Annotated in this window: 54 protein-coding genes and 1 pseudogene (1 of these 55 only partly in view); 20 read left to right on the top strand and 35 right to left on the bottom strand. The window is 70.7% G+C overall.

Annotation, left to right across the window (positions count from 1 at the left end):
* The 3 genes and pseudogenes from ACGFR9_RS06135 to ACGFR9_RS06125 form a co-directional block, all read right to left on the bottom strand.
* A pseudogene (locus ACGFR9_RS06135) lies at positions 1-14 on the bottom strand (transposase) (it extends 517 nt beyond the left edge of the window).
* Positions 11-463, bottom strand: a complete 453-nt coding sequence (locus ACGFR9_RS06130; RefSeq protein WP_393203389.1) for a PH domain-containing protein — start codon at positions 461-463, stop codon at positions 11-13. The pseudogene ACGFR9_RS06135 and the gene ACGFR9_RS06130 overlap by 4 nt, the downstream one beginning before the upstream one ends.
* 315 nt (positions 464-778) lie before the next feature.
* Positions 779-1,120: a transposase gene (locus ACGFR9_RS06125; RefSeq protein ID WP_393203387.1), complete on the bottom strand. Its 342-nt coding sequence runs from the start codon at positions 1,118-1,120 to the stop codon at positions 779-781.
* Here ACGFR9_RS06125 and ACGFR9_RS06120 point away from each other — a divergent pair.
* On the top strand, positions 1,119-2,417 hold the full coding sequence (locus ACGFR9_RS06120) for a hypothetical protein (protein WP_393203385.1): 1,299 nt from the start codon (positions 1,119-1,121) through the stop codon (positions 2,415-2,417). The genes ACGFR9_RS06125 and ACGFR9_RS06120 overlap by 2 nt on opposite strands.
* A gap of 165 nt (positions 2,418-2,582) precedes the next feature.
* On the opposite strand, the gene ACGFR9_RS06115 is transcribed toward ACGFR9_RS06120, so the two are convergent.
* The gene (locus ACGFR9_RS06115; RefSeq protein ID WP_393203383.1) at positions 2,583-3,083 is read right to left on the bottom strand and encodes an ATP-binding protein; all 501 of its coding nucleotides are present in this window, start codon (positions 3,081-3,083) and stop codon (positions 2,583-2,585) included.
* A 271-nt stretch (positions 3,084-3,354) separates the two neighbouring features.
* On the opposite strand from ACGFR9_RS06115, the gene ACGFR9_RS06110 reads away from it, so the two are divergent.
* Positions 3,355-4,206, top strand: coding sequence for a helix-turn-helix domain-containing protein (locus tag ACGFR9_RS06110; RefSeq protein WP_393203381.1), 852 nt, complete (start codon positions 3,355-3,357; stop codon positions 4,204-4,206).
* A gap of 10 nt (positions 4,207-4,216) precedes the next feature.
* Positions 4,217-4,411 carry a hypothetical protein gene (locus tag ACGFR9_RS06105; RefSeq protein WP_393203379.1) on the top strand — a complete coding sequence of 65 codons (195 nt, stop codon included), beginning with the start codon at positions 4,217-4,219 and terminating at the stop codon, positions 4,409-4,411.
* A 76-nt stretch (positions 4,412-4,487) separates the two neighbouring features.
* Here ACGFR9_RS06105 and ACGFR9_RS06100 read toward each other — a convergent pair whose 3' ends face one another.
* From ACGFR9_RS06100 to ACGFR9_RS06030, 15 genes are all read right to left on the bottom strand, one after another.
* On the bottom strand, positions 4,488-5,240 hold the full coding sequence (locus tag ACGFR9_RS06100; RefSeq protein WP_393203377.1) for a hypothetical protein: 753 nt from the start codon (positions 5,238-5,240) through the stop codon (positions 4,488-4,490).
* Between the two features lie 143 nt (positions 5,241-5,383).
* Positions 5,384-6,031, bottom strand: a complete 648-nt coding sequence (locus tag ACGFR9_RS06095; RefSeq protein ID WP_393203375.1) for an OmpA family protein — start codon at positions 6,029-6,031, stop codon at positions 5,384-5,386.
* Between the two features lie 8 nt (positions 6,032-6,039).
* Entirely contained in the window at positions 6,040-6,621 is a 582-nt protein-coding gene (locus tag ACGFR9_RS06090; protein WP_393203373.1) for a hypothetical protein, read from the bottom strand.
* Between the two features lie 29 nt (positions 6,622-6,650).
* Positions 6,651-7,280, bottom strand: coding sequence for a pilus assembly protein TadG-related protein (locus ACGFR9_RS06085; protein WP_393203371.1), 630 nt, complete (start codon positions 7,278-7,280; stop codon positions 6,651-6,653).
* The gene (locus ACGFR9_RS06080; protein ID WP_393203369.1) at positions 7,277-7,510 is read right to left on the bottom strand and encodes a hypothetical protein; all 234 of its coding nucleotides are present in this window, start codon (positions 7,508-7,510) and stop codon (positions 7,277-7,279) included. The genes ACGFR9_RS06085 and ACGFR9_RS06080 overlap by 4 nt, the downstream gene beginning before the upstream one ends.
* Positions 7,511-7,670: 160 nt before the next feature.
* Positions 7,671-8,534, bottom strand: a complete 864-nt coding sequence (locus ACGFR9_RS06075; protein WP_393203367.1) for a response regulator — start codon at positions 8,532-8,534, stop codon at positions 7,671-7,673.
* Positions 8,531-10,084 carry a histidine kinase gene (locus tag ACGFR9_RS06070; protein ID WP_393203365.1) on the bottom strand — a complete coding sequence of 518 codons (1,554 nt, stop codon included), beginning with the start codon at positions 10,082-10,084 and terminating at the stop codon, positions 8,531-8,533. The genes ACGFR9_RS06075 and ACGFR9_RS06070 overlap by 4 nt, the downstream gene beginning before the upstream one ends.
* Before the next feature lie 16 nt (positions 10,085-10,100).
* Positions 10,101-10,988: a DUF5936 domain-containing protein gene (locus tag ACGFR9_RS06065; RefSeq protein ID WP_393203363.1), complete on the bottom strand. Its 888-nt coding sequence runs from the start codon at positions 10,986-10,988 to the stop codon at positions 10,101-10,103.
* A 19-nt stretch (positions 10,989-11,007) separates the two neighbouring features.
* Complete coding sequence (locus ACGFR9_RS06060) at positions 11,008-11,952, bottom strand: type II secretion system F family protein (RefSeq protein ID WP_393203361.1); 945 nt, start codon at positions 11,950-11,952, stop codon at positions 11,008-11,010.
* 5 nt (positions 11,953-11,957) lie between these two features.
* Positions 11,958-13,295 carry a CpaF family protein gene (locus ACGFR9_RS06055; RefSeq protein ID WP_393203359.1) on the bottom strand — a complete coding sequence of 446 codons (1,338 nt, stop codon included), beginning with the start codon at positions 13,293-13,295 and terminating at the stop codon, positions 11,958-11,960.
* Between the two features lie 14 nt (positions 13,296-13,309).
* On the bottom strand, positions 13,310-13,669 hold the full coding sequence (locus ACGFR9_RS06050; RefSeq protein ID WP_393203357.1) for a TadE/TadG family type IV pilus assembly protein: 360 nt from the start codon (positions 13,667-13,669) through the stop codon (positions 13,310-13,312).
* A 1-nt stretch (position 13,670) separates the two neighbouring features.
* Entirely contained in the window at positions 13,671-14,081 is a 411-nt protein-coding gene (locus ACGFR9_RS06045) for a pilus assembly protein (RefSeq protein ID WP_393203355.1), read from the bottom strand.
* Complete coding sequence (locus tag ACGFR9_RS06040; protein WP_393203353.1) at positions 14,078-15,331, bottom strand: CpaE family protein; 1,254 nt, start codon at positions 15,329-15,331, stop codon at positions 14,078-14,080. Before ACGFR9_RS06040 ends, ACGFR9_RS06045 begins: the two co-directional genes overlap by 4 nt.
* Positions 15,332-15,338: 7 nt before the next feature.
* Complete coding sequence (gene cpaB / locus ACGFR9_RS06035; RefSeq protein WP_393203351.1) at positions 15,339-16,046, bottom strand: Flp pilus assembly protein CpaB; 708 nt, start codon at positions 16,044-16,046, stop codon at positions 15,339-15,341.
* 67 nt (positions 16,047-16,113) lie between these two features.
* Positions 16,114-16,947: a hypothetical protein gene (locus ACGFR9_RS06030; protein WP_393204009.1), complete on the bottom strand. Its 834-nt coding sequence runs from the start codon at positions 16,945-16,947 to the stop codon at positions 16,114-16,116.
* A 412-nt stretch (positions 16,948-17,359) separates the two neighbouring features.
* Here ACGFR9_RS06030 and ACGFR9_RS06025 point away from each other — a divergent pair, with 412 nt between their 5' ends.
* Positions 17,360-19,063, top strand: a complete 1,704-nt coding sequence (locus ACGFR9_RS06025) for a chitinase (protein ID WP_393203349.1) — start codon at positions 17,360-17,362, stop codon at positions 19,061-19,063.
* A 141-nt stretch (positions 19,064-19,204) separates the two neighbouring features.
* Positions 19,205-21,331: a serine/threonine-protein kinase gene (locus tag ACGFR9_RS06020; RefSeq protein ID WP_393203347.1), complete on the top strand. Its 2,127-nt coding sequence runs from the start codon at positions 19,205-19,207 to the stop codon at positions 21,329-21,331.
* Here the strand turns inward: ACGFR9_RS06020 and ACGFR9_RS06015 are convergent.
* The 6 genes from ACGFR9_RS06015 to ACGFR9_RS05990 form a co-directional block, all read right to left on the bottom strand.
* Positions 21,328-22,650, bottom strand: coding sequence for an Nramp family divalent metal transporter (locus tag ACGFR9_RS06015; RefSeq protein ID WP_393203345.1), 1,323 nt, complete (start codon positions 22,648-22,650; stop codon positions 21,328-21,330). The two genes, ACGFR9_RS06020 and ACGFR9_RS06015, sit on opposite strands and share 4 nt — an antisense overlap.
* A 67-nt stretch (positions 22,651-22,717) precedes the next feature.
* Positions 22,718-23,359 carry a hypothetical protein gene (locus ACGFR9_RS06010; RefSeq protein ID WP_393203343.1) on the bottom strand — a complete coding sequence of 214 codons (642 nt, stop codon included), beginning with the start codon at positions 23,357-23,359 and terminating at the stop codon, positions 22,718-22,720.
* Between the two features lie 83 nt (positions 23,360-23,442).
* Positions 23,443-24,930 carry a GntP family permease gene (locus tag ACGFR9_RS06005; RefSeq protein ID WP_393203341.1) on the bottom strand — a complete coding sequence of 496 codons (1,488 nt, stop codon included), beginning with the start codon at positions 24,928-24,930 and terminating at the stop codon, positions 23,443-23,445.
* Positions 24,931-25,055: 125 nt separating this feature from the next.
* Positions 25,056-25,466 (bottom strand): RidA family protein, encoded by a 411-nt coding sequence (locus tag ACGFR9_RS06000; RefSeq protein ID WP_393203339.1) that lies wholly within the window; start codon positions 25,464-25,466, stop codon positions 25,056-25,058.
* Entirely contained in the window at positions 25,463-26,227 is a 765-nt protein-coding gene (locus ACGFR9_RS05995; protein ID WP_311647280.1) for an IclR family transcriptional regulator, read from the bottom strand. The genes ACGFR9_RS06000 and ACGFR9_RS05995 overlap by 4 nt, the downstream gene beginning before the upstream one ends.
* A complete protein-coding gene (locus tag ACGFR9_RS05990; RefSeq protein WP_393204008.1) occupies positions 26,224-27,288 on the bottom strand; it encodes a sugar kinase in 1,065 nt (354 codons plus the stop codon). Before ACGFR9_RS05990 ends, ACGFR9_RS05995 begins: the two co-directional genes overlap by 4 nt.
* A 158-nt stretch (positions 27,289-27,446) precedes the next feature.
* Here ACGFR9_RS05990 and ACGFR9_RS05985 point away from each other — a divergent pair, with 158 nt between their 5' ends.
* On the top strand, positions 27,447-28,718 hold the full coding sequence (locus tag ACGFR9_RS05985; protein ID WP_393204006.1) for an amino acid deaminase: 1,272 nt from the start codon (positions 27,447-27,449) through the stop codon (positions 28,716-28,718).
* 11 nt (positions 28,719-28,729) lie between these two features.
* Positions 28,730-30,340 carry an amidohydrolase family protein gene (locus ACGFR9_RS05980; protein WP_393203337.1) on the top strand — a complete coding sequence of 537 codons (1,611 nt, stop codon included), beginning with the start codon at positions 28,730-28,732 and terminating at the stop codon, positions 30,338-30,340.
* Between the two features lie 23 nt (positions 30,341-30,363).
* On the opposite strand, the gene ACGFR9_RS05975 is transcribed toward ACGFR9_RS05980, so the two are convergent.
* Complete coding sequence (locus ACGFR9_RS05975; protein ID WP_393203335.1) at positions 30,364-31,296, bottom strand: serine protease; 933 nt, start codon at positions 31,294-31,296, stop codon at positions 30,364-30,366.
* A 304-nt stretch (positions 31,297-31,600) separates the two neighbouring features.
* Between ACGFR9_RS05975 and ACGFR9_RS05970 the strand changes: the two genes are divergently transcribed.
* A complete protein-coding gene (locus tag ACGFR9_RS05970; protein ID WP_393203333.1) occupies positions 31,601-32,812 on the top strand; it encodes a pyridoxal phosphate-dependent aminotransferase in 1,212 nt (403 codons plus the stop codon).
* Positions 32,813-32,903: 91 nt separating this feature from the next.
* Positions 32,904-33,326 (top strand): hypothetical protein, encoded by a 423-nt coding sequence (locus tag ACGFR9_RS05965; RefSeq protein WP_393203331.1) that lies wholly within the window; start codon positions 32,904-32,906, stop codon positions 33,324-33,326.
* A 279-nt stretch (positions 33,327-33,605) separates the two neighbouring features.
* Here ACGFR9_RS05965 and ACGFR9_RS05960 read toward each other — a convergent pair whose 3' ends face one another.
* Positions 33,606-33,782, bottom strand: coding sequence for a hypothetical protein (locus tag ACGFR9_RS05960; protein WP_393203329.1), 177 nt, complete (start codon positions 33,780-33,782; stop codon positions 33,606-33,608).
* Between the two features lie 126 nt (positions 33,783-33,908).
* Between ACGFR9_RS05960 and ACGFR9_RS05955 the strand changes: the two genes are divergently transcribed.
* The 3 genes from ACGFR9_RS05955 (at position 33,909) to ACGFR9_RS05945 (ending at position 36,285) form a co-directional block, all read left to right on the top strand.
* On the top strand, positions 33,909-35,267 hold the full coding sequence (locus ACGFR9_RS05955; protein ID WP_393203327.1) for an SMI1/KNR4 family protein: 1,359 nt from the start codon (positions 33,909-33,911) through the stop codon (positions 35,265-35,267).
* Positions 35,268-35,472: 205 nt separating this feature from the next.
* A complete protein-coding gene (locus ACGFR9_RS05950) occupies positions 35,473-35,904 on the top strand; it encodes a hypothetical protein (protein WP_393203325.1) in 432 nt (143 codons plus the stop codon).
* Positions 35,905-36,285 carry a helix-turn-helix transcriptional regulator gene (locus ACGFR9_RS05945; RefSeq protein ID WP_393203323.1) on the top strand — a complete coding sequence of 127 codons (381 nt, stop codon included), beginning with the start codon at positions 35,905-35,907 and terminating at the stop codon, positions 36,283-36,285.
* Between the two features lie 482 nt (positions 36,286-36,767).
* Here ACGFR9_RS05945 and ACGFR9_RS05940 read toward each other — a convergent pair whose 3' ends face one another.
* On the bottom strand, positions 36,768-38,588 hold the full coding sequence (locus ACGFR9_RS05940) for a phosphoenolpyruvate carboxykinase (GTP) (RefSeq protein ID WP_393203321.1): 1,821 nt from the start codon (positions 38,586-38,588) through the stop codon (positions 36,768-36,770).
* 327 nt (positions 38,589-38,915) lie between these two features.
* Here ACGFR9_RS05940 and ACGFR9_RS05935 point away from each other — a divergent pair, with 327 nt between their 5' ends.
* Positions 38,916-39,614: a hemolysin III family protein gene (locus tag ACGFR9_RS05935; RefSeq protein ID WP_393203319.1), complete on the top strand. Its 699-nt coding sequence runs from the start codon at positions 38,916-38,918 to the stop codon at positions 39,612-39,614.
* A gap of 49 nt (positions 39,615-39,663) precedes the next feature.
* Positions 39,664-40,395: a Mut7-C RNAse domain-containing protein gene (locus ACGFR9_RS05930; RefSeq protein ID WP_393203317.1), complete on the top strand. Its 732-nt coding sequence runs from the start codon at positions 39,664-39,666 to the stop codon at positions 40,393-40,395.
* A gap of 148 nt (positions 40,396-40,543) precedes the next feature.
* Here ACGFR9_RS05930 and ACGFR9_RS05925 read toward each other — a convergent pair whose 3' ends face one another.
* On the bottom strand, positions 40,544-42,574 hold the full coding sequence (locus ACGFR9_RS05925) for a thioredoxin domain-containing protein (RefSeq protein ID WP_393203315.1): 2,031 nt from the start codon (positions 42,572-42,574) through the stop codon (positions 40,544-40,546).
* A gap of 372 nt (positions 42,575-42,946) precedes the next feature.
* On the opposite strand from ACGFR9_RS05925, the gene ACGFR9_RS05920 reads away from it, so the two are divergent.
* Positions 42,947-46,144: a tetratricopeptide repeat protein gene (locus ACGFR9_RS05920; protein WP_393203313.1), complete on the top strand. Its 3,198-nt coding sequence runs from the start codon at positions 42,947-42,949 to the stop codon at positions 46,142-46,144.
* Between the two features lie 387 nt (positions 46,145-46,531).
* Here ACGFR9_RS05920 and ACGFR9_RS05915 read toward each other — a convergent pair whose 3' ends face one another.
* Together ACGFR9_RS05915 and mca are read right to left on the bottom strand one after the other, a co-directional pair.
* Positions 46,532-46,768, bottom strand: a complete 237-nt coding sequence (locus ACGFR9_RS05915; protein WP_393203311.1) for a hypothetical protein — start codon at positions 46,766-46,768, stop codon at positions 46,532-46,534.
* Positions 46,761-47,642 (bottom strand): mycothiol conjugate amidase Mca, encoded by an 882-nt coding sequence (gene mca / locus ACGFR9_RS05910; RefSeq protein ID WP_393203309.1) that lies wholly within the window; start codon positions 47,640-47,642, stop codon positions 46,761-46,763. Before mca ends, ACGFR9_RS05915 begins: the two co-directional genes overlap by 8 nt.
* A 125-nt stretch (positions 47,643-47,767) precedes the next feature.
* On the opposite strand from mca, the gene ACGFR9_RS05905 reads away from it, so the two are divergent.
* Together ACGFR9_RS05905 and greA are read left to right on the top strand one after the other, a co-directional pair.
* Positions 47,768-48,166 carry a DUF4307 domain-containing protein gene (locus ACGFR9_RS05905; RefSeq protein WP_393203307.1) on the top strand — a complete coding sequence of 133 codons (399 nt, stop codon included), beginning with the start codon at positions 47,768-47,770 and terminating at the stop codon, positions 48,164-48,166.
* Between the two features lie 204 nt (positions 48,167-48,370).
* Positions 48,371-48,868, top strand: a complete 498-nt coding sequence (gene greA, locus ACGFR9_RS05900) for a transcription elongation factor GreA (RefSeq protein WP_393203305.1) — start codon at positions 48,371-48,373, stop codon at positions 48,866-48,868.
* A gap of 55 nt (positions 48,869-48,923) precedes the next feature.
* On the opposite strand, the gene ACGFR9_RS05895 is transcribed toward greA, so the two are convergent.
* The 3 genes from ACGFR9_RS05895 to ilvA all read right to left on the bottom strand — a co-directional run bounded on the left by ACGFR9_RS05895 (position 48,924) and on the right by ilvA (position 52,193).
* On the bottom strand, positions 48,924-49,769 hold the full coding sequence (locus ACGFR9_RS05895) for an ABC transporter permease (protein WP_030220541.1): 846 nt from the start codon (positions 49,767-49,769) through the stop codon (positions 48,924-48,926).
* Positions 49,766-50,758, bottom strand: a complete 993-nt coding sequence (locus ACGFR9_RS05890; protein WP_030220544.1) for a daunorubicin resistance protein DrrA family ABC transporter ATP-binding protein — start codon at positions 50,756-50,758, stop codon at positions 49,766-49,768. Before ACGFR9_RS05890 ends, ACGFR9_RS05895 begins: the two co-directional genes overlap by 4 nt.
* A gap of 205 nt (positions 50,759-50,963) precedes the next feature.
* A complete protein-coding gene (gene ilvA, locus ACGFR9_RS05885; protein WP_393203303.1) occupies positions 50,964-52,193 on the bottom strand; it encodes a threonine ammonia-lyase in 1,230 nt (409 codons plus the stop codon).
* 174 nt (positions 52,194-52,367) lie between these two features.
* On the opposite strand from ilvA, the gene ACGFR9_RS05880 reads away from it, so the two are divergent.
* The 3 genes from ACGFR9_RS05880 to ACGFR9_RS05870 all read left to right on the top strand — a co-directional run bounded on the left by ACGFR9_RS05880 (position 52,368) and on the right by ACGFR9_RS05870 (position 53,842).
* Complete coding sequence (locus ACGFR9_RS05880; RefSeq protein WP_393203301.1) at positions 52,368-52,856, top strand: MarR family winged helix-turn-helix transcriptional regulator; 489 nt, start codon at positions 52,368-52,370, stop codon at positions 52,854-52,856.
* Positions 52,857-53,108: 252 nt separating this feature from the next.
* Positions 53,109-53,597 (top strand): sigma factor-like helix-turn-helix DNA-binding protein, encoded by a 489-nt coding sequence (locus ACGFR9_RS05875; RefSeq protein ID WP_393203299.1) that lies wholly within the window; start codon positions 53,109-53,111, stop codon positions 53,595-53,597.
* Complete coding sequence (locus tag ACGFR9_RS05870) at positions 53,594-53,842, top strand: hypothetical protein (RefSeq protein ID WP_393203297.1); 249 nt, start codon at positions 53,594-53,596, stop codon at positions 53,840-53,842. Before ACGFR9_RS05875 ends, ACGFR9_RS05870 begins: the two co-directional genes overlap by 4 nt.
* A 24-nt stretch (positions 53,843-53,866) precedes the next feature.
* On the opposite strand, the gene ACGFR9_RS05865 is transcribed toward ACGFR9_RS05870, so the two are convergent.
* Positions 53,867-55,024: a cystathionine gamma-synthase gene (locus ACGFR9_RS05865; protein WP_030220559.1), complete on the bottom strand. Its 1,158-nt coding sequence runs from the start codon at positions 55,022-55,024 to the stop codon at positions 53,867-53,869.
* Positions 55,025-55,129: the final 105 nt, after the last annotated feature.

Raw genomic sequence — 55,129 nt, 5'->3', positions numbered from 1 at the left:
GCATACCAGATCATCTTTCAGCTCGTTTCCAATACTCACACAGCAGGGAATACTTCGCTTCGAATTTGCGGTCATATCGCTTATTTGCGAAGGCTCCAGGCACGGTGACGGAGCGCCCTTGGGTGCACACCAGGCGCAGATCCCACCACTCGCCACTTCGTGCCGTATGGTGCCGCTTCTCGATATCGACAACTTCCGCCCACGGAATTACCCTTCCCCCTAGGGGGCCATTGAAGGAAATCCCATGCGAGGTAAGCAAGGCTCGACGGTATCCACGACCAACAAGATGGATTACCACTATGAGCCAAGTGCAGAATATCGAGATTACCCACCAGCGTGAGCCTGGTCCCTCGGACAGCGCCACCGCAAATGCCACTCCCGCGCAAACTACCGTGACATATGCCACTGTCTGCCAGTTTTTGCGCCGCTCTGCAGCATCTAGAGCGATCCAAATCTCAGCCATGGAAGACTCCTACACAAGGATAAGCCACGCCGGGTCACCGACGATGATTCAAGCTGTCTCCGGCGATAGCGCCAGCGCCAGTGAGGGAGATGGAGAGCCCATCCGATATTTGGGAGTAAGTCCGCGCAGCCCCCGACATTCCTGCGTGCAACACCTGACGCCCAAATGACAGGGCCGGAGAATTCGAAGAGCTCAACAGTGACTTAGACACCCTACCAAGTCCGACAGCAACGCCTGCTGCACCGAAGCTAGCCACACCAAAGGCGCAACTGACAGGGTGTTCCGCGCGGATCTCGTCGACGAAGCGGTAGCGGATCACTGCCTCGTCTCCCGTGCGAAATAGGCGGCCGCCTTCTGCAGGATGTCGATGTCCTGCCGGGCATGCGCCAGCTCGTGGTTCCGCTCGGACAGCAGCCGGTCCAACTCGCGGACCTGCGCTTTCAGCGCTTCGACCTCCCGGCTCACCGCGGCGTCACCGCCGTCATTGCCGGCAGCCTTGCGCCTCCGGCCCAGCTCACGCTCCACCCAGGTGCCCAGCGTCGCTTCGTGGACGCCCAGCGACCGCGCGATGTCCGCAACCGGCCTCTCCGACGAGGAGAGCACCAGCTCGACCGCGTCCTTTTTGAACTCCTCCGGGTACTGCTTGCCACGAGCCATGGCAGACCACTTCCACCCGCAGGCCGCCACGCGACCTGCCGTTCAGGTGTCGGCATCGAAGGGGTCACTTCACTTCGTCTTCGACCCCAACCGCCCCAGCACCCCGCCCGGAGTAACCTCAGGCCACTTCCCTGACGGCACCAACGGCTGGCCTTCCCAGACCGGCAGCGTCCGCACGGAGGGCACCTTCAGCTTTACGAGCGGCGGCGTCGCGGACGTCGCCAAGTACGAATACTGGAGCGACTGGGACGCCTCCCGCCGGACCGCCACCCCCAGCACGGCGGGAGGCGCAGTCTCAGTGAAACTGACGCCCACAGTCGCCGGCGCAAACCAGCTCTACGTTCGCAGCCTCGACAAGGCCGGCAACTACTCCGACACCACCACCTACCTGTTCTATGCCAACGGCCCCACGACGCCTGACGAGCCCGGCGACCTCAACGGCGACGGCAACGCCGATTTGTGGGCGGTCGATCAGTCAGGCACCCTGTTCCCCTTCTTCGGGGCCGGTGACGGCACCGTATCCAAGGCCGCATTCAGATCCACCGCCCTCGACCTCACCGGCGCAAGCATCACTCACCGGGGCGACTGGACCGACGACGGATACGAAGACCTCATCGCGCTGCGCCACGACACCGCGCTAGGCGTCAAGCGCCTGTGGCTGTATCCGAACAACGGCTTCGGATACGCCTGCTCCGCCTGCGAGAACGGCCCCGAACAACAGGAACTCACCACGTACGATCCCGCCAACAACCACTGGAGCAATGCGGACCAGATCCTGGCCATCGGCGACGTCGACGGACCCCTCGACGCTGACGGAGACGGCACTCCCGACATTCCTGGCTACCCAGACCTCCTGGTCAAGGAAGGAGACCTGCTCTGGCTGTTCTTCGGTGCACCGGACAATCACCTGGACTCGAACCGAGAACCGATACTGATCGGTCCCGACGGGTGGAACACCATGGATCTGCTCGCAACCGGCGACACGAACGCCGACGGCCGCGTCGACCTCGGAGCCCGCGACCGCACCACCGGTGATCTCTACGTCTTCCGTGGTTCAGGAGATCACGGCGACGGCTTGGCAGATCAGTCCGCCAAGGTACTCTCCGGCCTCAACTTCTCCACAGCCGGAGTTCCCTTGATCACCTCCCCCGGCGACGCAGACCACAGCGGCAGGTACTTCACTGCCTGGTTCATCCGCAACGACAACGCAGTGTGGAGCTACACCAAGCTCGGCAGCGGGGTTGGAACCATGAGCAAGGTCAGCGACGGCTGGGCCGGCTACCAAGCCATCAGCTGACACAGCCGATTCTGTTTGGCCCGGCCTCATCGGGCCAAACAGGCAGGGCAAACGGCCCTACACGCACTATTGCCTGGGTCATCGACCAGCCCCAGGATGCCGCTCAACACAACAACGCGTCGAGCGCGCCGAGCCGGGCCGTGGACCCGTCTCCGCAGTCGTCGTTCAGTGGCCTCGCGAAGACTCCTCCGCGTACGCCCGCGCTCCCTCCCTGGGCAGGACTGCCCACATGCGCGTTCCTCCGCCCGGTTCCCTCGCGTCGCCGAAGCCCCAGTCGCCGGCGCACGCCTTCACCACACAAGCCAGCAGTCGGAGCGCGGCTCGGCGGCGGGTGTCGCAGGCCGTGGCGAGACGGGGGTGCGTGTGGCGGGGGTGTGCGTCGTAGAGGGTCACACGGAGGGCTTCGTCGCGATAGCGGAGTGAGACGTACAACTCCGTGGTGGGGGCCAGGCGGTAGGCACAGGCGGTGAGTTCGCCCAGGGCCTGGATCGCGGCGTCCGTCATGTCCTCCAGGCCGTGGGCCCGCAGGATCGTCCGGGTCGCGGCGCGGGCGATCGCGGGGCTTTGCGGGGCGGCGGGCAGCGTGAAGCTGTAGGAGAGCGTGCCGGGGTTCGGCGGGGCGGGTGACAGGTCGGCGATCGGGCAGAGGCCGGAGGTCGCGGGCATGGACAACTCCTCACGAAAGCGGGTTGTTCGAGGCTCCGCCCGGTGGCTCGTCTCCCTGAACGCGAGCGCACCCTCTCCCAGGGCAGGAGAGTGCGGGCAGGCTCGCGCGATGCCGTTCCGGGTCGGCACGGGTCGTAGTCGACCTGTCGCCGACAGTAGAGCGATACGGTGGCACGTTGCCACTTACTCGCGGAATTTTCCACTCTTGTGGGTGGACCAACGGCGTGATTGCGGGGCAGACTTGCGCTGCGACTACGGGAGGTAGTGACACATGCCGCCGAGGGCGACGCCCACTGAGCGTCAGAAGCGACTGGGCGCGGAACTGCGCAAGATGCGCCTCGCGGCGGAGGCGTCCACGGAGTACGCCGCCGGCCTGCTCGGCATCGACCGGACAAAGATCTCCAACATCGAGGCGGGGGTCCGGACCATCACGCCCGAACGGCTCCGCACCCTGGCCTGCAATTACGACTGCCGCGACGAGGACTACATCAGCGCGCTGGCCGATATGGCGGAAGACCGTGCACGCGGCTGGTGGGACGTGTACCGCGGACAACTCCCGGCGGCGCTTCTGGACATCGCGGAGATGGAATGGAACGCACGGAAGGTACGTGCCGGTCTGACCCTGCACGTACCTGGCCTGTTGCAGACCGACGCGTACGCCCGCACGCTGTTCGCCTCCGCTCTGCCGGCACTTGCACCGGCCGAGGTCGAACTGCGGGTGGCGCATCGCATGCAGCGCCAGCAGGTGCTGTACCGCGACGTCCCGATCGAGTACATCGGATACGTGCACGAGGCCGCGCTGCGGGTCGAGTTCGGCGGCGCAAAGGTGATGCGGGCGCAACTCGACCGGCTCTGTGAGCTGTCCGAGCGCGAGAACATCGACGTACGCGTGATTCCGTTCAAGGCGGGTGCCTTCCCCGGCGCGGGACAGGCCTTGACGTACGTGGAGGCCGTGGTGCCCCAACTGGACACGGCGGAACTCGACTCGGCACATGGTCCCGAGTTTCTTCACGGTGCGTCACAGTTGGACAAGTACCGAGCACACCTGGACTGGATGGAGACCGCGTCGCTCACGGCGACCGCATCACGGGACTTCATGCGCAGCCTTGCCAGCCAACTCTGAGGAGTTCCTCATGACTGACATCACCTGGGAAGAACCGTTCTGCGCCGAGGGCGCCAACTGCTTCCGCATAGGTACCGACCCCGACGGCAACGCCTACATCGCCGTCGCCGGGCAGGAGGACACCCCGCTCACCGACAGCAGAGAGGCCCTGCGCTCGCTGATCCTGGAGATCAAGGCGGGCAAGGCCGACCATCTGCTCAGCTAGCCGTGCGGGGGAAGACCGGAGCGGGGTGCGGTAGGGGGCGGACCGCACTTCGCCCGGGGTGGCCGGCGGGCCTGGATCAGTTGCCCCCACCTCGCCTGCGCTCCGGCTCCTCGGCGCCACCGATCACGTCGCGTGTGTCCTGGCCCTTCCTGATCCCGTCCTCCGCTTTCCCACCTCCCCGGATGGCGTCCCGATCCTTCGAGCCGCCGGTGATTCCGTCGGCAGTACCGAAGCCACCGATGATCGCGCCACCGATCGCTCCGCCGCCGCCGATGATCGCCCCGCCGATCACCCCGCCGCCCCCGACGATCGCGCCGCCGATCACTCCACCGTCTCCGATCGGGCCTTCGCCGCTTCCCTCGCCTTCCCGCAGGCCGTCCCCGGGACCGGGCCCATGACCGGCCTCGGCGCCCGGGTCCTCTCGCCCCGCGCCACCTGGCACAGGTCCGGGACCGGAACCCAGCCCCGGCTCCTCCCCGGCGGCGTCTCCTCCGCCGTGGCCCCTGATCCCGCTCTCGTCGTTGCCGCTCTCGTCGTCATCGGGGAGGAGGTCGTCCAGGCCCGTACCCGACAGCGGCTCCCCGTTCAGGTCGCCGTCCGCCGGCACGTCCCGGCCGTCGCCGGAGGCCGGGCAGCCCCCGCCCGCGACCGCGCAGACCGCGGAGCCGATCCCTGCGTGGATCGGGCCGCCCACGCCGCTGAAGGCGAGCGTGGCGACGACCGCCGCGACGACCGCGATCAGACCCGCGTACTCCACCGCCGTCTGCCCCTCGTCCCGGCGTCGGCGGATCGATGTACGGGTCACCGTGCGCAGTTCGCTCTGGGACATGGCGGCTCCTCAACCCATCTGTGGGGTCCCGTACTTACCGGGCAGTACCACTCGATGGTAGGAAGCGCTTACGGCCGCGGCATGGGCCCGTGGACCCAAATCGGCGCACACCCCCGCACCACGGGCCATCCGTCGCTTTCGGGTCAGTTCGCCGTGCGGGGGAAGGTGATCTCGACCCTGCGGTTCTTCTTGCGGCCGGCCTCGGTGGAGTTGTCGGCGATCGGGAACTGCTCGCCGTATCCGCGTACCTCGTAGGTGATGTTCGCGTCGCTCAGCTCCTGGCCCAGGATGGCCTGTACGGCGTTGGCGCGCTGGCGGGACAGTACGTCGCCGTGGGCGGACGAGCCCAGGTTGTCGGTGAAGCCGAAGACGCGGACCTTCGACGCGTTCTGCGTCTTGATCTCGCCCGCGATCGCGGCGATACGGGCCTTCGCCGCCGCCCCGAGCTTCGCGCTGTCCTTGCCGAACAGCACCTCCGCCTGGAGCGCGAACGTCACGTCCGCGTTCGTGTCCTCCCGGCGCTCGTCACCGCTCTTGTCCTCCACGATCGCCTTGATGTCGAGCACCTTGGGCTCGGTGAGCGTGGCGCCCTCCGGGAGCTTGAGGTCGGGGTCGTTGGGGTCGACCTCGACGGGCGCCGACGCGGACGCCTCGGTTCCCGGCGGAACGCTGGGACCGTCGTCCGCCCGGGCCACCGCCGCGCCGTACAGGTTGGCGGCGACCATGAGCGTGGCGGCCGAGAGGACCAGGGCGAGGCGCGGAGGCGCCACACGGGTGGGGTTGCGAGTCATGGCCGGCCTCACCCGGAGATCTTGATCGTGCCGCTGGAGAACGTCGGCACCTGCAACGTCACGTCGGCCGCGTCGGTCGGAGGGGCGGGGAACTGCATGAACACCGGCAGGACCTGGCCTGCGTTGAGAGTGGTGAGGCCCGTCGTCGTCAGAGGGCGGCCGTCCGTGTCACGCAGCACGTAGTAGCGCTTCTTGCCCTTCGAGTCCACGAGGGTGGCACCGCCGAGCGAAGGACCGTGACTGACGACCTCGGTCTCGTCACCGCTCATCTGCGGTGGAACGGCCACCGCTTCCGCACCGTCGTTCTTGAGGTTCCCGCTCACGGTGACGAAGCCACCGGAATCCCGTGCGGCAGAGGTGATCTGGAGCAGCAGCCCGTCCGTGCCCTTGAGCTCGGCCAGCGGAGTCTCCTCCTGTCCTTCCTGAGCACTCGGCTGCGATCCGCCGCCCTCGGAAGCTGATGACGAAGGCTTCGGCTTCTCATCGTCGCCACCACCACCGCCGCAGCCCGCCATACCGAGAGCCAGGCCGGCCACAGCGGTCAACGCGACCATCCCCCTGCGGGCCTTGGCAGTGATCCGAATACTCATCGCTCCGCTTCCTTCATCACTCGTCGTCGCTAGTCAGTCGCCAGGTGGACTTCGAACAGGTCCTCGGGCTCGGGAAGGAGCTCGACCGGCCCCTCGGGGTCCAGCTCCCATCGCTCGCCGTCACAGGTGAGCAGGGGCAGTACGTCTTCTTCTTCCGCTGCTTCTTCTTCGGCAGCTTCTTCCTCGGCCGGGAGCTGGAAGGTACAGCGAGGTTCGATCACGGCGGTGGCGGACGCGTCGGACTTGCGCGTCTCCGTGTCTGGGACGATGGACTTGCCTACGGACTTGTTGGTCTCGACCTCGACCGTATAGGCGAGGAGTCCCACCGGATCACAGCCGAGTACGCGGGCGTCATTCCGCGCAGCGAGCTCGTACGCCCGCCCGCAGGTGGAACCGATGCCGTCGACCCTGCCGTTGAAGATGGCCTCCCACTTCTCCGGGTCGAGAAGATCCTGAACCCACCGGCCCGCGAGCGCGTCCCGGGTGTCCTGCGCCGCCGCGAGCGCCGCCGCGTCCGCGGCGGTCTGCGCGCCGTTCCGGTTCACCGCCGCCTGGCCGACCGCGAAGTACGCCAACGCGAGAAAAAGCAGGCCCCCCACCACCGTGATGTAGATGGGGAAGGCCTGCCCTGCGTCGCCGTACCGGCGGGATCGCGTCAAGGAGCGACCTTGGCGATCTGTGCGTTGATCTTTCCGAGGATCGTCTGACCGATGCTCGTGCCGGTGATCGCGAGCACGATCAGCACGACCACCGCGATGATCCCCAGGTACTCGACCGCGGTCTGCCCCTTGTCGGCGTTGCGGCGCCGCAGGGCCTCGACGGTCGTGTCCCTCCAGCCGCTCACGCGGACCTTGGTCGCGACGGCGGTCTTCATCATCAGGTCGCTCATGGTGTTCCCCTCCGGCTGACGCAACAGCGGCCTGGCTCACGGGACCGCTTTCGACATCCGCACCGTAGGGGTGGGAGCCCTGTCCCGCCGAGGGCCCCAGGGCCCAGTCCCGGGCCCAAAGGCGGGCCCATTTCCTCGTCCTCGCCGCAGTCACCGGAGGTCACCCCGTCCCTCGGTGCGAGCCCTGTGCCGTGCCCAGCCACTTCGCCGCGGCCTCGGAACGGCTCGTGCTGTGGAGCTTGGCGAAGATGCGGTTGATGTGGTTCTTGACCGTCTTCTCGCTGATGAAGCACGTGGCGGCGATCTGCTGGTTGGTCATGCCGGATGCGATGAGGTCCATGATCTCCGCCTCCCTCGCACTGAGTTGGAACGCCGACCGGTCGGGTGCGGCCGGACGGCCACCTGTCCACCCAGACGACGATCGTGCCATATCCGGTTGCAGTTGCGAAAGGTTTTCCGCAGAAGTAGATGAGGGTGAGATGTGGGATACGTCGACTCCGGTTTTTTCAGGTTGAGTTGGGTGGCTTGCACCCAACCCCTCCGGCAGCACTCCGGGCGGTCGCGGATTCTCCCGTAGTTGCGAGAGCAACGCCCCTGCTGCCGTGGGGGTGAAGTGGGGCCTGCCCTGTCCGATGTCGCGGATCGCCGAGACCAGTTGCTCCGCCGTGAACTCGCCGTGGACCAGGTAGCCGCCCGCTCCCCTGCGCAGGGCCTCCTGGACGATCTCCGACTCCCTGCTGTACGTCAGCATCACCACCGGAGCGATCCGTACCAGGTACGGAAGTGCCGAGATGCCGTCCACACCGGGCATACGGACGTCCAGCAGGACCACGTCGGGACGGTGGGCGTGGGCCGCCTCGTAGGCCGCGCGGCCGTCGGCCGCCTCCGCCACGACCGTGATGTCCTCCCGGCCGGTGAGTAGGGCGGTCAGGCCGGCGCGGACCACCGGGTTGTCGTCGGCCACCACGACCCGGAGCGGGGCCGGGGGCGGGACGTTCGCGAAGGGGTTCGGCGAGGTCGTCATGGGGTGGCCTCCGTGGGGGTCGTCACGGCCGCCAGCGGGAGTTCCAGGCGGACCTCGGTGCCTCGCGTATGCCCGCCCCGGCCCACCCGGATGCGGGCTCCGACGGAGGCCGCCCGCTCGACCATGCCGAGGAGGCCGAAGTGCCCCGCCCGGCGCAGTTGTTCGAGGTCGGTGCCGGGTGGGAGGCCGCTGCCGTCGTCGTACACGCTGATGCGGAGCAAATCACCGTGGACGCCGGCCTCGACGTCGACACGTGTCGGTCTCGCGTGGCGGTGGGCGTTCTCCATGGCCTCCGCGGCGATGGTGAGGAGTTGGCGGGCCACGGCGGGCGGGACGGGCGGGACCGCGTGCTCGCCGGTGGGGCGGTAGACCGCGGGGAGTCCGGTACGGGTGGCGAAGTCCCGCGTGCGGGCCGCCAGTTCCACGAGTACGTCCGTGCCCTGGTCCGGGTCGGACTCCCTGCGCAGGTCGGCCAGGAGTTCGCGGGATTCGGCGGCGGCTCTGCGGGCCGAGCGGGCTACCAGTTCCGCCTGTTGTCTCACCAGGGACGGGTTCGGGTGCGGGGCGTTCGCGGTTCCGGTCAGGCCGTCCGCTGCCAGGGCCACTCCGTGCAAGGTCTTGGCCACCGAGTCGTGCATCTCGCGTGCCAGGCGGGCGCGTTCGGCGCTGACCGCCTCCGTGACCGCCAGGCGGGCCTGGACGGTGCCGAGGGCCTGCGTCGCCGTGCCCAGGCGGAGCATCAGGTTGCGGAGGCTGGAGCCGACCGCGCCCGCGACCACGCAGAGGCCCGGGAGGATCAGGGTCTCCGCCGGGTTCGTACGGGGGTTGTCCAGGGCCGCGTAGACGAGAAGCAGGATCAGGCCCTGGAGGGAGGCGAAGACCGCCGCGCCTCGCCAGCCGTAAATCAGGCCGGCGAGGAGGGGGGTGCAGACGCTGACGTAGGCGAGGGTGGTGTCGGGGCCGGCGGAGATGAGGAGCAGGGCTCCGAAGAGGGTGTCCGCGGCGAGGAGGGTGGGGTGGCGGAGGAGGAGGGGGCCGAAGCGTTCCCAGTCCCTGAAGAGGACGTAGGAGGCCATGAAGGTGGCCACTACGGCGAGGGCGACCAGGCGGGTGCTCCAGCCTTCGGCGGCGTTGAGGAGGGCGGAGGGGGTCGCCAGGGCGATCATCGCGAGTCTGAAGCCGAATGCCTGCCGGCACAGGGCCTGGAGGGCGTTGACCTGGATTTGCACGTCCGGTGCGGGTTGTGGGGGGTGCATCCGGCCTTCGGCCGGATGCGGGTTCCCACCCGCACCACCCGTGCGGGTTTCGTCGTCAGGTGCGGGTCGCCCCTGTGGGGGGACTTCGCCGTCGGCGGCCGGCCGTCCCTGGTGGTGTGGCGCTTCCGCCGGTTCCCAGCCCGGCGGCAGTGCCGGGGTCGCCGAGGTCACCGGGATGTCCGGGGCGCCCGTTCTGGTGTGGGGCGGGAGGACCGTGCCGGTTGGCGGGGTGGTGATCTCCGACGGTTTCGCGGCGCGGCGGAACAGACCCGCACGGTCCCTCGTCGTCGTCATCGCGCCCGCCCCCGCCCTACTCGCCCGTGACCGCGCCGAAGTCGATGCCGGAGCCGAGGATCAGGCCGGCGCCGAGGAGGATCATCGTGGCCGGGACCATGAACGTGGTGATCATCATGGTGGCCTTGGGCACCGCGCGGGCCGCCTTCCGGCGGGCGTTCTGCGCGTCCGTACGGCGCATGTCCTTGGCCAGGGAAACCAGCGTCTCCACGATCGGCGCACCCAGCTCCTCACCCTGCTGCAGCGCCGACACGAACATCGCCACCTGCTCCGAGTCATTGCGCCGGCGCAGCTCCGTGAAAGCCTGCCTGCGGCTCATGCCGAGGTCCATCTGGCGCAGCGTGATGCGGAGTTCGTCCGCCCACGGGCCCTCGTACTTCTGCGACACCCGGTCCAGGGCCTGCCGGAAGCCCAGACCCGCGCTCACCACCACCGCCAGCACGTCCAGGAAGTCCGGCAGCGTCCGCTCGATGACGTCCCGGCGGACGCGGATCGCCGACCAGATACCGACCTCCGTCCAGAACGCTCCGAAGGCGAGCAGCAGCAGGGCCATGAAAGGCTGGCCGCGCATCAGGAACACCAGGCAGCCCACGACGCCCAGGAAGCCGTACACCGCGCGCCGGGCCGCGTAACGGTCGATGGTGAGGCCGCCGGGGTTGCCCGCCAGGTCGATCTTGCGGCGGTACCTGGCGACCTGCTTGGGTCCCATGATCCGCAGCACGGCGGGCGCGTACCGCATGCCCATACGGTCGACGAGGGAGTCGACCGCGCCCGTGCGGGTGGAACCGACCTCCAGGGCGAGGACCAGGTCGGTGGGGAGTTTCACCTCCGCCCGGTACATACGGACGCCGGCGAAGACGCCGTAGACGGCGAGGCCCATCAGGAGGGCCAGCAGCAGTGCCATGTCGGTCGGCCTCCTTCGCTCAGACGTCGATACGGGACAGGCGGCGGATGAGGACGAAGCCGACGGCGTAGAGGCCGAACGCGGTGATCACCGCGAGCTGACCGGCCGGGGAGCCGGTCATCCGGTCCAGGGCGCCGTCCTTCACGCCGTTCATCAGGAACAACGCGCCGACGCCCAGCACCGGCACGGCGTACGACGTCATGCTGACCTGCGAGAGCTGTGTACGGACCTCGCGTCGGGTCTCCTTCCGCTCCTCCAGCGTCTCCGTGAGGTTCCGCAGTGCGCTCACCACCTGGCCGCCCGCCCGGTTGGAGAGCACCAGGGTGGTGACCAGGACGACGAGTTCGCGGGACGGGAGACGGTCGGCGAGTTCGCCGAGGGCGTCGTCCATGGACGCGCCGACCGCCAGCTGGTTCGCCACCTTGGACAGTTCCTCGCCCGCCGGGGCCTCCAGCTCCTCCGCCGCCATGCCGATGGCGGTACGCAGGGCGAGGCCGGCCTGGGTGGCGTTGGCGAGGATGCGGGACAGTTCCGGGAGCTGGTTGATGAACTTCTCGATGCGTTTCTGCCGCTGCCAGTTGAGGAACTGCAGCGCCGCCCAGATGCCGAGCAGTCCGGCGATCGGGCCGAAGAAGGGTGCGAGGGTGGCCTGGCCGATGAGCCACAGGCCGGCGACGGTGGCGAGCATGTAGACGAAGAACTCGCCCGGGGTGATGTCCAGTCCGGTGGCAGCCAGGCGCAGTTCGAGTTTCCTGCCGGGTTCGGTGCGGCGCAGGCGGCGGTCCAGGGTGGGGAAGTGACGCCGGCGGCCGGTGACGGGGATCTGGCCGGTGGCCGACAGCCGGTCCACCAGTGCCTGCCGCTGTGCCCTGCCGGTGGCGTACGTGTGCACGCCGACAACCGCGAGGACACACGTCAGCAGCGTGATGCCGGTGGTCAGCGTGATCAGGTTCCGCAGCTCCATGGGGACTACCTGGCTTCTCGGGTGGCGAGCTGGTCGAAGGACTGGGCGACGCCGAACGCCGGGGGGACGGGCTGGCTCGCCATGTACAGGCGGTCGGCGGTGCGGCGCGGCAGGGGGTGGTGCTCGTAGGCGCCGTGGACACGGCCGTCGGCGGTCATCGGGCGGGCGTGGAAGCGGGCCACGGTGGCCAGCCGGTACGGTTCCCCGCCGTGGCTCTCCAGCAGGGCGACCTCGGTGATACGGCGGGCGCCGTCGGCGAAACGGGTGAGCTGGACGATGACGTCGACGGCGCTGTTGATCTGGTCGTGCAGGGCGACGAAGGGGATCTCCACGTCCGACATGGAGGCGAGGGTCTGCAGGCGCATCAGCGCGTCCTCGGCGCTGTTGGCGTGGACAGTGGCGAGGGAGCCGTCGTGGCCGGTCGACATCGCCTGGAGCATGTCCAGGGACTCGCCGCCGCGGACCTCACCGACGACGATGCGGTCGGGGCGCATCCGCAGGGAGTTGCGGACCAGATCGCGGATGGTGACCTTGCCCTTGCCCTCGACGTTCGGCGGGCGCGACTCCAGACGGATGACGTGCGGCTGCTGGAGCTGGAGTTCGGCGGAGTCCTCGATGGTGATGATGCGTTCGCCCTCGGGGATCAGACCGGAGAGGGCGTTCAGCAGGGTCGTCTTCCCGGTGCCGGTCGCGCCGGACACGATGATGTTGAAGCGGGCCTGCACCAGTCCGGCGAGCAGATACAGCATGTGCTCGTCGAGGGAGCCGAGGCCGATCAGTTCCTGGAGGGTGAAGGAGCGCGGGAAGCGGCGGATGGTGAGGGTGGCGCCGGTCAGGGAGAGCGGCGGGATGATGACGTTGACGCGCTCGCCGGAGGGGAGGCGGGCGTCGACCATGGGGTTGGACTCGTCGACGCGGCGGTTGACGGTGGAGACGATGCGTTCGATCGTCTGCATCAGCTGGTCGTTGGAGGCGAAACGGATCGGGAGCTGTTCCACTCTGCCGCCGCGCTCCACGAAGATCGCGTCGGGGCCGTTCACCATGATCTCGGTGATGGACGCGTCCTCGAGGAGCGGTTCGAGGATGCCGAGGCCCAGTGCCTCGTCGACGACCCTGCGGATCAGCTGGGAGCGCTCGGCGGTCGACAGGACCGGGCCCTCGCGGCTGATGATGTGCCCGAGGACACGCTCCAGCCGGGCCCGGCGCTCGGCCGCCGCCAGCGAACTCATCTCGGCGAGGTCGATCTCCTCGAGGAGCTTGGCCCGGTAGGAGGCGACCAGATGGCCGTCCTCACCCCGGCCGGCCTTCTCCTCGGGGGAGTTGATGCGTGCCCGCAGGCTCATGGGTCGCGTGCTCCTCAGTGGTCTCGCGGCATCGTGGCGGACTTCCGGACGGGGTCGAAGTTCCAGCCCGGCACGATCGAGGGGATGTCGACCGTGGCGGAGACGGTGATCTCGTCGCCTCCCGAGGAGCCCTCGCAGGACGTGCCGTCGGCGAGCCAGGTGCTGACGGCGGCCCTGCACGTGGTGCCGTACGCCTCCCCCAGTGACGCGCTGCGCGCCCCGGCGCGGGCCGCCGTGCCGGCCTGCTGGGCGGTGTAGGCGACCAGGCCGAGCTGTACGGCGGCCATGGCGACGATGAGCAGGATCGGCAGGAAGCCCAGGTACTCCAGCGCCACTTGGCCCCGGTCACGGGGACGGCGGGATACGTACGGCATGTCAGTCCCTCTCCTCCTCGACCGCGCCCGCGTGTCCCTTCACCTCGAGGGGGAGGGAGACCACGCCGGGGAAGAGGAGGGGGACGGCCAGTCTCACGTCGGCGGTGACGAAGCCGCCCGAGGTCGTGCAGTTCACGGTCGCCCCCTCCGCCCACGCCTGTGACAGCTTGTCCCGTCCCGCCGCCTGGCAGGCGCCCTGGCGTGCGCCGGGTGGCGCCGCCGTGGCCTGCCGTACGGCCTCGTCCGCAGCATTCCCCGCGAGAGTGAACGCGTACCCCACCAGGACGAGCTGCCACAGCACCACCAGGGTCACGAGGATCGTGGGGGTCATACCGAGGAACTCGATGGTGACCTGGCCCCGGTCGCCGAGACGGCCGCGGCCTCGCGCGGGCAATACGGCCTTCATGGTCATCCCCCCGAGTCCCTGCGCCGCCGGAAGCTCACCGACCCCCGGTCGCCGCGCGGCCGGCCGGTGCGCCGGTCGACCTGGACGGCCCTGATCAGGCCGAGTTCGCCGGCCAGACCCCACAGGGCCTGTTTCACGGTGCTCTTGTTCTCCAGTTCGTGCACGCGGCCCGCGTCCACCACGGCCTGGAGTTCCTTGAAGTGGGCCGGGATCACGGTGGCGGCGACGGCCGTGCCGGTGATCTTCCGGATGAGCGGGGGCTGGATCTCCGTGGAGCGGGTGTGCCGGTTGACGACCACGGTGGTCTCCTCGGCCTTGCGGATCTGCAGCCGGTCCCACATCCGCACCGCCCGCTTGGCCCCCCGTACGGCGACGACGTCGGGCGTGGTGACCAGCAGGGCCGTGTCGGCCATCTCCACGGCGGCCGCGCCGGCGCCGCCGAGCTGGGCGCCGCAGTCGATGACGACGACCTCGTACCGTGAGCGCAGGGCGCTGACGATCTGGCGGGCGGAGCGGTCGCTGACCTCCTCGCCGCGTTCGCCCTCGCCGGGGGCGAGCAGCAGGGCGAGCCCGGTGTCGTGCCGGAAGACGGCGTCGGCGAGGACGCGCGGGGAGATGTCGGTGATGGCGGCGAGGTCGACGACGGAGCGGCGGAACTGGACGTCCAGATAGGCGGCGACGTCCCCGGTCTGCAGGTCCATGTCCAGCAGTGCCGTGGTGCGGCCGGAGGCCTGGGCGGCGAGGGCGAGCTGGATGGCGGTGAGGGTGGCGCCGACGCCGCCCTTGGCGCCGCTGACGGTGACGACGGTGCCGCCGACACCGGTGAACACGTCGCCGCCGGACCCGAGATGGCGTCGTACGCCGACGGACCACTGGGCGACGGCCTGGACGCGGCTGGCGAGTTCCTCGTAGCTGAGCGGGAGGGCGACCACGCCGCGGGCGCCGTAGTCCATGGCGGCCTGGAAGAGGCCGGGGCTCGGATCGGAGGTGACGAGGATGACGCCGACGGCGGGGAAGCGCAGGGCGACCTCGCGGATCAGCTCCAGGGCGGGGACGGGGCCGATGCGTTCGTGCACGACGACGACCTCGGGCAGTTCGTCGACGGACTCGGCGGCCAGGCGCGCGAGGGTGTCGACGAGCTGGGTGGAGTCGACGACCGGGGCCACCGGCTCGGCGTCCGGGAGCTGGCTGAGCAGTGTGGTGAGGGACCGGACCGCGTCCGCGTCGCCGACTGCCGGCAGGATCCTCGTGGGCATGCGGCTCTCACTTGTCCTTCGCGAGTTCGTACGTCCGCTGCGAGTCCGGTACGGCGCCGTCGGTGCCGGGCGCGACCAGGGCGAGACGGACGCGCTTCGCGAACGACTCGGCGTAGGTGATGCGCTGGGCGTCGACGGCGGACAGCGCGAAGGTGATCGGGACGGCGTCGGTGGGCTCCCGGCCGCGGTCGTTGTCGTCGGGCTGGAGGGCGGTGAGCCGGCCGACGTCGAGGACCTTGGCGTTGGTCACGATGACCCTGGACTGGTCGGGGTCTCCCTCGCGTTCGCCCTCGAAGGTGGCGTAGACGTTGACGCCGGCGCCGGGTGTGATCTTGCCGGCGACACCGGTCGCCGCGTCGATCATGATGGCGACCTCCTGCTGCCCCGACTGCAGGGCGGGCTGGTCGACGATCATGTCGCTCTGCAGCAGGGAGCCCTCGCGCAGCTTGGTCACGGCGATCTTGCCCCGGATGTCGCCGAGGTCGGTGACGGCGTTCTTCGACAGCCACCGCTCGGGCATCTCGATCTGCTCGAACTGCCCGGTGGCGAGGGGGGTGTAGGGGTCCACGTCGCTCTTCAGCCGGTACGCGGTGACCTCGGGGCCGACCTTGGACTCGACGTCGCTGATGACGGAGAGCACGCCGGCGAACGCGCCGAGGGCGCACAGGACCGACAGAAGCAGGAGTATCACGCCTCGGCGCTGACGGGAGTTCATGAACCGTGCAACCTCATCGGGGATATCGGTCGAGCGGAATCGGACGGGGCGGGGCGGGCCGTGCGGGTCAGGTGCCTCTGGTGAGGGCCGGGGTGCCCTCGGGTGCGGGCGGTACGGCGGAGCAGAACACGCAGCGGTCGCCGATGACGTCGATGCCGCACCAGTGGCAGCTGCCGCGCCGTACGGAGGTGACCAGTTGGTAGAGCACGGAGAGGTCGGGCAGATAGGTGCAGAACTCGACGACCTTGCCGGTCCCCCACCAGCTGGGGGATTCGGCCGGGAGCGGGGTCTCGCGCAGTCCCTGGACGTTCCAGGCCGGGGCCAGGGTGGTGGTGACCCAGTCGGACTGCAGCTGGCCCTTGGCGACGAGCATCCAGGTACCGAACTCGGGGCCGTCGAGGCGCGTTTCGGGGCCGAGGCGGACGAGTTGTGGCTGCGGGTGGGCGACGACGGCGAACTGGGTTCCCGGCATCCAGGACTTGGCGTGCTGCTTCAGGTCCACGGGGACGCGGTCGAGGCGGGTGACGGAGCCCAGCAGGGCCCCGGCGTGGATGTAGTGGATGAGCAGCCGGCCGGCGGAGGCGAGCACGCCGGGGCTGAGGTCGCAGGAGGCGAGCTGCCGTAACTGACGGACCAGGACCGCGAGTCCGAGGGGCGGCAGTTCGGGGCTGAAGAGGGCTATCCGGTCGCTCTCCAGGAGCGAGCGCAGGGTGTGCAGGCGCCGCCGGACGGCGGTGGGGGCGGTCCGTGAGCTGACCACGATGACATGGCCGTGGTGCTCGAGGAGCAGTTGCAGCTCGTTCAGGACCTGTTCGAGCGGGCGGGTGTCGATGTCCCGCAGCACCACCGCGGGCAGGGTGCGTTCGTCCTGCGCCGGCAGTGCCATGTCGGCGCCGGTCACGGCAATGGCAGTTGGCACGCGCGGCTCCCCGTTCTCCCCATGCCCGACGGCCCACCGGGCGTTACTCCGATGCACCCTGGTGACTTCACTGCGTGACTACCTCAGCACTGTATCCGCGGGTCCGTGACCGGAGAACAGCGATTGAGCAGCCGAACGGCAACCGTCGATGCACAAGGTGCGCCAAAACGGGGCAGGTTGAGCATCTCGCCGGTCTCGATCAAGCCTCACGGGTGGAGGTCCTGTGCACTGCCTTGACGTCGGGCGGTGCCGTCGGGTCGGTTCGCTGGTCGATTTTGGTCTGGACCTATTGACAACTGGATTGGTCTGGACCACCTTGTGCTGCACACGGTGGCCACCGTCGCTCGTTCGCTTCTCCCCTCTCCCCCACCCTTCTCCCCCACCGGAGGCCTCAGTGAACCGCCCATCAGGAACACCCGGCCGCGGCAGACGTCTGTGGGCCGGAGCCGTCGTCTCCGCTCTCGCCCTCACCTTCGCCGGAGCCGGCCAGGCGTCCGCTGCGGACGTCAACAACGCGAGGAACGCCGGGTTCGAGGCGGGCCTCGGCAACTGGACCTGTTCGGCGAACAGCGGCACGACCGTCTCCTCCCCCGTGCACGCCGGTGCGGCCGCGCTCAAGGCCACGCCCGCCGGGCAGGACAACGCCCGCTGCAGCCAGACCGTCGCCGTGAAGCCCAACTCCACGTACCAGCTGAGCGGGTGGGTGCAGGGCGGCTACACCTACCTGGGCGTGACCGGCACCGGCACGACGGACGTGTCCACCTGGACCCCGGACTCCGGCGGCTGGAAGCAGCTGTCCACCGGCTTCAGCACCGGCTCCTCCACCACCTCGGTGACGGTGTACACCCACGGCTGGTACGGCCAGGCCGCCTACTACGCCGACGACATCTCGGTGTTCGGCCCCGACGGGGGCGGCGGGAGTGACCCCGAGCCGACGATCCCCGCCACCCCGGGCGGACTGACCGTCTCCGGCACGACCGCCTCCTCGGTGTCGCTCGCCTGGAACGCGGTGTCGGGAGCGACCGGCTACACCGTCTACCGCGACGGCGCCAAGGTGACGGCCGTATCGGGCACGTCGGCCACCGTGACCGGGCTCGCGGCCTCGACGTCGTACTCCTTCCAGGTCGCCGCCACCAACACGAAGGGCGAGTCGGCGAAGTCGACGGCGGTGTCGGCCCGTACCAAGGAGAGCGGCGGGAACAACGGCGGTGACCTGCCGCGGCACGCGGTGACCGGCTACTGGCAGAACTTCAACAACGGCGCCGCAGTGCAGAAGATCTCCGACGTGCCGTCCGCGTACGACATCATCGCGGTGGCCTTCGCCGACGCCACCGGCACTCCGGGCGCCGTCACCTTCAACCTGGACTCGGCGGGCCTGAACGGCTACACGGTCGACCGGTTCAAGGCGGACGTCCGGGCCAAGCAGGCCGCGGGCAAGAAGGTCATCATCTCGGTCGGCGGCGAGAAGGGCACCGTCTCGGTGAACGACTCCACGTCCGCGAACAACTTCGCGAACTCGGTGTACTCCGTGATGCAGGAGTACGGCTTCGACGGCGTCGACATCGACCTGGAGAACGGTCTCAACCCGACCTACATGACACAGGCGCTGCGGTCGCTGTCCGCCAAGGCCGGCCCGTCGATGATCCTCACCATGGCCCCGCAGACCATCGACATGCAGTCCACGTCCGGCTCGTACTTCCGTACCGCGCTGAACGTGAAGGACATCCTCACGGTCGTCAACATGCAGTACTACAACAGCGGTTCGATGCTGGGCTGCGACGGCAAGGTCTACAGCCAGGGCTCGGTGGACTTCCTCACCGCGCTCGCCTGCATCCAGCTGGAGGGCGGCCTCGACGCCTCCCAGGTCGGGCTGGGTCTGCCCGCCTCGACGCGGGGCGCGGGCAGCGGCTACGTCTCCCCGTCGGTCGTGAACAACGCCCTGGACTGCCTCACCAAGGGCACCGGTTGCGGCGCCTTCAAGCCGTCGCGGACCTACCCGTCGCTGCGCGGCGCGATGACCTGGTCCACGAACTGGGACGCCACGGCCGGCAACGCGTGGTCGAACGCGGTGGGCCCGCACGTGCGCGCCCTGCCGTGACCGGCGGCCGCCCCCGCCCCACGGCCACGTGGGGTGGGGGCGGTGCCCCCTGTTGGAGAGCGCAGGTCACGAGCGGGATACAGAAGTAACCGATGCGTAGGGAGCCCTCTCACGGAGTGCCCGCTGTGCGAGGATCGGGCCGTGGATGAGCTGAGACCCGACGACCCGTCACGTATCGGCCCCTACCGGCTTCTTGCCCGCCTCGGCGCGGGCGGCATGGGCGAGGTCTATCTGGCCCGCTCGGCCGGCGGCCGCACCCTCGCCGTGAAACTCGTCCGCTCCGAACTCGCGTCGGAGCCCGAGTTCCGCAGGCGCTTCGCCCAGGAGATCGCGTCCGCGCGGCGCGTCGGCGGCGAGTGGACCGCGCCCGTGCTGGACGCGGACACCGACGCCGAGTCGCCGTGGGTCGCCACCGGCTATGTACCCGGCCCCTCGCTGCACGAGGTGATCGCCGAACGGCCGGAGCCGCTGCCCGAGCGGTCGGTGCGCATCCTCGGCAACCGGCTCGCCCAGGCGCTCACCGCCATCCACGAGGCCGGCCTCGTCCACCGGGATCTCAAGCCCGCGAACATCCTGGTGACCATCGACGGGCCGCGCGTCATCGACTTCGGCATCGCCCGCGCCCTCGACGCGGTGACCGCCGACGGCAAGCTGACCCGCACCGGCGCGGTGATCGGCTCGCCCGGCTACATGTCCCCCGAGCAGGTCCGCGGCGAGCCCCTCACCGCGGCCAGCGACGTCTTCTCGCTCGGCTCCGTGCTGGCCTTCGCGGCGACCCGGCGCCAGCCGTTCAGCTCGTCGGACAGCGGGATGCACGCGGTGATGTACCGGATCGCGCAGGAGCCGCCGGATCTGTCCGGTCTGCCCGAAGGGCTCTCCGAGCTCGTACGCGACTGTCTGGCCAAGGACCCCGCCGCCCGGCCGACGCCGGCGCAGCTCGTGGAGCGTACGGCGGCGGACGCCGCGGACGCGGACACCGTGCCGTGGCTGCCGGCCGGCCTGACGGCGGAACTCGGCCGCAGAGCCGCGCGGTTGCTGGACTCGGAGGCACCGGCCACCCGGGCCGTACCCCCACCCCCCGCAGGGCCGCCGACGGTGCCGCCGATGCCCTTGGGCGGACCGCCCGCGCCCGCCACACCGCCGCCGCCGTCGACGGCGCCGCCTCCGGCACCGCCCGCGACCCCGCCGCTGCCGGTGAGCGCGCCGGTCACCCCGGAGCCGGAACCGGAACCGGCGGCCGTGCACCCCGACCCTCCCGCCGTCGACCCCGCGCCCACGCCCGTGCCGACACCGGTGGCTCCGCCGCTCGGTGTGTTCGGGGACCCGGTGCCCGTCCCCTCCCCGGCACGCCCCAGGCGGACCCGGCTGATCGTCGGGTCCGCCGTCCTGGCCGTCGCGCTGCTGGCCGGCGGCGTCACGTACGCCGCCATGAACCTGGGCGGCGACAAGGACGACGGCAGGAACACCAGCTCGGGGAGGACGGGCGGCTCCGGACAGCCGGACGACGACGGCACGGAAGAAGCCGCCCAGCCGGAGGAGGAGGACTCCTCCTCCCCCGGCACCGCGCCCCCCGCCACCATCGAGGGCGCCATCGCCGACGCCTATCTGGGCACCTGGCAGGGCGAGGGCAAGGACTCCGAGGGGAACACCCTCTCGCTGCGCCGCATCACGATCACCCAGGGCGTCGCGGGCGAGGACGTCGCCACGACGTTCAACTCCTTCGACGACGTGCTGTGCACCGGCGCGGCCGAACTGGTCTCGTTCGACAACCTGATGGTGGTGGAGTCCCGCGCGGTCTCCAGCATCCCCGAGGACTCCTGCACCGACGGCGGCGAGCAGACCCTGCGGCTGCGTGACGACGGCTCACTCATCTGGACCAACGACGAACGCGGCGAGACCGCGATCCTGAAGCAGACCGAGCTGTCCGACACCCCCGTGCCGGCCGAGTTCCTCGGCACCTGGGAGCGCGAGGGCTCCGAACCCGGCGAGAGCATGTCCCTCGTACTGGAGCAGGCGGCGCACGGCGAGGTGGTGGCCACCTGGACCGGTGACGGACCGGCGTACCACTGCGAGTGGGAGAGCGTGCTGGTGGACGCCACCAGCACGGGCGTACGGCTCGGCCCTTCGGTCGTCACGGCCGCGGAACCGAAGGACCAGTGCGAGAGCGGCAACACCGAGACGCTGCGGCTCAAGAGCGCGGACCAGCTGACCGTGACGACACTCGGCGGCGAGGAGGAGCCCCCGGTGGCCTACCGGCGCGCGGACTAGAAGAACTCCGACCAGGGCTGGTCCCAGATCTGCTTGACGCACAGGACCAGGAACAGCAGGGCCGCGGCGGCGAGCATGGTGTTGCTGAGCGGCCCGTTGCGCCACTCACGGGGCGTGCGGGCCGAGTTGAGCAGCCACATCAGGGTGAGCGCCAGGAACGGCATGAACGCGGCTCCCAGGACGCCGTAGATGATGATCAGGCGGAAGGGCTCGTCCTGGAAGAGCAGGACGATGGGCGGGAAGGTGAGCCAGAGCAGGTAGGCGCGGAAGGCCCAGGAGCGTTCACGGCGGCCGGAGGCCAGCTCGTCGCCGCGTGCCTCCCGCTCGCCCCGCTGCCGGGCGAGGAAGTCGGCGAACATCAGGCTCACACCGTGCCAGACGCCGATCAGGGAGGTGAAGGACGTGGCGAAGAAGCCGATCAGGAACAGCTTGCCGGTCGCCGTGCCGTACTGCTCCTCCAGGACGTCACCGAGCTGGATCAGACCCTTGTCGCCGCCCGCGATGGCGATGTTCGCGGAGTGCAGCAGCTCGGCGCCGACGAAGAGCATGGCGACGACGAAGATGCCGGTCGTCGCGTAGGCGACCCGGTTGTCCAGGCGCATGACCTTCATCCAGCCGGAGTCGGTCCACCCCTTCGCGTTGACCCAATAGCCGTACGCGGCCAGCGTGATGGTGCCGCCGACGCCGCCGATCAGGCCGAGGGTGTTGAGGACCGAGTCCTTCTCGTCCGGGAGGACCGGGAGCAGGCCGGCGAAGGCGTCGCCGAGGTTGGGGGTGACACGGATCGCGAGATACACGGTCACGACGAACATGACGCCCACCAGGACCGTCATGACCTTCTCGAACACGTCGTACTTGTTGAACCAGACGAAGACCAGGCCGACGAGGCCGCAGGCGATGCCCCACCATTCGAGGTCCATCACGCCCGGGAACAGCGCCTGGAGCGGCAGCCCGCTCGACGACATCGCCGCGGCGCCGTAGACGAAGCCCCAGATGACCGCGTAGACCGCGAAGAACCAGGTCGTCCAGCGGCCGAGGCTCGCCCAGCCGTCGAAGACCGTGCGGCCGGTGGACAGATGCCACCGGCCGCACGCCTCCGCGAGGGAGATCTTCACCAGACAGCCGATGACCGCGGCCCACAGCAGGGTGTAGCCGAAGTTGCTGCCCGCGATGAGGGTGGCGACGAGATCGCCGGCGCCGACACCGGTCGCGGCGACGACGATGCCGGGACCGATGTGACGCCAACTGGACTTACGGGGTGCCGCGTCGGCCCCGACCGGTACGCCTGCGCCTGTGGTGTTGCCCGTGGTGTCCGCCATGGAGGTCAAGAAAGCGGATGACCGCCGGTCGGACAAGAGGGCGTGCGGGGATCTTCACGGCATACACCTACTCGGTGGCGGTTTTCCCGTCGCCCTCGGCGGCCTTGTCGTTCTTGTCCTCGGCGTCCTTGTCCTCGGCCGGCGTCTCGTCGTCCGTGGCCTCGTCCTCCGCGTCCCCGTCCACGTCGTCCTTCGCGTCCGGCGTCTCGCCGTCCTCGAAGTACACGTCCAGGACCGCGTCCAGGGCGGTGTCCCACTCCGCGAAACTGCCGCGCGACGGGGCCTCGACCTCGATGGGGTACCAGCGGCTGTCCGGGGTGTGCACGGTGACCGTGTACCGCTTGCCGAAGCGGGCGGTCTCCGTCTCCACGGCCCCGATCTCGTCCCACCGGAACTCGCACTCCTGGTCGTCCAGACTCAGTCGTACGCCCCGGTGGTCGGCGACGATCCTGGCGCGACGGTCGGACGCCTCGAAGACCGGCCCGTCGGGCACGGTCTCCGTTTCCGGCTCGGCCTCCGGAGCCGCCTCCTCAGGAGCCGTGTCCTCAGGAGCCGTGTCCTCAGGAGCCGTGTCCTCAGGCTCCGTTTCCGTCGCCGCCTTCGCGTCCTCCTTCCGGCCGGACGCGGGCGAGGTGAGCCCGGGGATGAATGCCGGGTCGAACCCGGCGCCTTCCAGGGGCTGGCTGCTCGAACCTATGCGCTGCTCCACACCGCAGGAGTATGGTCGATAAACCTGTGCCGGACACAGCCAGCCCCAACTTCGTTATAGGACGCCTACACGGACGACACGGCTCACACGACGAGGCTGAGCGCCGCCGCCACCACGAACCCGGCCACCGACAGGACGCTCTCCAGCACCGTCCATGTCTTCAGGGTGTCCCGCACGCTGATGCCGAAGTACTTGGCGACCATCCAGAAGCCGCCGTCGTTGACGTGCGAGGCGAAGATCGAGCCCGCCGAGATGGCCATGATGACCAGGGCGACGAACGCCTGCGAGTGGTCGCCCTCGGCGAGCAGCGGGGCCACGATGCCCGCCGTCGTCACGATCGCCACCGTCGCCGAGCCCTGTGCGACGCGCAGCACCACGGAGATCAGGTAGGAGAGGACGATCACCGGGAGGCCGACGTCGTTGAAGGTGTCGGAGAGGGCCTGGGCGACTCCGCTGGCCTTGAGGACGGCGCCGAAGACACCGCCGGCGCCGACCACCAGGAGGATGTTGCCGACGGGCTTCAGCGAGGACGTGGAGACGGTCTCCAGGGACTTGCGGGACCAGCCGCGTCGGATGCCCAGCAGGTAGTAGGCGAGGAACAGGGCGAGGGTCAGGGCCACGAAGGGGTGGCCGAAGAACTCGACGACCGAGCGGAGGGTGGAGGGGTCCAGCGCGATCGAGGAGAAGGTCGCCGCGAGGATCAGGACGAGCGGCGTACCGATGATGCCGAGGACCGTGCCGAGCGGCACCGGCGCCTCACGCGGCTCGACCCCGGACGCGCGCTGTTCGGCGACGACGGCGTCCTTGGCCTCCTGCGCGGCCTCGACCATGTCCTGCGGCACGGGCACGAAGATGCGCTTGCCGATCCAGGCGGCGTAGACCCAGGCGGCGGCGACGGCCGGCAGACCGCAGACGACGCCCATGAGGATGACCCAGCCCAGGTCGACGTGGAGCAGTCCGGCGGCGGCCACCGGGCCCGGGTGCGGGGGCAGGAAGGCGTGGGTGACGGAGAGACCGGCGAGGAGGGGCAGGCAGTAGAGCAGGATCGACTTGCCGGAGCGCTTGGCGGCCGCGTACACGATCGGCGCGAGGACGAAGATGCCGACGTCGAAGAAGACCGGGATACCGAAGATCAGACCGGTGAGGCCCATCGCGAGCGGGGCCCGCTTCTCACCGAACAGGCCGAGCAGCCGGCCCGCCAGCACCTCGGCGCCGCCGCTGACTTCGAGGATCGCGCCGAGCATCGTACCGAGGCCGATGATGATCGCGACATGGCCGAGGATGCCGCCCATCCCGGACTCGATGGTGGACACCGCGTCCGACCGCTGGACCGTGCCGAAGAGTTCGGTGACCGACAGACCGGCCATCAGGCCGACGGCTATGGACACGGCGAGCAGCGCGACGAACGGCTGCAGCCGCACCTTGATGATCAGGAAGAGGAGCAGCGCGATACCGATGGCGGCGACGGTCAGCAGGCCCGCCGTGCCGTCGAGGAGGAGGAGCAGCCCTCCGGTGTGCGGTGGTGTCTCCGCGGGTGCGGAGGCGGCGAGCGGGAGGAGCGGATGGGACATTCGGGGGTCCTCTGGGTAAGGGCATGGAACTTTCGGGCAGGGGGGATCGCGGCACGGCGTCCCAGGGGTGCGGGAGGCCGTGCCGTGATGTCGTACGGCGGTGGAGAGGTGGGGCGCGGCGCGGGTCAGCCGAGGACGGCGAGCGCGTCGATCTCGATGAGGAGCCCGGCGGGAAGACCGACGTAGACGGTGGTGCGCGCGGCGGGCGGCTGGGTGAGTCCCTGCTCCTCGAAGTAGGTGTTGTAGAGGTCGTTCATCTCCGCGAAGTGGTCGACGTCGGTGAGGTAGACGCGGATCATCATCACGTCGTCCCAGCTCGCGCCGCCCTCCTCGAGGATCGCCTTGACGTTGGCGAGGGTCTGGAGGGTCTGCTCGCGCAGGGTGGGGCCGGCGGGCGTGGGCGCCTTGCCCTCCTCGGCGGGCAGGAAGCCGACCTGGCCCGCGACCTGGAGGATGTTGCCCTTGCGGACACCGTGGGAGAACTTCGCGGGCGGGGTGGTGTGGGTGGCGGGGGTCAGCGCGGTCTTGTCGGTCATACGGAGCTGTCCTTCACTGGGGTTCTGCCGGAGTACTCGCCGCTGATCGCGTCCGCCGTACGGCGCACCAGCGGGAGCAGGGTGAGGAGTTCGTCGGCGGTGACGACGACGTTCGGCGCGGAGACCGACATCGCGGCGACGACTCGGCCGTCGGCGCCGCGGATCGGGGCGGCGACGCAGTTGATGGACTCCTCGTGGCCACCGAGGTCGGTGGCCCAGCCCTGTTCGCGCACCTTGGCCAGTTCCTGGAGGAACGCGGTGGCGTGCGGTGTCGAACGGGCCGTGTACATGGGGTAGTCGAGCTTCTCCGCGAGGGCGCGGCGCTCGTGCTCGGGAAGGTCGGCGAGGAGGAGTTTGGCCACGCCCGCGACGGTGATGGCGACCGGTTTGCCGATACGGGAGTACATGCGGACCGGGTAGCGGCTCTCGACCTTGTCGATGTAGAGGACCTCGTTCTCCTCGTACACGGCGAGGTGGACGGTGTGTCCGATCTTCTCGTTGAGGCGTACGAGATGGGCGTGGGCGATCTCGCGGACGTCGAGGTTCTCCATCGCCTCCTGGGCGAGGGCGAAGAGCCGGGCGCCCAGGCGGTAGCGCTGGTCGGACTGGCGGTAGACCAGGCCGTGTTCGTGGAGGGTGCGCAGAAGGCGGAGGGCGGTGGATTTGTGCACGCCGAGGCGGTCGGCGACCTGGCCGAGGTCGGCGGGGCCCTCCGCGAGCAACGGGAGGATGCTCAGGGCTCGGTCAACGGTCTGGCTCATGGGGTGCGTGCCTCCTCAATGTCCCGGCCCATGGTGTCCGTCCATCCGGGGCCGAGTCGCAGTCTCCCCCACGCGGTGTCGTCCAAGGCGACGAGACGGTCGGCGAGGGCGCGGGTGGGGGGTGCGGCGAGGTCGCCGGGGGCGGTGAGGCTGGCTGCCGCCATGAGGTGGCCGTGCCTCAGTCGGTCCCGGGCGGGGAGGCCCCGGAGGGTTGCGGAGAGGAAGCCTGCGGCGAAGGCGTCGCCGGCGCCGGTTGTCGCGACTACGTCGACTTTCAGCGCCGGCGCGGTGGTGGCCGGGCGGGGGGATGTTGCGCGGCCCGGCGATTGCGGGGTGCCGCCGCGCCCACCCGTGCCGCCCCAGGCGGCACGACTGCCCGCAGCTCGGCCCAGGGCCACGGCCCCGTGGCCCCCCTGCTTCACCACCAGGATTCCCGGTTCCGGGAGGGCTTCGCGGATGGCGGTGGGGCCGCCTGTGATGCCCCAGGCCTCCTCCGCCTCGTCCTCTCCCACGAAGACGAGGTCCGCGCCGCGTGCCAGGTCCAGGAGGATCTCCGGGCCGTGGGTGTCGCGCCACAGGGCCGGGCGGTAATTCACGTCGAAGGAGATCAGAGGGCGGGTGGGGTGGGGGGCGGTCAGTTCCCGGATCAGGGTCAGGCAGTCGGCGGAGAGTGCCGGTGTGATGCCCGACAGGTGCAGGACGCGGCCCCCGCGTACCGCCTCCAGGTCCAGGTTCGTGGCCGTCATCGCGGAGGCCGCCGAGCCCGCCCGGTAGTAGGCGACCTCGTGGGAGTCCGTGGAGCGGTCGCCGGCCGTGCGGAAGTAGACGCCGGTCGGGCGGGCCGGGTCGCGGCGGACGTACGACACGTCGACGCCGTACCCCCCGATCGCCTCGACGAGGTGATCGCCGAACGCGTCGGCGCCGACCCGGCTGACCCAGCGGGCGCTGTGGCCGGCCGCCGCGAGCACGCACGCCACGTTCGACTCCGCGCCGCCGATGCCCCGGTCGAAGGACGGGACGTCGGCGAGGCGCCCCGGCCGGGAGGGCAGGAACGTGACCATGGACTCGCCGAGTGCGACAACGTCCACGGCGCGGCTCCTTCTCTTCAGCGACTGCCGCGGTGTCCGTTGACCCCGCGTGGCCGAGATGTTAGACAGCGGTGAGCGATATACGCAATGAGTGTTGCACAATGTGCAACATGCCTGATCAGGAGGTTCTGATGGTCCTCGACGCTCTGGCCCGCCTCACCGAGGAACGTGTGGATCACCGCTTCAAGGGCCTCCCGCCGGACGCCGGGGGCCTGACCGTCGGGGAGCTGGCCGCGCAGCGCCGCAACCTCTTCACGGGCGGCTTCACCACCCCCGTGCTCGCGCTCTCCGCCGAGCGCCTGGAGCACAACCTGCGGCTGATGGAGACGTACGCGGCCCGGCACGGCCTCGCCTTCGCGCCGCACGGCAAGACGTCCATGGCCCCGCAGCTCTTCCGGCGGCAGATCGAGCACGGGGCGTGGGGCATCACCCTGGCGGTTCCGCATCAGGTGCGGGTGGCGCGGGCGTTCGGGATCCAGCGGATCTTCCTCGCCAACGAGCTGGTGGACGCGGCGGCCCTGCGCTGGATCGCCGCCGAGCTGGACGCCGACCCCGGCTTCCGCTTCATCTGCTACGTCGACTCCGTGCGCGGCGTCGAGCTGATGGAAGCGGCCCTGACCGAGGCGGGGGCCTCCCGTCCGGTGGACGTCGTCGTGGAGCTCGCCGCCGGTGAGGGCGCGCGGACCGGGGCGCGGACGGAGGACGCGTGCGCCGCCGTCGCCGACGCCGTGGCCGGTGCGCGCGGGCTGCGGCTGGCCGGGGTCGCCGGGTACGAGGGCGAGGTGCCGCGAGCCGATCCGGAGCGGGTGCACGCCTGGCTGCGGCGGCTGGTGGCGCTCGCGGCGGACTTCGACAAGGCGGGGCGGTTCGCGGGGCTCGACGAGATCGTGCTGAGCGCGGGCGGCAGTGCCTGGTTCGACGCGGTGGCCGATGTCTTCGCCGAGGTTCCCGAACTCTCCTCCCCCGTGCTGAAGCTGCTGCGCTCGGGTGCGTACGTCTCGCACGACGACGGCCACTACCGCGAGCTGACCCCCTTCAACCGGGTCCCGGAGGAGGGCGCGCTGGAGCCGGCGTTCCGGCTGTGGACGCAGGTGGTGTCCCGGCCGTCCGACGAGCAGGCGTTCACCAACGCCGGCAAGCGGGACGCGGCCTACGACCTCGATCTGCCGTTCGCCCAGGTGGTGCGCCGGAACGGGAACGAGCGCCCGGCCACCGGGATCTCGGTGACCGGACTGTCCGACCAGCACGCGTGGCTGCGGACCACCGGGGAGGCCGATCTGGAGGTGGGAGACTGGGTGGGACTCGGTCTGTCCCACCCGTGCACGTCGTTCGACAAGTGGGAACTCATCCCGCTCGCCGAGGCGGACGGCACGGTGGTCGACTACATCCGTACGTTCTTCTAGGAGGCCGGCGCATGGAAGAGCTCGTCATCCGGGACGCGGACGTCGTGGACGGCTCCGGCGACCACGCGTACCGCGCGGACGTGGTGGTGGACGGCGGCCGTATCGTCTCCATCGTGAAGGAGGCGGCGGACGCGGGCTGTCAGCGCCCGAAGGCCCGCCGTGAACTGGACGCCGAGGGGCTGGTGCTGGCCCCCGGCTTCATCGACATGCACGCCCACAGCGATCTGGCGCTGCTGCGCGACCCCGACCACAGCGCCAAGGCCGCGCAGGGTGTCACCCTCGAGGTCCTGGGCCAGGACGGGCTGTCGTACGCCCCGGTCGACGACCGCACGCTCGGCGAGGTGCGCCGGGCGATCGCCGGGTGGAACGGCTCCGGGGACGACATCGACTTCGACTGGCGGTCGGTGGGCGAGTATCTGGACCGGCTGGACCGGGGTATCGCCGTCAACGCGGCGTATCTGATCCCGCAGGGCACGGTCCGCGCGCTCGCCGTCGGCTGGGAGGACCGCGAGGCCACGCCCGAAGAGCTGGACCGGATGCGGCGGCTGGTCGCGGAGGGCATGGAACAGGGCGCGGTCGGCATGTCGTCGGGACTGACGTACACGCCCGGCATGTACGCCAAGGACGCCGAACTCACCGAACTGTGCCGGGTGGTGGCGTCCTACGGCGGCTACTACTGCCCGCACCACCGCTCCTACGGCGCCGGCGCGCTGGAGGCGTACGAGGAGATGGTGGCGCTGACCCGGGAGGCGGACTGCCCGCTGCACCTGGCGCACGCCACCATGAACTTCGGTGTGAACAAGGGCCGGGCGCCCGAGCTGCTGGCCCTTCTCGACGACGCGCTCGACTCCGGGGCCGACATCACCCTCGACACCTACCCGTACACCCCCGGCTGCACCACTCTCGTGGCGCTGCTGCCGAGTTGGGCGAGCGAGGGCGGTCCCGAGGAGATCCTGCGGCGGCTCGCGGACGACGCGGCGGCCGAGCGGATCCGGCACCATCTGGAGGTCACCGGCTCGGACGGCTGCCATGGTGTGCCCGTGGAGTGGGAGACCATCGAGATCTCGGGTGTCGGCGATCCGGCGCTGGACGAGTACGTGGGCCGTACGGTCCTGGAGTCGGCGCGGACGCGCGGCGAGTCGCCGTGGGTGGTGGCGCGGGAGCTGCTGCTGAAGGACAGGCTCGCCCCGACGATCCTCCAGCACGTCGGCCATGAGGAGAACGTACGGGCGATCATGCGGCACCGGGTGCACACCGGCGGCTCGGACGGCATCCTTCAGGGCGCCAAACCGCATCCGCGCGCGTACGGCACGTTCCCGCACTATCTCGGTCACTATGTACGGGAGTTGGGGGTGCTGTCGCTGGAGGAGTGCGTCGCGCGACTGACCTCGCGCCCGGCCGCGCGGCTGCGGCTGGCGGACCGGGGACTGATCCGCGAGGGCTACAAGGCGGACCTGGTGCTGTTCGACCCGGGGACGGTGGCCGCGGGGTCGACCTTCGACGAGCCCCGGACGCTGCCGACGGGCATCCCGCATGTGCTGGTCGACGGGCGGTTCGTGATCGAGGACGGACGGCGCACGGACGTGCTCGCGGGCCGGGCGGTCCGCAGGACTCCCCGCTGACCGCCCGGACCCTTCACGGCGTGCTACGGCTTGGGGATCACGCAGCCGCTCGCGCTCAGGTCGAGCTTGTTGTCGACGCCGAAGCAGGCGGGGAACAGATAGGTCTGCTGGGCGTAGTTGATGCCCTGGCGGACCGTGACCTGCCCGTTCTCGTCGACCTCGCACGGATTGTTGACGGTGCAGCGCTCGCCGTCCTCGTTGCCGGTGTTGTTGACGGCGACCACCTGGCCGGTGGCGCCGTCGACGACCGGTGAGCCGGAGGTGCCGCCGATGGTGTTGCAGGCGGAGGTGTAACGGACCGAGTCCTTCCAGGTCCAGTTCCCCTCCTTCATGCGGTACGCGAAGCCGTCGACGGAGCAGTTGTAGACGCGCTTCCAGTAGCCGGACACCACGCTGATGGCCGTACCCGCCGCCGGGCGGGTGCCGCTCAGCTTCAGCGCGTCGATGCCGTACGCGCTCCGGATCTGCGCGTAGGTCGTGCCGAGCCGGTAGATCGCGGCGTCCGTGTCGGTCATGGTCGCGTAGACGAGCCGGTCGGCGCGCAGGGTGGCGACCTTGGAACCGGAGGCGTTCAGCAGCCCGAAGGTGCGGCTGGACGCCCGGTCGACGAGGACCTGGCCGGGCGCGGGGAAGCCGCTCTCCAGGCAGTGGCCGTTGGTGAGGACGAGCGCCGGGTCGTCGTCCGCCGAGCCGGGCATGCGGACGACGGAACCGGAGCAGTTGCTGAGCGAGACGGTGCCGGCGAAGTTCACCGCGCCCTCCCTGGGCGCGGTGAGTCCGGACAGGGCGTCCGCCGCGGTCCCGGCCACGCCGTCGACGACATCCGTCAGCGTGGCCGGGGCCGTGTCCGTGGCCGTGTCCGCGCCCGTGGGGGTTGGCGCGGAAGCGACCGCGGGGGTCGCGCCCGCCCCGGCGAAGGCCAGGGCACAGAGCGCGACGACGAGAGGTTTTCTCATGGGGGTCCCCTCTTGCGGCGTCGGGGCCGGAAGGTCTCCCGCCCCCGACGTACGAGTTGTCATGCGCATTGTCAGCATGCGGACGACAAGGGGACAAGGCTTTGTTTCCGACCGGTAACCCGAGCCCTCAGACTCGCCCGAACCTGCGGAGAAAGAGGGTGGTGGGGAGGGGAGGGACGGTGTGGACGTGATGGAGGCGCACGGCACCGCGCAGGGCCGTCACCGACATAACCACCCGAATCGACGCGTCTCACGTGGCGGAAAACACGGCCCGGAGTGCCATACCGGGCCGTAAGCTCCCAGCATGCAGGTGATCCAGTCGACCAAGCTCGCCAACGTCTGTTACGAGATCCGGGGCCCCGTGCTCGAGGAGGCGATGCGGCTGGAAGCGGCCGGTCACCGCATCCTCAAGCTGAACACCGGCAACCCGGCGGCCTTCGGCTTCGAGTGCCCGCCCGAGATCCTCGAGGACATACTGCGCAACGTGTCGACGGCGCACGGCTACGGGGACGCGAAGGGCCTCCTCGCCGCGCGCCGGGCGGTCGTCATGCACAACCAGACGCTCGGCATCGAGACCGACGTCGAGAACGTCTTCATCGGCAACGGCGTCTCCGAGCTGATCGTGATGGCGATGCAGGGCCTGCTGGACGACGGCGACGAGGTCCTCGTCCCCGCGCCCGACTACCCGCTGTGGACGGCGGCCGTCTCGCTCTCCGGCGGTACGGCGGTGCACTACCGCTGCGACGAGCAGTCCGACTGGATGCCGGACCTCGCCGACGTGGAGCGCAAGGTCACCGACCGCACCAAGGCGATCGTCATCATCAACCCGAACAACCCGACCGGCGCCGTCTACGACGAGGCGGTCGTCAAGGGTCTGACGGACATCGCCCGCCGCCACAACCTGCTGGTCTGCTCCGACGAGATCTACGACAAGATCCTCTACGACGACGCGAAGCACATCCCGACCGCCTCCGTCGCCCCCGATCTGCTCACCCTCACCTTCAACGGCATGTCGAAGGCGTACCGGGTGGCCGGCTACCGGGTGGGCTGGATGGCGATCTCGGGGCCGCGCGCCCACGCCGACTCCTACATCGAGGGCCTCACCATCCTGGCGAACATGCGCCTGTGCGCGAACATGCCGGGCCAGCACGGCGTGGTCGCCGCGCTCAGCGGCCGCCAGACGATCAACGAACTCGTCCTCCCGGGCGGGCGGCTGCGCCAACAGCGGGACACGGCGTACGAACTGCTGACCCAGATCCCGGGGGTGAGCTGTGTGAAGCCGAAGGGCGCGCTGTATCTGTTCCCGCGCCTCGACCCGGACGTCTTCAAGATCAAGGACGACCGGCGGATGGTGCTGGACCTGCTGCGCCGCGAGAAGATCATGGTCGTGCAGGGCACCGGCTTCAACTGGCCGGAGCCGGACCACTTCCGCGTCGTGACGCTCCCGTCGGTCACCGATCTGCAGGACGCGGTCGGACGGATCGCCCGCTTCCTGGACGGCTACAGCCAGCCCTGAAACCTTCGCGGGGCGGCGATTCCACGAACGACTCAACTTTAGACAGGTTCTAAGCTAAGATGGTTTCCTGTTGCATTACAGGAGGCCATCCATGTACGAACCGATCCGTGCCAAGTCGGTCCACAGCACGATGGCCGGCACCCCCGACGACTTCCCCCGCCGGTCCCGCGAGGAAGAGCTGGACATCCAGCTCGCGGGTCATCTCGGCGCGCTGCTCGCCGTCACGGACGAGCTGCGCGTGGCGGCACCCTCGGCCGATCTGGACACCGCCGCCGAGCGGCTCGCCGAGGAGATCACCCGGCTGCGGGGAGGACGTACGCCGGCCCGCGCGTCGGCGACCACGAAGGGCCGCGCGCCGAACGCGGCGGCCCTGCACCGACGGGCCCACGCGCTCGCCGGCCGCGCCCTGGTCGTCGCCGCCTCCCGCGCCGACACGGCGGCGGCGATCCTGTCCGCCGAGCGGATGGACGCGCACACCGCCGCGCTGAAGCCGCGCCCGCTCACCTCCCACTGAGCCCACCCGGGCTCCCCCCGACGGCCCCGGCCCGCGCGCAACCGCAGCGACGCGCGGTCCGGGCGCCATCTCCTCCGGCGCGGCTCGGCTTTTGCGGCGCGGGTGAGCATCCGAGCGCCCGCTCAGGGTCCCTGTGCCTGCCTGGTACTCCGAGCGCCGCTCGGCTCTCAGCCGCCCGCTCTCCCGAAGGGACCGCGGCGCCGCCCGGCCTTCCCGGTGCCGCCCTGCCCGGAGGCATTCGCTCAGCCGATGAGCGGCGTGACGGTTCCCGGCGCCGGCTCAGCCGAGAAGGACCGTGAAGGCCACGAACGCCAGCAGTATCGCGAGGATGATCGCCCACACGGGCCAGGTTCCGCGGGCGTCCGGATCCTCCGGACCGCCGCCGCGTGGGCGGTCCTCCTCCAGGTACGGGTGTTCCGGCCGGTCACGCGAGTAGAAGTCTCCGCCGTCGGCCATGGCGCATCCCTCCTTCGCACAGCTCTCGCCCACCGGGTACCCACGCCCGCGCGGACCGCACACGGTGTCAGTGGCGGCTCCTAGGATCGCGTCTCTGACAGTGACCCGACCGAGCGGAGAGCGCCGTTGTCCTCGATACATGACCTCACGACCTGGGAGCCGCTGCTGCGGCTGGTGCGGGACGCGCACGCGGAGCGGCTTGCCGTGCCGGGTGGCCACTTCACGGGCCAGATCGGTCTCGGCGGCTTCACCCTGCCCGCGTCACAGCCGCGCCCGGCACCCGGGCGGGCCCTCCAGGTGACGGACATGCAGGACCAGTTCACCGCCGTGGAGCGGGTGCAGGCCGCCCTCCGCGCCGGCGGCATGGACAACGTGTCGTACGTGGTCGAGACGGCCCCGGACGGGAGGACGCGGCTCCATGTCATCGACCCGGGGCCCGCCGTGGAGTACGGCATCACCAGCCCGTTCGTGGGATCCCTGGTCCTGGTCGAGGGCGCCGTACCCGAACCCTGGCGGCGGCTGCCCGAGCCGGTCCCGGGCGCCGTGCCGGCCCCGTCGGCGGACCCGGCGCTGCTGGAGCGGACCCTTCGTGAGCGGCTGCCCGACGCGATCGGCGCCACCGAGGAGGAGCTCTCCGAAGCGGAGGCGCGCCTCGGGGTGGCGCTGCCCGAAGAACTCAAGGCGCTCTACCGCGTCACCCACGCGCGGTGGCAGGACTGGAGCGGCGACCACGCGGCGCGGGAACGCGTCAGCGACGCCGTCGGCTGTGAGCTCTTCCCCCTGGACGGGCTGTACATCGCCGACGCCCGGTCCCGTCCCGCTCCCTGGCGGTTCGCCGCGACGGACGCCGCCGTCACCGCCCCGGACGCCGCCGTACAGGGCCTTGTCGGCTCACCCGGCTGGATCGCCTTCGGCGACAACGGCGGCGGCGACCGGCTGGCCGTCGACCTGACACCGGGCCCGGCCGGGCACACCGGGCAGGTCGTCGTGATCGACCACGAGCAGACCATCGGCGCCGGACTGCGCGCCGACTCCCTCACCAGGATGGTGCTCGACCGCCCCAGCGGCTGGCACCGGGACCCCGACGGAGACGTCCCGCCGGTGGTGGCCGGGGTGAACATCGGCGAGCCGGGCGGTGTGGCGGCCGCCGCCCGTCCCGAGCTGGAGGTACTCCGCGTCGGCGGATGGCAGGGCACCCCGGTCGGCCTCGCCCCGCTCGCCGGGCTCCCCCGCCTGCGCACCCTCACCGCCGACGCGGGCACGCTGGCCGACCCTCTGGAGATCGCGAGGCTGACGGCTCTGGAGTACCTGAGCCTCGCCCCCGAGGACTGGCGCGCCCTGCTCGACGCGAACGCCGTCCCCCGGAACCTGCTGGCGGCGGGCATCGAACTCCGGGGCGAGCAGCCCCCGCTCCCGGTCCTCGACCTCGCCGACGAACTCCTCGCCCTCTGGAACCGCCCGCTGATCACCCGGACCGTCCTGTGAGCGAAGACGGACTGGAGGAGGAGTGGTCACAGCCGCCCGAGTACGAGTTCGGGATCGGCACCGAGCCGCTGGACCGCCCGGCCCGGAACTCGGTGGGCGGATGGCCGTACTTCGACGACGACCAGGAGCCGGGCCGCCCGCGCTTGTACGTTCGTGTCCGGTTCGCGGGGGTCCCGGCAAGGGGCGCGAAGCCTACGATGCGCGCATGGCCGGGGACCGGCAGGTACATCGGTGCGACGACGACGTCCTGCTCGCCGATGTGCGCTGCGGCAGTACGGCGCGCGGCTGGTCGCCGGTGCGGCCGGCCCCGGTGTTCGGCCTGGTGCTGCTCCGGGACGGGGTGCTGCGCGGCCGGGTCGACGGTGTCGAGTACGTGCTGGACGCCGCGACCGTCTACGTCGAACGGCTCGGCGCGGAGCAGCAGTTCGCTCATCCGCTGGGGCCGGACGCGTTCACCGGGATCGTGCTGTCCGAGCCCCGGGTCGCCCAGCTGCTGGGCGGTGATCCCACGGTCCCGGAGGGCGTCGTCATGGTGACGCCGGAGCTGGCGCTCGCGCACCGGCTGCTGCTCTCCCGTGCCCACCGGGGCGGCGACGCCTTCGAACTCGGCGAGCACACGGCCAGGTTGGCGGCCTAGGTGTTCGTGCGGCTCGCCCCGGCCCGCGTCGACTCCGGCCGGCCCCGGTCCGCGGCCGCCCGACGGCGCCTCATCGACGACGCCCGTGCCGCACTGGCCGTCGATCCGACGATCGGCCTGGAGGCGCTGGGCCGGGCCGTGGGCGCGTCACCCCACCATCTGAGCCGGGCCTTCTCGACGGTCACCGGCGTCACGCTGTCCACCCATCGCGAACGGCTGCGCCTGGCCCGCGCCCTGGACCGCCTGGGCGAGGGCGAACGTGATCTGGCGGGCCTGGCGCGTGAACTCGGCTACGCCGACCAGTCCCACATGACCCACGCCCTGCACCGCACGACCGGGCTCCCGCCCGGCCGCCTCCGCACCCTCCTGACCTCCCCGTGACACCGAACACCTCTCCGGCTTGAGGGAGATGCCGGAGCGCCATGGCGATACGGCCGCCCGCGAAAGCCCCTCCGCCGGGCACCCTGAACAGGTGCGGCTTCCGCCCGCCGCCGCGCCCTGCGAGCGTGGACGGGCCGGACGCCCCGGGGCGGTGCCGGCAGAGCGACCCCTGGTGGCGGCCCCGAGCGACACGGAGTCCCGCCGTCGGGAGACCCACACCCGGTATCTGGAGGAGCGGGGCGGGGCGGACGGGCCCGGCGCCTGACGCGGTCCGTGGCGCGGGGCGTTCGGAGACATGGGCGAGGGCCCGCCGCCGGTCCCTTCGCCGGGGCGGGCGGAGGGAGTGGCGGCGGGCCCCATGACACCGCACGCCGTTGTGCGGGTCTCGCCGGTGTGTTCCGCGGCCGGCCGTGGCGTGACGATCGCTGGTCAGGGCATCCTCAAACCGAGAAACCGACCGGCCGCGGGGTCTTGGGCGGGCCTCAGCCCAGGCGCCGCACCAGCGCCCGGTACTCGTCCCACAGTTCCTCGGGCGTGTGCTCACCGAAGGTGTTGAGGTGGTCGGGGACCAGGGCGGCCTCCTCGCGCCAGACCTCCTTGTCGACGCTGAGCAGGAAGTCCAGGTCGGCGTCGGAGAGGTCCAGGCCGGCGGTGTCCAGTGCGGCCTTGGCCGGGAGCACGCCGATCGGGGTCTCGACACCCTCCGCCGTGCCGTTCAGGCGCTCCACGATCCACTTCAGGACGCGGGAGTTCTCACCGAAGCCGGGCCAGACGAACTCGCCGTCCTCGTTCTTGCGGAACCAGTTGACGTAGTAGATCTTCGGCAGCTTCGACTGGTCCTTGCCCTTGGCCACGTCGACCCAGTGCGCCATGTAGTCGCCCATGTTGTAGCCGCAGAAGGGCAGCATGGCGAACGGGTCGCGGCGCAGCTCGCCGACCTTCCCCTCGGCGGCGGCGGTCTTCTCGGAGGCCACGTTGGCGCCGAGGAAGACGCCGTGGTTCCAGTCGAAGGACTCCGTGACCAGCGGTACGGCGCTGGCGCGGCGGCCGCCGAAGAGGATCGCGGAGATCGGCACACCCTTGGGGTCCTCCCACTCCGGCGCGATGATCGGGCACTGCGCGGCGGGGGTGGTGAAGCGGGCGTTGGGGTGCGCGGCGGGCGCGGTGGACTCGGGGGTCCAGTCGTTGCCCTTCCAGTCGGTGAGGTGGGCCGGGGTCTCCTCGGTCATGCCCTCCCACCACACGTCGTTGTCGTCGGTGAGGGCGACGTTGGTGAAGACTGAGTTGCCCCACAGGGTCTTCATCGCGTTGGCGTTGGTGTGCTCGCCGGTGCCGGGGGCGACGCCGAAGAAGCCGGCCTCCGGGTTGATGGCGTACAGGCGGCCGTCCTCGCCGAAGCGCATCCAGGCGATGTCGTCTCCGATCGTCTCGACCGTCCAGCCGGAGATCGTGGGCTCCAGCATGGCGAGGTTGGTCTTGCCGCAGGCCGACGGGAAGGCGGCGGCGACGTACTTGGACTCACCGGTGGGCGGCGTGAGCTTCAGGATGAGCATGTGCTCGGCCAGCCAGCCCTCGTCGCGGGCCATGACGGACGCGATGCGCAGGGCGTAGCACTTCTTGCCGAGCAGGGCGTTGCCGCCGTAGCCGGAGCCGTAGGACCAGATCTCGCGGTCCTCGGGGAAGTGCGAGATGTACTTCGTGCTGTTGCAGGGCCAGGGAACGTCCTCCTGGCCGGGCTCCAGCGGGGCGCCGACCGAGTGCACGGCCTTGACGAAGAAGCCGTCGTCGCCGAGCTCGTCCAGGACGGGCTGTCCCATACGGGTCATGGTGCGCATGGAGACGGCGACATACGCCGAGTCGGTGATCTCGACGCCGATGGCGGACAGCGGAGAACCGAGCGGGCCCATGCAGAAGGGCACGACGTACAGGGTGCGGCCCTTCATCGAGCCGCGGAAGACGCCCTGCTCGCCCCGGAAGACGTCCCGCATCTCGGCGGGGGCCTTCCAGTGGTTCGTGGGGCCGGCGTCCTCCTCCTTCTCGGAGCAGATGAAGGTCCGGTCCTCGACGCGGGCGACGTCGGTGGGGTCGGAGGCCGCGTAGTAGGAGTTCGGGCGCTTGATCGGGTCGAGCTTGCGGAAGGTGCCCTTGGCGACGAGCTCCTCGCACAGGCGCTCGTACTCGGCCTCCGAGCCGTCGCACCAGACCACCCGGTCCGGCTGCGTCAGGTCTGCGATCTCGTCGACCCAGGAGATCAGTCCCTGGTGGGTGGTGGGGACGCCGGGTTCCGCGATGTCGCGCGCCACGATTGCTCCTAAATGAGGGTTTTTTGTTGGGAGGCCCCGTGGGGGCTGCGACCCGGATGCTGCACGGTGGTGCGCTGCGCGCTCATCCGGTGTCGACCGCACTCATTTGATCATCCGACGGGAGCGCCCATCTGTCCAGAGGGCCGCACAAGTGAGCAACGTGACGATGACCACGGTTTCTCGGGACACTTTGCGCGCACGTTGGGGTCACCTTGCGATTTCTTTGCGTGACAACGCGGAGGGGTGGCGTGAGATGATGGCCACTTCGTGCTGGTCAATTCGACGGCCCGACGCGTAACTTACGGTTCCGTAGGTACGATGCGAAGCATGACTGCGCTCGTCCCCGACGCCCCCACGGATCCGCCGGCCGACGGCCCGGTGGAGACCTCCCTGCCGCATCCGGTCAAGCCCAAGCTGCGCGGCTGGCTGCATCTCGGTATGTTCCCCGCCGCCCTGGTCGCCGGGCTGGTGCTGACCGCCTTCGCCGACTCGGCACGCGGGCGTCTGGCCTGCGGGGTCTTCGCCCTGACCGCCTGCCTGCTGTTCGGCGTGAGCGCGCTGTACCACCGGGGCGACTGGAGCCCCCGCATGGACGGGGTGCTGCGCCGCCTCGACCACGCCAACATCTTCCTGATCATCGCGGGCACCTACACACCGCTGACCATCCTGCTGCTGCCGGAGTCCAAGGGGCGGTGGCTGCTGTGGGGCATCTGGGGGGCGGCGGTGGCCGGGATCGCCTTCCGGGTCTTCTGGGTCGGCGCGCCGCGCTGGCTCTACACGCCCTGCTACATCGCGATGGGCTGGGCGGCCGTCTTCTTCCTGCCGGACTTCATGCGCTCGGGCGGCATCGCCGTACTCGTCCTGGTGATCGTGGGCGGTCTGCTCTACAGCGCGGGCGGGATCATCTACGGCATCAAGAAGCCCAACCCGTCACCACGCTGGTTCGGCTTCCACGAGGTCTTCCACTCCCTCACCCTGGCCGCCTTCATCGCCCACTACGTCGGCATCTCCCTGGTGGCCTACTAGCACGCGTGATTCCACGGACCGCGTCCACCCGGCATGGCATCCTGGCCGGGTGAACGGTCCCGAGATCCACGTCGAGTTCGCCACCGAGCTGCTGCTCTTCGTCCCCCGGGCACGGCCCACCGGCGCCACGAAGGCCGCCACCGACGGCGTCTCCACCCTCGGCCATGTCGTCGAGTCCCTCGGCGTCCCGCTCACCGAGGTCGGCACACTGCTCGTGGACGGCCGCGAGGTGCCGGCCGGGCATGTGCCGGCGGCGGGCGAGTCGGTCACGGTACGCGCCGTCGCGCACCCCCAGCGGGTGCCGGGGGCGCCCCTGCGCTTCCTCCTCGACGTCCACCTCGGCACACTGGCCCGTCGGCTGCGGCTGCTGGGCGTGGACACGGCGTACGAGTCCACCGACATCGGCGATCCGGCGCTGGCCGCGCTGTCGGCGGCGGAGCGGCGGGTGATGCTCAGCCGCGACCGGGGGCTGCTGCGGCGGCGTGAGCTGTGGGCGGGCGCGTTCGTGTACAGCACCCGGCCCGAGGAACAACTCACCTACGTGCTGGACCGCTTCCGTCCCGAGCTACGGCCCTGGACCCGGTGCACGGCCTGCAACGGGCTGTTGCGCAAGGTCACCAAGGACGAGGTCGCGGACCAGCTGAAGGGCGGTACGCACCGGTCGTACGACGTGTTCGCCCAGTGCGGTGAGTGCGGGCGGGCCTACTGGAAGGGCGCGCACCATGAGCAACTCGTCGCGATCGTGGAGCGGGCGGTGGCTTCACAGCCTGAGCGGGACTGAGGCGTCGAGGGGGGCCGGCGAGGGGTGACCGAATCCGCCCTGAGGGCAAGCGCCCCCGAGGGGCGCGGGGAACGGCGCGACCAGCCACAACACACCCGCGCATCCCCACGGCGCTACCGTGCCTCAGCCCCGCTCGCGCCGCGGCGATTCAGCCGCCCAGTGCCGTCCGCAGGCGGGCCGGATCGGTCGTCGGGGTGTCGCAGGTGAAGTTGCGGCAGACGTAGGCGGCCGGTTCGCCCCCGACCAGGGGGCGGTCGGCCAGGAGGGGGAACTCGTCGCCTTCCGGGGTACCGGCGGCGACCACCGCGCCGGGCGCGGCACCCAGGAGCGCCGTCCGGTGCAGGGTGGCCGTGGCCGGGTCGTCCAGCGCCGGACCGACCACCGCGATCTCCCGCGGACCGTCCAGTACGGCCTCGGCGACCGCGAGCCCCCACCCGATGAAGCGCGGCACCCGCGGACCGAGCGCCTTCACCACGCCCAGCGCCCGCTCGGCAGCCGTACGGTGCGGCTCGGAACCCGTGTGCGCGGCATAGCTCAGCAGGGCGCCCGCGGCGGCGGTCCAGCCGGACGGGGCCGCGTTGTCGGTCGGGTCCTGCGGGCGCCGGATCAGCCGCTCCGCGTCGGACGCCGTGTCGTACAGGGCACCCGATCCGGCGTCGGCGAAGCGGGCCAGGACATGGTCGAGCAGCAGTCCCGCGAACTCCAGCCACACCCCCTCGCCGGTCACCGACGCGAGCGCCAGGAAGCCCTCGGCGACATCGGCGTAGTCCTCCAGCACGCCCGCGTTCGCGCCGGCCCGGCCGTCCTTGCTGGTACGGGCGATACGGGCCTGGTCGTCCAGGTGCAGCCGGATCAGCAGATCACCGGCGGCTACGGCGGCCTCCGTGAGGTCCGGCCGGCCGAAGTAGGCCCCGGTCTCGGCGAGCGCGGCGATCGCGAGCCCGTTCCAGGCGGCGACCACCTTGTCGTCCCGGCCGGGCGCGGACCGCTCGGAGCGTGCCGCGAGCAGCCGCTCCCGGATGCCGTCGATCCGTCCGGCGTCGAACACCTCGTCGCGCTGGGGGAGCTGCAGCACCGAGGCGCCCTCCTCGAAGGTGCCCTCGGCGGTCACCCCGAAGTAGCGCGCGGCGAGTTCCGCGTCGTCGTCGCCGAGGACCTCACGCAACCGCGCGGGCGTCCACACGTAGTAGGCGCCCTCGACGTGCCGGCCCGTGCCGTCGTCACTGTCGGCGTCCAACGCGGACGCGAACCCGCCCTCGGCGGTGCGCAGTTCGCGGACCATGAAATCCGCGGTCTCCAGCGCGACCCGGCGGGCGAGTCCGGAGCCGGTGGCCCGCCACAGATGGGCGTAGACCCGGCACAGCAGGGCGTTGTCGTACAGCATCTTCTCGAAGTGCGGCACGATCCAGTCCCGGTCGACGGAGTACCGGGCGAAGCCGCCGCCGAGCTGGTCGTAGATCCCGCCGCGCGCCATGCGCTCACAGGTGTCCGCCGCCATCTGCAGGGCGCCCTCCGCGCCCGTGCGGGCGTGGTGCCGCAGCAGGAACTCCAGCACCATGGACGGCGGGAACTTCGGCGCCCCGCCGAACCCGCCGCGCTGCGGGTCGTACTCCCTGGTCAGGCCGAGCAGCGCCTGCGCGAGCTCCTCCTCACCGGGCAGCCGGTCGTCGCCGTAGGACATCTCCCGTCCGGCCAGGTCCCGGGTGATCTTCCCGGCCACCTCGTCGACCTCGCCGCGCCGCTCCCCCCACGCCTGGTGGACGCCCTGGAGCACCTGCCGGAAGGACGGCATGCCGTGCCGGGGCTCGGGCGGGAAGTACGTGCCGAAGTAGAACGGCTCGGCGTCCGGCGTGAGGAACACGGTCATGGGCCAGCCGCCCTGCCCGGTCGCCGCCTGCACGGCCTCCATGTAGACGGCGTCCACGTCGGGCCGCTCCTCACGGTCCACCTTGACGCCGACGAAGTGCGCGTTCATCTCATCGGCGGTGTCCCGGTCCTCGAAGGACTCGTGCGCCATGACATGACACCAGTGGCAGCTCGAGTAACCGACACTCAGCAGCACCGGCACATCCCGCCGCCGCGCCTCGGCGAAGGCCTCCGGCCCCCACTCCCACCAGTCCACCGGGTTATCAGCGTGCTGCAGCAGATAGGGCGACATCGCGCCGGCGAGACGATTCACTCCGCCACCCTACTCATGGCACGGCGTGGACGAGGATTGTCGTGGCCGACGGGGACACGGCGCCCGCCGACTCCGCGACAGCCCTGTCCACCGATCCGGCCCGCTGTTCGACCCGCAGCCGGGAGAGCACCCACTTCAACGTGATCCTCAGAGAGGTCTGAGCACCGCCGCCCACCGGACTTGCGGGGCGTCGGCGCTGATCGCCGCTCGGGCATCGCGCCGCCATGTCTCTGTCGAGGCATTCTCGGAGCGGGACACGCGCAGGCGGCCGCACGCACGCCGTCGCGGTCGCTGATCGTCGCCCTCTCGCGCTGACGCTCCGTCCGAAGGACACTCGGGGGCGTAGGAGTTGCCGTCGGAGGGGGACATGTCATGCGGGACAGTCATCGGTCCGACGCCGAGCGGCTGTTGGCGCGGGCGGTGGAGGAGGAGGTGCGCCGGTCGGGCGGGCGTACCGACGGCAAGGTGCTGCTCGCGCGGGCGCGCGGCTCGCTGGAGTCGATGGCGTCGAGCTCGGCCGAGGAGTACGAGGCGTACACGCGCGCGCTGGACGAGGCGCAGGCCGGGCAGCTCAGCTTCCGCCAGCGGTACGCCCGCGAGGGTGCCGGGACGCCGCTGCTCGTCGCCGGGGTGGCCTCAGTGGCCGCCGTGGTGGCCGACATGGCGCTCGGGACGGGCACCGGAACGGCGCTCGGCGCGGGCGTGACCGTCGGGGTCGTGGGCGCGGCGGCGACCGTGGTGAAGGTGGCCGGCGCCCATGTGCCCGCCGCCCATCACCGGGCCGGTGCGGTGAGCCAGCCGGGCGGTCCCGAACAGCTGCGGCTGCAGTGGCTGACGGCACTGGAGGTGCGCGGGATACGGCCGTTCCTGGACCAGCAGCGGGTGCTGGCCGCGTCCACCGGGCCGAAGAAGGCGGGGCCCCGGCTGCGCGGCACGGACAAGAGCGCGGCGGCCCGCGGGCGCAGTGTGCTGGAGCAGTCGTTCGGGCAACTGCCCGAGCCGTCGGGCCCGTTCGCGGGGCGGCGGCAGGAGATGGCGCGGATCCGGCAGTGGGTGCAGGCGGCCCGCGCGACCACGGAGACCCAGCCGACGGTGGTGGTGCTGCACGGGGCGTCCGGCAGCGGCCGTACCACGCTCGCGGTGCGCGCCACACACGATCTGAAGGACCACTTCCGGGGCGCGTGCGTCGTCGATCTGCGCGGCGACAGCCCCGGTGAGCCGCCGCTGTCCACGCGGGACGCGCTGCTGCATCTGCTGAACCGGCTCGGGGCGCCGCGCGAGCAGCTGCTGTTCCGTGAGCGGTCGTCCCCGGACCAGCAGGTCAAGCGGCTGAGCGAGCTGTACCACCAGCATCTGACCGGGATGCCGGTCACGATCGTCCTGGACGACGCCTCCGATCCGCAGCAGGTCCGCACGCTGATCCCCGAGCGGTCCGACAGTCTGGTCCTGGTGACCTCCCGCGCGCCGCTCGGGCTGCCCGACGATCTGCCGGCCCGGGTGTACCAGCTGCCGGTGGAGCCACTGGACCCGGCCGGCGCGGAGGAACTGCTCGCGGCCGCCGCGCAGGACACCTCCGGGCCGTACGACGCCGACTCCGCCGAACGGGTCCGGGAACTGTGCGGGGGCCTGCCGCTGGCGCTGCGGATCGCCGGGGCCGCCCTGGGCCCGCGCTCCCCGCTCGCCCTCGCCACCGACCTCGGCGCCTACGGTCCCGTCGAACCGGTCGAGCGGGCCCTGTGGCTGCGCTACACCGACCAGCCGGACACCGTACGGCGGCTGCTGCGGCGGCTCGCGCTGGCCGGGCGGGCCTCACTGGGCGCCGCGGCGGCGGCCGCGCTGCTCGCCACCGACGAGGCCGAGGCCACCCGGCATCTGACCGCGCTGCACCGCGCCGGGCTGATCGACCGCGTGCGGCACAGCCGCTACCGGCTGCACGACCTCGTCCGCGCCTTCGCCCTCGCCCGGCTCCTCGACGAGGAGGAACCGGCCGAGCGCACGGCAGCGCAGGAACGGCTGATCGTGAACTACGCCGAGCTCGCCGACTCGGTGCTGCGGCTCGTCGACGGCAACATGTCGACCCGCTCCGACCGCTTCAGCCCCTACGGCTTCACCTCGCTCGACGAGGCGCTGCGCTGGCTGGACGACGAGTCGAGCTTCATCACGGCGGCGCTGCGGCACGCCGAGGGCGTGGACCGGGGCGCGGTGCTGAATCTGCTCGGCGCGCTGTGCGACTACTGCCTGCTGCGCGGTGACCTGTACCGGCTCGGGGAGATCAACGAGCTGGCGCAGGCCGTGGACGAGGGGCTGCTGGTCCGTTCCGTGCAGTGGCGCACCGGTATCGCGGCCCGTCAGCTGGGCGAGCTGGACAAGGCGCGGACCACGCTGACATCGGTGGTGGACCTGTACCGGGAGGCGCAGCACGACGCGGGCGCGGCGCGGGCGCTGACCTCGCTCGGCATCACGCTGCACCACCAGGGCAACCTGACCGAGGCGTCGGCGAAGCTGCGGGAGGCACTGGATCTGCAGGCCGCGCCCGAGCTGGCCACGGACCGCGCCTGGACGATGCACGCGCTCGCGGCGGTCGTACGGGACCGGGCCGGGCTCTCCGAGGCCCTGGACCTGCTGACCGAGTCGCTGGTGCTGCACCGCGCGGGCGAGTCCGTGCACGGGCAGGCGTGGGCGCACTTCCAGCTGGGGCAGCTGAACCTGCGGATGGGCGACGTGCCGCGCGCGGAGACCGAGCTGCGTACCGCCCTGGAGCTGTACGGCCGCACCCGCGACGCCCGCGGTGAGGCGTGGGCACTGACCGAGCTGGCACGGACCCGGCTCGTGGACGGGGACGCGTCACCGGCGGTCGAGGATCTGCGCCGGGCCGCCGCCCGGCACCGGGACAACGAGGACGCGCGGGGCGAGGCGTGGACGCTGTACTACCTGGGGCAGGCGCTGGAGGAGACCGGCAACCTGGACCGGGCGGTGCGCGAGCTGGAACGGGCCCGCACGATGTTCTCCCGCATGCGGGACGTGTACGGCCTTGCCTGCGCCCGGCACCACTCGGCGCGGGTGACCCGGGACCAGCGGGCGGCCCAGACGGGGTCGCTGCGCAACTCCGGGTTCGCCCGGCAGCTCCTGGTCGACGCGCGCGCCGACTTCCAGCGGATCGGGGTCGCGCACGGGGAGGCGTGGACCTGTCTGGAGCTGGCGGTCGTGGACGCGGGCAACGCGCGTACGCCGCAGGCGCTGGCGCTGTGCGACGAGGCGGTGGCGCTGTTCGCCTCGTACGGCGACCGGCGCGGCGAGGACTGGGCGCGCTTCCTGCGCTGCACACTGCTGCCGTACGCGGCGCCGGGGGGTACGGAGGTCGGTACGGCGGTGGCACAGGAGGAGCTGGCCCAGCTGGGGCGGGCGGGCCACGCCCTGCGCGACGGGAAACTCGCCGACTACGTGGAGGCGTACCAGCTCCTCCTGGAGCGGGGGGTCACCCTGGAGTCCGGCTGGCAGGCCTGGCACCTCGGCATGGTCCCCACCCGCCACGCCCGCGAGGTGATGGGGGTACCGGTAAACACGCGCTGACCGTCCACGACGAGGGTGACACCGGCGTGCGTCGCAACGCCGTCGTGGTTGCGGGGGGAAGACGACCCCGGGGAGACACCGGGGCACGTCGCAACGCCGTCGTGGTTGCGGGGGGAAGACGACCCCGGGGCGAGACCGGGGTGCGTCGCAACCCCGTGGTGGTTGTGGGCAGTCGTTCCGCAGGGCGGAACGGGTGGGCACAACCACCCACGAGCCGACACCCGGCGACGTCGCTTGACCGGGGGAGTCGCGCACCCCGGCGCTTACGGGGTGCCGGCGCGCCCACCCGTGCCGCCCCAGCGGCACGACTGCCCGCGGAGGGCGGCGAGGTGGCACAGCCCCACACCTACCGGGTGCCGTCGCGCCCGCGGGCGGACGGTGGAGGGCTCAGCCTCGACTGTCCGCCGCCGTCGGCTCCGGCTTCCGCTCCTCGGACGCTTCCGGGAAGTCCACCCGCCCCATGTGCCGGTTCATCGACTTCATCAGCCCCCACACCGCCAGAGCCATCACCGCGAACACGATGAACCCGAGAACACCGGGCGTCACCTTGTCCTCGTCGAGTTCCTTCGCCAGAGGCACCAGGTGCGTCATTGCCAGACTTGCGCTTGCGCTCATGTCAGCCATTGTCCCGGATGCCCGCGAAGAGGTCGTCCTCGGGGAGGGAGGTATCGACGAGCGACTTCGCCAGCTCGTACTCCTCCGTCGGCCAGACCTCCCGCTGGAGATCCATCGGCACCCTGAACCACCCCCCGTCCGGATCGATCTGCGTCGCGTGCGCGATCAGCGCCTTGTCCCGGATCTCGAAGAAGTCCCCGCACGGTACATGCGTGGTGAGCGTCCGCTCCTTGCGCTCGAACTCGCTCCACCGCTTCAGCCAGTCCCCGTAGGGCGACTCCAGCCCCCGGTCCAGCATCGCCTGGTGCAGCGCCTCGGTACGCGGCCGGTTGAAGCCCTGGTTGTAGTACACCTTCAGCGGCTGGAACGCCGGCCCGTACTCCCCCTCCGGGTACTTCGCCGTGTCCGCCGCACCCTCGAACGCCACCATCGTGATCTTGTGGGTCATGATGTGGTCGGGGTGCGGGTACCCCCCGTTCTCGTCGTATGTGGTGATCACCTGGGGACGGAACGCGCGGATACTGCGGACCAGCTCACCGGCCGCCTTGTCCACGTCCTCCAGGGCGAAGCAGCCCTCCGGCAGCGGCGGCAGCGGGTCGCCCTCGGGCAGCCCCGAGTCCACGAACCCGAGCCACTCCTGCTTCACCCCCAGGATCTCCCGGGCCTCGTCCATCTCCTTCTTGCGCACCTCGTGGATGTGCTCCTCGATGTACGCGTCGCCCTGCAGCTTCGGGTTGAGGATGGAGCCGCGCTCCCCGCCCGTGCAGGTCACCACCAGCACGTCCACCCCCTCGGACACGTACTTCGCCATGGTGGCCGCGCCCTTGCTCGACTCGTCGTCGGGGTGTGCGTGGACGGCCATCAGTCGCAGCTGGTCAGTCAAGACTCAATCCTCAAGTCGGTAGGCGCCCTCGGTGCGGCGGCGCAGTCGCAGGCTTCTATAGTGACCGAATCGGGGGGCGAATAATTCCGGGGTCCGGCTCCGGGGTCCGAGCCGAGGAGACGATCATGAGTACGCCGAGCACGCGGCTGCCCGAGGGCCGGTACGGCCGCTCCTCGGACCAGCGTGCCGACCGCACCCTCAAGGTCGTCGGCGGCGTGCTGGCGGTGCTGCTGCTCGGGCTGGTCGGCTGGCTCGGCTACCACTACGTCGCGCAGAACGAGATCAGCGCCGAGGTGATCAGCTTCGACATCTCCGACGACGCGGTGAAGGTGCATCTGGAGGTGCACAAGGACGCCGGCGTCGACGGCTACTGCACCGTCCGCTCCCAGTCCGAGGACGGCGCCGAGGTGGGCCGCGCCGACTTCCGCTTCGACAGGGACGCCACGCGCGTCGACGAGGTCGTCACGCTGCGTACGACCTCCCCGGGCACGACCGCCGAGCTCGTCGGCTGCCACACGGGCTGACGTCCGGACCGGCTCACGAACCGCCGCACGGACCGGCACCGCGGGGAATACCTGGTTGCTGACCTGCGCTGACATGAGTCTGGTGGCTTATGTCCTCCCCCTTCGGGCACTGAATTGTTAGGCTCGTGGTTTCGCCCATCCCTGGAGGACCATCCTTCTGGGTAGGGCGTTGCTTTGTATTCCCAGTACCTACGAGGAGCACCTGTGACCCAGACCAGCGAGAACGTCACCTGGCTGACCCAGGAGGCGTACAACAAGCTCAAGGACGAGCTTGCGTACCTTACTGGTCCCGCGCGCACGGAGATCGCCGCGAAGATCGCCGCCGCGCGCGAGGAGGGGGACCTGCGGGAGAACGGCGGGTACCACGCGGCCAAGGAGGAGCAGGGCAAGCAGGAGCTCCGTGTGCGCCAGCTCACCCAGCTCCTCGAGAACGCCAAGGTCGGCGAGGCCCCGGCGGCCGACGGCGTGGTGGCGCCCGGAATGGTCGTGACGATCGCCTTCGACGGCGACGAGGACGACACGCTGGACTTCCTGCTGGCCTCCCGTGAGTACGCGAGCACCGACATCGAGACCTACTCGCCGCAGTCCCCGCTGGGCTCCGGCGTCATCGGCCACAAGGTCGGCGACGACGCCCAGTACGAGCTGCCGAACGGCAAGATCGCCTCGGTGAAGATCCTGGAGGCGAAGCCCTACAACGGCTGACCCGCCCGCGAGTCCCTGACGGGCCCCCGGCACCCGCGCGGTGCCGGGGGCTTCGTCATGCCGCGGCCGAGCGGTACTTGCGCACCGCGAGGGTGCGGAAGAACACGATGATCAGGACCGAGTAGATCAGCGACGCCCACACCGGGTGCTGCATGGGCCAGGCGTCCGAGGTGGAGACCCCCGGGTTGCCGAAGAGCTCACGGCAGGCCTGGACGGTGGCGCTGAACGGGTTCCAGTCGGCGATGTGGCGCAGCCAGGGCGTCATGTTGCTGGAGTCCACGAACGCGTTCGACACGAAGGTGACCGGGAAGAGCCAGACCAGTCCACCGGAGGTGGCCGCCTCCGGGGTACGGACCGACAGGCCGATGAGCGCCCCGATCCAGGTGAAGGCGTACCCGGTGAGCAGGAGCAGGCCGAACGCGCCGAGCACCTCCCCGATGCTGGTGTGCGTGCGCCAGCCGACCAGCAGGGCGACGACGGCGAGTACGAGCAGGGTGAGCGCCGTCTGCACCATGTCGGCGAGGGTGCGGCCGGTGAGCACCGCGCCGCGTGCCATGGGCAGGGAGCGGAAGCGGTCGATGAGCCCCTTGTGCATGTCCTCGGCGATGCCCGCCCCGGCGCCGGCGGTGGCGAAGGTGACGGTCTGGGCGAAGATGCCGGCCATCAGGAACTCGCGGTAGACCTGCGGGCTCGTACTGCCGCCGATGTCCATGGACCCGCCGAACACGTACGAGAAGAGCACCACGAACATGATCGGCTGGATCAGTCCGAAGATAATCACTTCGGGAATCCGGCCCATGCGGATCAGATTGCGCTTGGCGACGACCAGGGAGTCCCGGATCGACCGGCCGATGGGATTGCCGGGGGCCGTGACCCGTACGGCATCGGTGACGGCGCTCATTTCGCGGCCTCCTTGGTGTTCTCGTCGTCCTTGGCCTCCGCGACATGGCCGGTGAGGGAGAGGAAGACGTCGTCGAGGGTGGGGCGGCGCAGACCGATGTCGTCGATCTCGATGCCGCTGGTGTCGAGGTCGCGGATGATCTCGGCGAGGAGTTTCGCTCCGCCGGAGACCGGTGTGGTGATCTTGCGCATGTGGTCCTCGACCGTGGTGTCGCCGCGGCCGGCACCGCGCAGGCTGTACTTGTCGAGGAGCGCGGAGGCGGACGGGATGTGCTCGCGTTCGTGCACCACCACCTCGACGCGCTCGCCGCCGGTGCGGGCCTTGAGCTGGTCGGAGGTGCCCTGGGCGATGACCTTGCCGTGGTCGACGACCGCGATGTCGTGCGCCAGGTGGTCGGCCTCCTCCAGGTACTGGGTGGTGAGGAGGAGGGTCGTACCGCCGGAGACGAGCTGTTTGATCACTTCCCACAGTTGCTGGCGGTTGCGCGGGTCGAGGCCGGTGGTCGGCTCGTCCATGAACATCACGGGCGGCGAGACGACCAGGGCGGCGGCGAGGTCGAGCCGGCGGCGCATGCCCCCGGAGTAGGTCTTGGCGGTGCGGTCGGCGGCGTCCGCGAGGTTGAACTGCTCCAGCAGTTCGTCCGCGCGGGTCTTCGCCGCCTTCGCCCTCATCTGGTAGAGCTGTCCGACCATCTGCAGGTTCTCGCGGCCGGTCAGATACTCGTCGACGGCGGCGAACTGGCCGGACAGGCCGATGGAGCGGCGTACGGCGTCGGGCTGTTTCAGCACGTCGAGGCCGGCGACGACCGCCTTGCCGCTGTCGGGTCGCAACAGGGTGGTCAGACAGCGGACGGTGGTGGTCTTGCCCGCGCCGTTCGGCCCGAGCAGGCCCAGGACGGTGCCTTCGGGGACCTCCAGGTCGACGCCGTCCAGTGCCCTTACGTTCCCGAAGGTCTTGACCAGACCTTCGGCATAGATGGCGCCTGGCATATGAGTCTCCACGTCGTCGTGATTCTTCGGAAAGCCTAGGTTTGTACGCTTTGATGTGCTGAGCTTTTTCGCCCGGTCCGGCGGGGGACGCACGGAGCCGACCGGTGACCAGAGACACACCATAACGCGATGTATCGCGTCTCACAATGCATTTCCCCGAAGGAGTGACGCCCTGTCGGACACCGGTCCCGGAGGTTCCCGGGGATCAGTCCATGACCGTGTAACCCGCCTCGCGCAGCGCCCTGTTGACCTCGGCGCAGTGCTCCGGACCCTTGGTCTCCAGCCGCAGCTCGACCTCCGCCTCCGTGAGCCCGAGCCGTGGATCCGTCCGTACATGGCCCACATCGAGGATGTTCGCATCCGCCACTGACAACGCCCCCAGAAGCGAGGCCAGGGCGCCCGGCCGGTCCGTCAGACGCAGCCGTACGGTCAGGTAGCGGCCCTGCGCGGCCATGCCGTGCCGCAGCACCCGCTCCATCAGCACCGGATCCACGTTGCCGCCGGACAGCACCGCCACGACCGGCCCCTCGAAGGCGTCGGGCCGGCTCAGCAGCGCCGCGACCGGGCTCGCCCCGGCCGGCTCGACGACCAGCTTGGCCCGCTCCAGACAGAGCAGCAGCGCGGCCGACAGCTCGCCCTCGCTGACCGTGCGCACCTCGTCCACCAGCTCGTCGACGATCCCGAACGGCACATCACCGGGCCGCCCCACCTTGATTCCGTCGGCCATCGTCACCGGGTCGCTCACCGACACCGGACGCCCGGCCGCCAGCGAGGGCGGATACGCGGCCGCGCCCTCCGCCTGCACCCCCACGATCCGCACATCGGGCCGCAGCGCCTTCACCGCGACCGCGATCCCGGCGGCCAGCCCGCCCCCGCCGACCCCGACGACGATCGTGCGTACCTCCGGGCACTGCTCCAGGATCTCCAGACCCACCGTGCCCTGCCCCGCGATGATGTCCGGGTGGTCGAAGGGATGGATGAACACGGCACCCGTCTCGTGCGCGTACTCCATCGCCGCGGCCAGCGTCTCGTCGACCACCTGACCCTGTAGGCGCACCTCGGCGCCGTACTCCCGGGTCGCGCTGATCTTCGGCAGCGGGGCGCCCCTCGGCATGAACACGGTGGAGCCGACGCCGAGCAGCGACGACGCCAGCGCCACCCCCTGCGCGTGATTGCCGGCGCTCGCCGCGACGACACCGGCGGCCCGCTCCTCGGGCAGCAGCCCGGCGATCCGGACATACGCGCCACGCAGCTTGAACGACCCCGTCCGCTGCAGGTTCTCGCACTTCAGATGGACCGGAGTGGCCGCGAGGCGGGACAGGTACCGGCTCCCCTCCATCACGGTCGTGCGCGCCACACCGGACAGCATCTTCTGGGCGCCGCGCACATCGTCGAGGGTGACGGCCCGCAGGGAGCCGGCCGTGCTGTAGCTCATGACTCCAGCATCGCAGTTCACCGGCGACGGCGACCGGTGTGACCAACCCGCGGACGCGGCTTTGCGCAGCGCCGGTACGGCCCGCCGTCCGGCCGCGTACCCTGTCCCCCAATTAGCAGCCCTCCACGAAGTGAGCCCCCGGCCATGCCCACATCACCTGATATGTCGATGGACATGAGGACGGACCTGACGGCCGTCGGCGACACCGGCCTTCTCGACACGCTGCAGCACGAGGTGGCGCTGTTCGCCCGCCGTGCGGAACAGACGCGGCTCGGCGGGGTCGGCCAGGTGCGCAACTCGATGGACCGCGCCGCGTATCTGCTGCTCAACCGCCTGGACAAGGAAGGTCCGATGGGCGTCAAGGCGCTCGCCGCGAGCATGGGCATCGACTCCTCGACGGTCACCCGGCAGGTCGCCCCGCTCGTGGACACCGGCCTGGTCAAGCGGACCTCGCACCCCGAGGACGGCCGCGCGGTGGTCCTCCAACTGTCTCCGCGCGGCCAGTCCCGCCTGGAGGAAGTACGTTCCTCCCGCCGCCAGTTGATGGCCGAACTGACGGAGGACTGGGCCCCGGAGGAACGCGAGGCGTTCTGCGGCCTGCTGTCGCGCTTCAACGGAGCACTGTCGGCACGGATGTCCACCACTGACCGGACGGACTCCTGACCCTGGGGGCTCCGCCCCCGGATCCCGTGTCGGCCCTCCGGGCCTCGTCCTCGAACGCCGGACGGGCCAAGAAGTGGCCTCTCCGGCGTATGAGGAGCGGGGGTTCGGGGGCGGAGCCCCCGTGGGACGGGAACGGTAAGGGGCGGCGGGGGCGAGGAAAACCCGTACCCCCAACCGCGCACACCCCTTGACCCCGCCCCGCCTCCTGCCCTGATATGAGAGCCAAGGGCTCTCAGGGGTGGGGAGGCACGGTTGCGATCACGGCACGACACCTCCCACGACTTCGAGGCCTACGTCGCCGGTGCCGGCGCCCGCCTCCTGCACACCGCCACCCTCCTCACCGCGGAACCCCCCACCGCCAACCCCCGCGCCCGCCGCCTCCTCACCCTCGCCCTCGCGCACACGTACGCGGACTGGGACCGGCTGAACGGCGGAGACCCCTACGACCACACCCGCCACCACCTGGCGACCCGCTTCGCGAACACCGCCTGGCACCACCCCGGCGCCCGCCTGCGCAGCCGTGCCCGCCAGGAGGCCCCCCTCGCCCGCCTCACCCCGCAGGAACGCCTGATCCTGGTGCTGCGCCTGTACGAGGGGATCGCCGAGGAACAGACGGCCGCCCTCCTGGGCATGCCGGCGGAACGCGTGCGGACCGTCTTCAACCGCGCGATGGCGGTCGTCCTGCGCCCGCCGCCGAGACCGGCCCCGGCGGCGGGCGGCGTCAAGGCGGTGACGTCGTGACCCGGCTGAAGCGCGAGGCGACGGTGCGGCGGATGCTGGAGCAGTCGCCGCCGTCCCTGCCGCCCGAGATCCACGCGGACGCGGCACGGCGCGGTGCCCGCATCCTGCGCCGCAGAACGCTCGCGCGGCGCGCGATGTGGCTGCTGCTGCTGGCGGTGGGCGTGGCGTTCGTGGTGTGGGCGCTGACGGCGCGGCCCTGGGTGGAGCCGCCGTCGGAGACGACTCCACCGCTCACGGGCTGGTGAGACCGGGACCCGGACCGACAGGACCTACCGGCCGAGCGCCTGCTGGAGGTCTTCGAGCAGGTCGTCGACGTTCTCGATGCCCACGGACAGCCGCACCAGGTCGGCGGGGACCTCGAGCGCGGAACCGGCCACGGACGCGTGCGTCATCCGGCCCGGGTGCTCGATCAGCGACTCGACACCGCCCAGGGACTCGCCGAGGGTGAACACCTTCGCCCGGTCGCAGACCGCGACGGCCGCCTCCTCGCCGCCCTCCACGCGGAAGGAGACCATGCCGCCGAAGGCCCGCATCTGCTTGGCGGCGACCTCGTGACCGGGGTGGTCCGGCAGCCCCGGGTACAGGACGCTCGTCACGCGCGGGTGGCGGCCGAGCATGTCGGCGATCTTCGTGGCGTTCTCGCTGTGCCGGTCCATGCGGACCGAGAGCGTCTTGGTGCCGCGCAGCACCAGCCAGGAGTCGAAGGGGCCGGCGACCGCGCCCATCGCGTTCTGGTGGAAGGCGAGCTCCTCGCCCAGCCCCGCGTCCCCGGTGATCAGGGCGCCGCCCACGACGTCGGAGTGGCCGCCCATGTACTTGGTCAGGGAGTGCACCACGACGTCCGCGCCGAGCGCGAGCGGCTGCTGGAGGTACGGCGTGGCGAAGGTGTTGTCGACGACGAGCCGGGCGCCCGCGTCCCGCGCCACCTGCGCGACGGCGGCGATGTCGGTGATGCCGAGCAGCGGGTTGGAGGGCGTCTCCACCCAGACGGCCTTGGTCTTCGGCGTGATCGCGGCCCGTACGGCGGAGGGGTCGCTGGTGTCGGCGACCGACCACTCCACGCCCCAGCGGGCGACGACCTTGGCGAAGAGGCGGAACGTGCCGCCGTACGCGTCGTTCGGGATCACCACGTGGTCGCCGGGGCTGAGCAGCGTACGCAGCAGGCAGTCCTCGGCCGCCAGTCCGGACGCGAACGCGAGGCCGCGGCGGCCGCCCTCCAGGGCGGCGAGGTTCTCCTCCAGCGCGGTCCTGGTCGGATTGGCGCTGCGGCTGTACTCGTAGCCTCCGCGCAGTCCGCCGACGCCGTCCTGCTTGTAGGTGGACACCTGGTAGATCGGCGGGACGACCGCGCCGGTCAGTGGGTCGGCCGTGTTGCCCGCATGGATCGCGAGCGTCTCGAAGTGCTGACTGATGTGCCTGTCGCTCATGGGACCCGAGGGTAGTCCGCGCCCGGTGCGGGCGCCGGACGCGGATCCGGCGCCGCGGCGGGGGCGGGGAGTTTTCCACAGGGTCCGGCATCGGGTTGGCCAATT

Origin of the sequence: Streptomyces sp. NPDC048584 (genome assembly GCF_043199595.1) — a bacterium.
In the GTDB taxonomy this organism is placed as follows: domain Bacteria; phylum Actinomycetota; class Actinomycetes; order Streptomycetales; family Streptomycetaceae; genus Streptomyces; species Streptomyces edwardsiae.
The sequence above is the reverse complement of the archived record's forward strand: the minus strand, read 5'-3'. Positions and strand labels throughout refer to the sequence as shown.

Bases quoted from the DNA above. Each gene is read 5' to 3' on its own strand.
- ACGFR9_RS06130 (WP_393203389.1), bottom strand. From the start codon at position 463: ATGGCTGAGATTTGGATCGCTCTAGATGCTGCAGAGCGGCGCAAAAAC.
- ACGFR9_RS06120 (WP_393203385.1), top strand. From the start codon at position 1,119: ATGGCAGACCACTTCCACCCGCAGGCCGCCACGCGACCTGCCGTTCAG.
- ACGFR9_RS06125 (WP_393203387.1), bottom strand. From the start codon at position 1,120: ATGGCTCGTGGCAAGCAGTACCCGGAGGAGTTCAAAAAGGACGCGGTC.
- ACGFR9_RS06115 (WP_393203383.1), bottom strand. From the start codon at position 3,083: ATGCCCGCGACCTCCGGCCTCTGCCCGATCGCCGACCTGTCACCCGCC.
- ACGFR9_RS06110 (WP_393203381.1), top strand. From the start codon at position 3,355: ATGCCGCCGAGGGCGACGCCCACTGAGCGTCAGAAGCGACTGGGCGCG.
- ACGFR9_RS06105 (WP_393203379.1), top strand. From the start codon at position 4,217: ATGACTGACATCACCTGGGAAGAACCGTTCTGCGCCGAGGGCGCCAAC.
- ACGFR9_RS06100 (WP_393203377.1), bottom strand. From the start codon at position 5,240: ATGTCCCAGAGCGAACTGCGCACGGTGACCCGTACATCGATCCGCCGA.
- ACGFR9_RS06095 (WP_393203375.1), bottom strand. From the start codon at position 6,031: ATGACTCGCAACCCCACCCGTGTGGCGCCTCCGCGCCTCGCCCTGGTC.
- ACGFR9_RS06090 (WP_393203373.1), bottom strand. From the start codon at position 6,621: ATGAGTATTCGGATCACTGCCAAGGCCCGCAGGGGGATGGTCGCGTTG.
- ACGFR9_RS06080 (WP_393203369.1), bottom strand. From the start codon at position 7,510: ATGAGCGACCTGATGATGAAGACCGCCGTCGCGACCAAGGTCCGCGTG.
- ACGFR9_RS06075 (WP_393203367.1), bottom strand. From the start codon at position 8,534: ATGACGACCTCGCCGAACCCCTTCGCGAACGTCCCGCCCCCGGCCCCG.
- ACGFR9_RS06070 (WP_393203365.1), bottom strand. From the start codon at position 10,084: ATGACGACGACGAGGGACCGTGCGGGTCTGTTCCGCCGCGCCGCGAAA.
- ACGFR9_RS06065 (WP_393203363.1), bottom strand. From the start codon at position 10,988: ATGGCACTGCTGCTGGCCCTCCTGATGGGCCTCGCCGTCTACGGCGTC.
- ACGFR9_RS06060 (WP_393203361.1), bottom strand. From the start codon at position 11,952: ATGGAGCTGCGGAACCTGATCACGCTGACCACCGGCATCACGCTGCTG.
- ACGFR9_RS06055 (WP_393203359.1), bottom strand. From the start codon at position 13,295: ATGAGCCTGCGGGCACGCATCAACTCCCCCGAGGAGAAGGCCGGCCGG.
- ACGFR9_RS06050 (WP_393203357.1), bottom strand. From the start codon at position 13,669: ATGCCGTACGTATCCCGCCGTCCCCGTGACCGGGGCCAAGTGGCGCTG.
- ACGFR9_RS06045 (WP_393203355.1), bottom strand. From the start codon at position 14,081: ATGACCATGAAGGCCGTATTGCCCGCGCGAGGCCGCGGCCGTCTCGGC.
- ACGFR9_RS06040 (WP_393203353.1), bottom strand. From the start codon at position 15,331: ATGCCCACGAGGATCCTGCCGGCAGTCGGCGACGCGGACGCGGTCCGG.
- cpaB (WP_393203351.1), bottom strand. From the start codon at position 16,046: ATGAACTCCCGTCAGCGCCGAGGCGTGATACTCCTGCTTCTGTCGGTC.
- ACGFR9_RS06015 (WP_393203345.1), bottom strand. From the start codon at position 22,650: ATGGCGGACACCACGGGCAACACCACAGGCGCAGGCGTACCGGTCGGG.
- ACGFR9_RS06005 (WP_393203341.1), bottom strand. From the start codon at position 24,930: ATGTCCCATCCGCTCCTCCCGCTCGCCGCCTCCGCACCCGCGGAGACA.
- ACGFR9_RS06000 (WP_393203339.1), bottom strand. From the start codon at position 25,466: ATGACCGACAAGACCGCGCTGACCCCCGCCACCCACACCACCCCGCCC.
- ACGFR9_RS05995 (WP_311647280.1), bottom strand. From the start codon at position 26,227: ATGAGCCAGACCGTTGACCGAGCCCTGAGCATCCTCCCGTTGCTCGCG.
- ACGFR9_RS05990 (WP_393204008.1), bottom strand. From the start codon at position 27,288: ATGGTCACGTTCCTGCCCTCCCGGCCGGGGCGCCTCGCCGACGTCCCG.
- ACGFR9_RS05985 (WP_393204006.1), top strand. From the start codon at position 27,447: ATGGTCCTCGACGCTCTGGCCCGCCTCACCGAGGAACGTGTGGATCAC.
- ACGFR9_RS05980 (WP_393203337.1), top strand. From the start codon at position 28,730: ATGGAAGAGCTCGTCATCCGGGACGCGGACGTCGTGGACGGCTCCGGC.
- ACGFR9_RS05975 (WP_393203335.1), bottom strand. From the start codon at position 31,296: ATGAGAAAACCTCTCGTCGTCGCGCTCTGTGCCCTGGCCTTCGCCGGG.
- ACGFR9_RS05970 (WP_393203333.1), top strand. From the start codon at position 31,601: ATGCAGGTGATCCAGTCGACCAAGCTCGCCAACGTCTGTTACGAGATC.
- ACGFR9_RS05965 (WP_393203331.1), top strand. From the start codon at position 32,904: ATGTACGAACCGATCCGTGCCAAGTCGGTCCACAGCACGATGGCCGGC.
- ACGFR9_RS05960 (WP_393203329.1), bottom strand. From the start codon at position 33,782: ATGGCCGACGGCGGAGACTTCTACTCGCGTGACCGGCCGGAACACCCG.
- ACGFR9_RS05950 (WP_393203325.1), top strand. From the start codon at position 35,473: ATGGCCGGGGACCGGCAGGTACATCGGTGCGACGACGACGTCCTGCTC.
- ACGFR9_RS05935 (WP_393203319.1), top strand. From the start codon at position 38,916: ATGACTGCGCTCGTCCCCGACGCCCCCACGGATCCGCCGGCCGACGGC.
- ACGFR9_RS05920 (WP_393203313.1), top strand. From the start codon at position 42,947: ATGCGGGACAGTCATCGGTCCGACGCCGAGCGGCTGTTGGCGCGGGCG.
- ACGFR9_RS05915 (WP_393203311.1), bottom strand. From the start codon at position 46,768: ATGGCTGACATGAGCGCAAGCGCAAGTCTGGCAATGACGCACCTGGTG.
- ACGFR9_RS05905 (WP_393203307.1), top strand. From the start codon at position 47,768: ATGAGTACGCCGAGCACGCGGCTGCCCGAGGGCCGGTACGGCCGCTCC.
- ACGFR9_RS05895 (WP_030220541.1), bottom strand. From the start codon at position 49,769: ATGAGCGCCGTCACCGATGCCGTACGGGTCACGGCCCCCGGCAATCCC.
- ACGFR9_RS05890 (WP_030220544.1), bottom strand. From the start codon at position 50,758: ATGCCAGGCGCCATCTATGCCGAAGGTCTGGTCAAGACCTTCGGGAAC.
- ilvA (WP_393203303.1), bottom strand. From the start codon at position 52,193: ATGAGCTACAGCACGGCCGGCTCCCTGCGGGCCGTCACCCTCGACGAT.
- ACGFR9_RS05880 (WP_393203301.1), top strand. From the start codon at position 52,368: ATGAGGACGGACCTGACGGCCGTCGGCGACACCGGCCTTCTCGACACG.
- ACGFR9_RS05865 (WP_030220559.1), bottom strand. From the start codon at position 55,024: ATGAGCGACAGGCACATCAGTCAGCACTTCGAGACGCTCGCGATCCAT.